Below are 57,225 nucleotides of genomic sequence, written 5' to 3' on the forward strand. Positions count from 1 at the left end.
CGCCGCGACAGAAACAGCTCGCCGCGGATGACGGCCTTCTCCTGCTGTCCGACCGGCAGCCGCTGGCCGGGTTGGTTGGCGGTGTAGATCGACCGGCCGGGGTTGACCAGCATGGCGTTGACATCGGAGTAGGCGGTGCCCTCGATCGCCTTGCGGGGATCGGCAGCCAGGGAACCGCTGGCGATCAGCATCTCGGTGCGGCTCTGCAGCTGATTGTCGATGTCGTTGTACAGCGCCGCCGAGATCACCGCGTAGACGGCGACGGCCATCAACACCACCACCAACGCCACCATCGACATCGCCAGCAGCATCACCCGCCAGCGCAGCGACAGGGATGTGTTCTGCGCCGAAGCGCCGTCCTGCCGCCGGTGGAAAAACTGCATCAGGGAGGTGTCTCGCGAAGCACGTAACCCACCCCGCGCACGGTGTAGATCAGCCGCGGCTCCCCTTCGGCTTCGGTCTTACGACGCAGATACCCGATGTAAACCTCCAGCGCATTGCCCGAGGTGGGGAAGTCGAAGCCCCACACCTCCTCGAGGATGCGGCTGCGGGTAAGCACCCGGCGCGGGTTGGCGATCAGCATCTCCAGCAGGGCGAACTCGGTGCGGGTCAGGCTGATCTGCCGGTCACCGCGGGTGACCTCGCGGGTGACCGGGTCCAGCGTCAGGTCCTCGAAGGACATCGCCACCGACTCCGACAGGTCCTCGGCGGTGGTGCGGCGCAGCAGGGCCCGCATCCGCGCCAGCAGCTCCTCCAGGGCGAACGGCTTCGGCAGGTAGTCGTCGGCGCCGGCGTCCAGGCCGGCCACCCGCTCGGAGACCGAGTCGCGGGCGGTCAGCACCAGGATCGGCAGGTCGTCACCGGTGCTGCGCAGCTGCCGGCAGACTTCCAGGCCGTCGAGCCGCGGCATCATGACATCCAGGATCATGGCGTCCGGCCGATCGCTGGAGATCGCCTCGAGCGCCTCGACGCCGTCGGTGGCCAGCGAGACCGAATAGCCATTGAACGAGAGAGACCTGCGCAGCGACTCACGCACCGCGCGGTCATCATCTACAACCAGTACCCGGGTAGCCATAGGTGCTATCCAATCATTGATGGGCGATCTGGTGGGTAAAGCGCCGCTCGTGTCGGGAGCGTTATTAGCGACGATCCAGATCGATCAGACCCAGGCGAGCCGCCTTGAGCAGCCGTCGTGGCACCTTGTGTGCGCGCCCGGCGACCGACACGTTGACCAGGCCCGTTGCCTCGGCCTTCCACTGCGCGCGGCGAGAACGGGTGTTCGCGCGCGACATCCTGCGCTTCGGCACGGCCATGGTCGAGCCTCTCCTCAAGTTGACATGTTGCCGCTAGACGCCAGCGGCGGACTCCCGAAAGGATAGCGGGTGATCAGCGTCGGCTCCAAAATGACTTTTCCGACGATTGAGGGCGCCGGCCGCCCATCTTGACGCGACACCGGCGGTACCGGCTAACCTACCGGTTGGTTGAGGATGGGATGTGGGGATGACAGCAGCGGTTCGGATCGGCAACTGCTCAGGCTTCTACGGCGACCGTCACGCCGCAATGCACGAGATGCTCACCGGCGGTGACCTGGACTATCTCACCGGCGACTACCTGGCCGAGCTGACCATGCTGATCCTGGGCCGCGACCGGATGAAGCACCCGGAGCGCGGCTACGCCAAGACCTTTCTGACCCAGCTCGAACAATGCCTCGGCCTGGCTCGTGACAAGGGTGTTCGTATCGTGGCCAACGCCGGCGGGCTCAATCCGGCCGGCCTGGCCGACGCGGTGCGCGAACTGGCCGACCGCCTCGGCATCCCGGCCACGGTGGCCCACGTCGAAGGCGATGACCTGCTCCCCCGCGCCGCCGAGCTCGGATTGGGGACGCCTCTGACCGCCAACGCCTACCTGGGTGGCTGGGGCATCGTCGAGTGCCTGAGCGGTGGCGCCGACGTCGTGATCACCGGCCGGGTCACCGATGCCTCGGTGATCGTCGGCCCTGCGGCCGCCCACTTCGGCTGGGATCGCACCGACTACGACCAGCTCGCCGGGGCGGTGGTCGCCGGTCACGTGATCGAGTGCGGCATCCAGGCCAGCGGCGGCAACTACGCCTTCTTCACCGAGATTCCCACCGAGCACCTCTTGCATCCCGGCTTCCCGCTCGCCGAGATCCACGCCGACGGATCGTCGGTGATCACCAAACATCCAGGCACCGGCGGGCTGGTCAGCGTCGACACCGTCACCGCGCAGCTGCTCTACGAGGTCACCGGGGCCCGTTATGCCAACCCCGACGTCACCGCCCGGATGGACAGCATCGAACTGTCTTCCGACGGCCCCGACCGGGTGCGGATCTCGGGCGTGACCGGCGAAGCGCCGCCACCGACCTGCAAGGTGTCGCTGAACAGCATCGGCGGGTTCCGCAACTCCACCACGTTCGTGCTGACCGGCCTGGACATCGAGGCCAAGGCCGAGCTGCTGCGCACCCAGCTCGAAGCGGCGATGACCGTCCGGCCGGCCGAGCTGCAGTGGACACTGGCCCGCACCGACCACCCCGACGCCGACACCGAGGAAGCCGCCAGCGCCCTGCTGCACTGCGTGGTGCGTGACCCCGACCCGGCCAACGTGGGCCGCAAATTCTCCGCGGCCGGCATCGAGCTCGCCCTGGCCAGCTACCCCGGGTTCTGCGTCACCGCCCCGCCCGGCGACGGCCAGGTCTACGGCGTATTCACGCCGGGCTACGTCGACGCCACGGCGGTGCCGCACGTCGCGGTGCACCCCGACGGCACCCGGGTGGACATCCCGGCCGCGGCCGAGACCCGCACCCTCGAGCCGGCCGAGGACCCCGCCCTGCCCGAGCCGTTGCCGGCGGGCCCGACCCGGCGTGCGCCGCTGGGGTTGATCGCCGGCGCCCGCAGCGGCGACAAGGGCGGCTCGGCCAACGTCGGGGTCTGGGTGCGCACCGATGAGCAGTGGCGCTGGCTGGTCCACACGCTGACCGTGGAGAAGCTGCGGGAGTTGCTGCCCGAGACCGCCGAGCTGCCGGTCACCCGGCATGTGCTGCCCAAGCTGCGGGCGGTGAACTTCGTCGTCGAAGACATCCTCGGGCAAGGCGTGGCCTACCAAGCCCGATTCGATCCGCAGGCCAAGGGGTTGGGCGAATGGCTGCGCAGCCGCCATGTCGACATTCCCGAACCGTTGCTGTCAGAAGGGACACCGTGAGCATCTGGACCTCCCCCGAGCGTGACGCGCTGCGCAAGACCGTGCGCACTTTCGTCGAACGCGAGATCGCACCGAACGTCGATGAGTGGGAACGCACCGGCGAGCTGCCCCGCGAGCTGCACCGCAAAGCCGCCGAGGCCGGCCTGCTGGGCGCCGGCTTCCCCGAGGAAGTCGGCGGCGGTGGCGGCGACGGTGCCGACGCGGTGGTCATCTGCGAGGAAATGCACCAGGCCGGGGCCCCCGGCGGGGTGTTCGCCTCGCTGTTCACCTGCGGTATCGCCGTGCCGCACATGATCGCCTCGGGCGACACAAGGCTGATCGAGGAGTTCGTCGCTCCCACCCTGGCCGGGGAGAAGATCGGATCGCTGGCCATCACCGAACCCGGCGGCGGCTCGGACGTCGGCCACCTGCGCACCACCGCGCGCCTGGACGGCGACCACTATGTGGTCAACGGCTCCAAGACCTTCATCACCTCCGCGGTGCGCGCCGACTACGTGGTCACCGCGGTGCGCACCGGCGGGCCGGGGGCGGCCGGGGTGTCACTGCTGGTGGTCGAGAAGGGCACGCCTGGTTTTGAGGTGACCCGCAAGCTGGACAAGATGGGCTGGCGGTCCTCGGACACCGCCGAACTGTCCTACGTCGATGCGCGGGTGCCGGTGGCGAACCTGGTCGGCGCCGAGAACACCGGCTTCGCCCAGATCGCCGCGGCGTTCGTCTCCGAGCGCGTCGGTTTGGCCGCGCAGGCCTACGCCAGCGCGCAGCGCTGCCTGGATCTGACCCTGGCGTGGTGCCGGGACCGGGAGACCTTCGGTCGGCCGCTGATCTCCCGGCAGGCCGTGCAGAACACCCTCGCGGAGATGGCCCGCCGCATCGATGTGGCCCGGGTCTACACCCGCCACGTCGTCGAGCGGCAGCTGGCCGGGGAGTTCAACCTTATCGCCGAGGTGTGCTTCGCCAAGAACACCGCGGTGGAGGCCGGCGAGTGGGTGGCCAACCAGGCGGTGCAGCTGTTCGGCGGGATGGGCTACATGGCCGAATCGGAGGTGGAACGCCAGTACCGCGATATGCGGATCATCGGAATCGGTGGTGGAACCACCGAAATCCTGACCTCGCTGGCCGCGAAATCCCTAGGTTTCCAATCGTGATCACTCCCCTCCTCCTCATCACTCCGCAAGCTCCGTTCTGCATCGTCAGGGGTGGCTATGACCGTCCTTAAGTCCACCCTCGACTCCAGCTCCCCTGCCTACACCGAGGCGGCAGCGGCGCTGACCGACAAGCTCGCCGAACTCGACACCGAACTGGCCAAGGCCTTGGCCGGGGGCGGCGCCAAATACGTCGAGCGCCACCACGCCCGCGGCAAGCTCACCGCGCGCGAGCGCATCGAGGCGCTGATCGACGCGGACTCCCCGTTCCTGGAGCTGTGTCCGCTGGCCGCGTGGGGCAGCGACTTCCAGGTCGGGGCCAGCCTGGTCACCGGGATCGGCGCGGTCGAAGGCGTGGAGTGCATGATCGTTGCCAACGACCCGACGGTCAAGGGCGGCACGTCTAACCCGTGGACACTGCGAAAAATTTTGCGGGCCAATCAGATTGCGTTCGAGAACCGTCTCCCGGTGATCTCCCTGGTGGAGTCCGGCGGAGCTGACCTGCCCACCCAGAAGGAAGTCTTCATTCCCGGCGGTCAGATGTTCCGCGACCTGACCCGACTCTCGGCCGCCGGCATCCCGACCATCGCGCTGGTGTTCGGCAACTCCACCGCGGGCGGGGCGTATGTGCCCGGCATGTCCGACCACGTGGTGATGATCAAGGAGCGCTCGAAGGTGTTCCTCGCCGGCCCGCCGCTGGTGAAAATGGCCACCGGCGAGGAGTCCGACGACGAATCCCTCGGCGGCGCCGAGATGCACTCCCGCACTTCGGGTCTGGGTGACTACTTCGCGAACGACGAACTGGACGCGCTGCGGATCGGCCGCCGGATCGTGGCCCGGCTGAACTGGGTCAAGCAGGGGCCCAAACCCCTCGCGGTCGTCGAGCCGAAGTACGACACCGAGGAGCTGATCGGCATCGTGCCGGCCGACCTGCGGATCCCATTCGACCCGCGGGAGGTGATCGCCCGGATCGTCGACGGCTCGGAGTTCGACGAGTTCAAGGCGATGTACGGCTCGTCGCTGATCACCGGCTGGGCCCGGCTGCACGGCTACCCGGTGGGCATCCTGGCCAACGCGCGCGGCGTGTTGTTCAGTGAGGAATCCCAGAAGGCCACCCAGTTCATTCAGCTGGCCAACCGGTCCAATACCCCATTGTTGTTCCTGCACAACACCACCGGGTACATGGTCGGCAAGGCCTACGAAGAGGGCGGCATGATCAAGCACGGCTCGATGATGATCAACGCCGTGTCGAACTCGACGGTGCCGCACATCTCGCTGCTGATCGGCGCCTCCTACGGCGCCGGGCACTACGGCATGTGCGGGCGGGCCTACGATCCGCGGTTCCTGTTCGCCTGGCCATCGGCCAAAGCGGCGGTGATGGGCGGGGCGCAGCTGGCCGGGGTCATCTCGATCGTCAGCCGCGCCGCCGCCGAAGCCCGCGGCCAGCAGGTGGACGAGGCGGCCGACGCCGCGCTGCGGGCCGCCATCGAAGCCCAGATCGAGGCGGAGTCACTGCCGATGTTCTTGTCCGGCCGGCTCTACGACGACGGGGTGATCGACCCGCGCGACACCCGCATCGTACTGGGAATGTGCTTGTCCGCCATCGCCAATGGCCCGGTCGAGGGGACGTCGAACTTCGGCGTCTTCCGGATGTGAGGACTCCCATGATCAGCAAAGTTCTGGTGGCCAACCGCGGCGAGATCGCCCGCCGGGTCTTCACCACCTGCCGCCGGCTGGGCCTGGGCACGGTCGCGGTCTACACCGATCCTGATGCGGGCATGCCGCACGTCGCCGAGGCCGACGAGAAGGTGCGCCTGCCGGAGACCACCAGCTACCTGTCGGCGGAGGCGATCATCGCCGCGGCGCAGGCCGCCGGTGCCGACGCCGTGCACCCGGGCTACGGATTCCTCTCCGAGAACGCCGAATTCGCCGCCGCGGTGCAGGCCGCCGGACTGACCTGGATCGGGCCGCCGGTGGGCGCGGTGACCTCCATGGGTTCCAAGATCGAGGCCAAGAAGCTGATGGCCGCCGCCGGGGTCCCGGTGCTCGAAGAACTCGACCCGGACACCGTCACCGCCGCGCAACTACCGGTGCTGGTCAAGGCGTCGGCCGGCGGCGGCGGCCGCGGTATGCGGGTGGTCAGCGAGTTGTCGGCGCTGGCCGATGAGGTCGCGGCCGCCCAGCGCGAGGCCGCCTCGGCATTCGGCGACCCGACGGTGTTCTGCGAGCGCTACCTGCCGACCGGGCGCCATATCGAGGTTCAGGTGATGGCCGATGCGCACGGAACGGTGTGGGCGGTCGGCGAGCGGGAATGCTCGATCCAGCGCCGCCACCAGAAGGTCATCGAAGAGGCCCCCTCCCCGCTGGTGGAGCGCATCTCCGGGATGCGGGACAAGCTTTTCGAGGCGGCCCGGCTGGCGGCGAACGCGATCGGCTACACCGGCGCGGGCACCGTGGAGTTCCTGGCCGACGAGGACGGCGCGTTCTACTTCCTGGAGATGAACACCCGACTGCAGGTCGAACATCCCGTCACCGAGGAGACCACTGGCTGCGATCTGGTCGAGCTGCAGTTGGCGGTGGCAGACGGCGCCCGACTCGACCCGGAACCGCCTGCGGCGCAGGGCCACTCCATCGAGGCGCGGTTGTACGCCGAGGACCCGGCCCGGGGGTGGCAGCCGCAGGCCGGGCTGGTGCACGCCATCGACATCCCGGGGGTGACCGCGCGGTTCCACGGCCTGTGCCGGCACACCGGCGTGCGGCTGGACTCCGGCATCGAGGACGGGTCCATGGTGTCCATTCACTACGACCCGATGCTGGCGAAGGTGATCAGCTACGCGCCCACCCGGCGTCAGGCGGCGGCGGTGCTGGCGGGCGCACTGGCGCGCGCCCGGCTGCACGGCCTGCGCACCAACCGCGACCTGCTGGTCAACGTGCTGCGCCACCCGGCTTTCCTCGACGGTGCGACCGACACGGCGTTCTTCGAGACCCACGGACTGGCCGAGCTGTCCGCGCCGCTGGCCGGCGCCGCGGCCGTGCGGGCGTCGGCAATCGCGGCCGCGCTGGCCGACGCCGCGCACAACCGGGCCACCGCCGTGGCGTTCGGCTCCATTCCCGGCGGCTGGCGCAATCTGGCCTCGGGATACCAGACCAAGACCTACACCGACGACGACGGCACCGAGCATCGGATCGAATATCGTTTCACCCGAACCGGATTGACCATCAACGACGAGGTCAGCCTGGTCTCGTCCACGCCGGACGAGGTGGTGTTGGCCGATTCGGCCGGCGTCGCGCGCACGTTCACCGTCGCCCGTTACGGCGCCGACATCTATGTCGACTCCCCGGCCGGTCCGGTGCACCTGGTGGCGTTGCCGCGATTCCCCAATCCCGAATCCGCGGTCGAACAGGGGTCGCTGCTGGCGCCGATGCCCGGCAACGTGATCCGGTTGGGTGCCGCCCTCGGCGATCCGGTGACCGCCGGACAACCGCTGATCTGGCTGGAAGCCATGAAGATGGAGCACACCATCAGCGCACCGGCCGACGGGGTACTCACCCACCTCAACGTCAAACCCGGAGACCAGGTCGAGGTCGGCGCCGTGCTGGCCCGCGTCGAAAGTCTCGAAACATCAGCAGAAGGAGATTCCCAATGAGCGACACCAGCTTCATCGAGAGCGATGAGCGTCGTGCCCTGCGCGAGGCGGTCGGGGCGATGGCCAAGAACTACGGCCAGGACTACTACCTGGAGAAGGCTCGCGCCGGTGAGCACACCGACGAATTGTGGAACGAGGCAGGCAAACTCGGCTTCATCGGGGTGAACCTGCCCGAGGAATACGGCGGCGGCGGCGCCGGGATGTACGAGCTGTCGCTGGTCATGGAAGAGATGTCGGCCAACGGCTGCGGCCTGTTGATGATGGTGGTGTCGCCGGCCATCAACGGCACCATCATCTCCAAGTTCGGCACCGACGAGCAGAAGAAGCGGTGGATCCCCGGCATCGCCGACGGCTCGTTGACCATGGCGTTCGCCATCACCGAACCCGACGCCGGATCGAACTCGCACAAGATCACCACCACCGCGCGCCGGGACGGCTCGGACTGGATCCTCAAGGGGCAGAAGACGTTCATCTCCGGCGTCGACCAGGCCCAAGCGGTGCTGGTGGTCGGCCGCACCGAGGACGCCAAGACTGGCAACCTGCGCCCGGCCCTGTTCGTGGTACCCACCGACGCCGCCGGCCTGAGCTACACGCCGATCGAGATGGAGCTGATCAGCCCGGAGCGTCAGTTCCAGGTTTTCCTCGACGATGTGCGGCTGCCGGCCGACGCGCTGGTGGGTTCTGAGGACGCCGCGATCGCGCAGCTGTTCGCCGGGCTCAACCCCGAGCGCATCATGGGCGCGGCCAGCGCGGTCGGGATGGGCCGGTTCGCGATCGGCAAGGCCGTCGACTACGTCAGCACCCGGCAGGTCTGGAAGACCCCGATCGGGTCGCACCAGGGCCTGTCGCACCCGTTGGCGCAGAACCACATCGAGATCCAGTTGGCCAAGCTGATGATGCAGAAGGCGGCGACGCTCTATGACGCCGGTGATGACTTCGGCGCCGCCGAGGCGGCCAACATGGCCAAGTACGCCGCCGGGGAGGCCTCGACGCGGGCGGTCGACCAGGCCGTGCAGTCCCTGGGCGGCAACGGCCTGACCAAGGAGTACGGCATCGCCGCGGCGGTGACGGTGTCGCGGCTGGCCCGGATCGCGCCGGTGAGCCGGGAGATGATCCTCAACTTCGTCGCGCAGACGTCGCTGGGCCTGCCCCGGTCGTACTGATGGACACCCTGGTCTCCTACGCCGGGCCGGAGGACACCGGAGACGGGTCGGCCCGGCTGACGCTGGATTCGCCGCACAACCGCAACGCGCTGTCGAGCCGGCTGGTCGCCCAACTGCATGCCGGCCTGCGCGACGCCGCCGCGGACCCGAACGTGCGGGTGGTGGTGCTCGGTCACACCGGCAACACCTTCTGCGCCGGCGCGGACTTGAGCGAGGCATCCGGCGGCCCAGATGCCAGTCCCGGCGACCTGGCCGCCGACCGGGCCCGCGAAATGGCGGCGTTGCTGCGGGCGATCGTCGAGTGCCCGCGGCCGGTGATCGCCGCGGTCGACGGCCACGTGCGGGCCGGCGGGATGGGCATGGTCGGCGCGTGCGATATCGCGGTCGCCGGACCGGCCAGCACCTTCGCGCTGACCGAGGCCCGGATCGGCGTGGCGCCCTCGATCATCTCGCTGACCCTGCTGCCCAAGCTGTCTCCGCGGGCCGCCGCCCGCTACTACCTGACCGGGGAGAAGTTCGGCGCGGCCGAAGCCGCCGCGATCGGGCTGATCACGCTGGCCGTGGAGAACGAAGCGGACCTCGAGTCCACCGTCGCCGGTCTGGTGAGCGATCTGCGGCGGGGTTCCCCGCAGGGGCTGGCGGCCTCCAAGGCGCTGACCACCGCCGAGGTGCTGGCCGGGTTCGACCGCGACGCCGAGCGGCTCAGTGTGGCCTCGGCACGGATGTTCGTCTCCGACGAGGCCCGGGAAGGGATGCTGGCCTTTTTGCAGAAGCGTCCACCTAGCTGGTCCTTGTAGCCACTTCGGGCAACCTTGCGTACGGCATAGCGGTTCGTCGTAGGCTCTGTAGCCGATGAGGAACTCAGCCGGGCGAGGCCACGACACCCACGGCATGCCGTCGCGTGCCGCGGACACCGACCGGATCCAGTTGGCGCAGCTGCTCGGCGACGCCGCTGCGCAGGGCCAACTGCCGATGAGCGAGTACGAGGACCGGCTGGCCAAGGCCTACGCGGCGCAGACCTACGACGAGCTCGACGGGCTGCGCGCCGACCTTCCGGGTTCCTCGGTGTGCCCGCACCGCGGCGGCGACTGCAAGCCCGCTCCCTCCACGCTGCTGCTGGCGATCCTGGGTTCGTTCGAGCGGCGCGGGCGGTGGAACGTGCCCAAGCGGCTGACCACCTTCTCGCTGTGGGGCGGCGGCGTGATCGATCTGCGCTACGCCGACTTCACCGCGACCGACGTCGAGATCAACGCCTACTCGATCATGGGCGGGCAGACCATTTTGCTGCCGCCGGAAGTCAACGTCGACATCCGGGGCCACGGGGTGATGGGCGGCTTCGACCAGCGGGTCGACGGCCGAGGCACCCCCGGCGCGCCCACGGTACGGGTCCGCGGCTTCTCGCTGTGGGGCGGCGTGGGCATCAAGCGCAAGCAGCGCAAACCACGCAGCTGAGCCACCCTCAGCAAGTTGACACCGCGCTCGCAACTCGGCAATATCAGGAAACAGACGTTCTCACAATTGCCGTTCCCACGATGTGCGAGGTGCAGTCATGACGATCAGCGAGCCGATTCCTTTGGTGGAGCGTTCGGTGAGCGATTCGGCAGTTACCCACGCCGCACCTCGTCGGCGTTCGCTGCTACCCCAGGTCGCCTGCACCGACAACATGATGATGGGTGTGGCCCTGTTGGCCGGGCCGGCCAACGTGATCATGCAACTCGCGCGTCCCGAGGTGGGTTATGGCGTGCTGGAGAGCCGCGTCGATAGCGGGCGCGTCGACCTGCACCCGATCAAGCGGGCCCGGACCACGTTCACCTATCTGGTCGTCGCCACCCAGGGCAGCGTCGAACAGCAGGCCGCGTTCCGGGCGGCGGTGGACAGTGTCCACCGGCAGGTTCGCTCGATCGACGACAGCCCGGTGAAGTACAACGCCTTCGACCGCGATCTGCAGCTGTGGGTGGGCGCCTGCCTGTACAAGGGCAACGTCGACATCCACCGCATCTTCCTCGGTGAGATGGACGACGAGCACGCCGACCGCCACTACCACAACGAGGGCAAGGCCATGGCCACCATGCTCCAGGTTCCCGAGGACATGTGGCCGGCGGACCGGGCCGCCTTCGACCGGTACTGGCAGGAGCAACTGGACAAGGTGCACATCGACGACACCGTCCGCGCCTACCTCGAGCCGATCGCCGCCAGCCGGATGCGCGGCTTGACCCTGCCGGGGCCACTGCAGCGGGCGAACGAACGGCTCGCCTTGCTGATCACCACCGGATTCCTGCCCCAGCGCTTCCGCGACGAGATGCAGCTGCCGTGGGATGCGCAGCGGCAACGCCGGTTCGACCGGTTGATGGGCCTGATCCGCGGAGTCAACAATCTGCTGCCCGGGTTCCTCCGCGGCTTCCCGTTCAACCTGATTCTGTGGGATCTGGATCGGCGCATCCGCACCGGCCGTCCGCTGGTGTAGCAGCCGTCGAGGTGAATTGACGTCGCTGCGTCCGCCGGTACGCTTTGACCTCGGACCAGGCCGACGGAAGGTACAGGCGATGCACGTCAACCCGCATGTGTTGCGCACCGGAGCCAACGTCTCCGACGACGCCGGTGGCCACGCCAATACCGGTGCGCAGCGCCTCGGGCTGGCCGGGGTGAGCACCGGCATGTTCGGTGACTTCGACGCCGCCCACAGCTTCCACGCCGCGCTGGCCACCGCCAAAGACGGCCACCGGGATGCGCTGCAGGGTCACCACCAGAACCTCACCGGCATCGCCGAGAACGTGCGCACCGCCGCCACGGCCTTCACCCGCATGGACGACCACAACGCCAAGCGGCTGCGAGACGTAGCTCCCGGCACCGGGCAGTGAGCCGCCCGAGCCTGCAACACCTGCAGATCGCCGACCTCGTCGCCCACGCCGGCGGTGACCCGTGGGCGGTCGACGACAGCCTGCAGGCCGGTAGCCCCACCCAGATCAACTTCCTCGCCCAGGCGTTTCACCAGGCCGCCGGCTCGGCCACCGCCGCCGAACAGACCTTCCAGACCGCCCAGCAGCACTTCCAGCAGTACAACCGCGAGAACGGCGAACAGCCGATCAACAACGGCGCCGAGGTGCAGCGCGTCAAAGACGGCCTGCACGCCACCAATCAGCAGCTCGGCCAGATCGCCGCCGACCTGGAAACCATCGCCGGCAACCTGGCCCAGGCCCGCGCGGCCTCCCAGGCCAATATGACGGCGCTCAACGCCAACCTGCTGGTCCTCGACGCCCAGATCGGCGTCTACCTCAATCAGGCCAGTCAAGGCCAGAACCACGACGCCGACATCGCGCAGGCGCAGCAACTGGCCTATAACGACACCGCGACCGCGCTGCACAACGCCACGGTCATCCGCGACACCTACTCCAAGGGCCTGCAGGAGGCCCTGACCAATTTGCGGGTCAAGGACGGCTACAGCCCCGATATCCGCAAGTACGACGCCGAGAGCCAACCGGCCGGCGGGGCCGACGGCGGAGCGGGAGCCGGCGGCCCAACCAACGGCACGCCCGACGGCCGCCCCGGTGCTGACGGCGGCGCCGGTGGGGCTGGCAGCGGCCCTGGGATGTCCGACGCTACGGGCGGTAACGGCGCCGCCGGGGTCATCGCGCCCTGGCTGGCACCCGGCACACCGGTGATGACCCGACCCGGTGCCCCGCCGGCACCGCCGAGCCAACCCATGCAGATCAACGGAAAGTGGGGAAACGTCGGCGACGGGCTTGCGGCAGCAGGCGAACGGGCGAACGTACCCGCCAATGTTGCACGGTTGCCGGGGTTCGTTCCGGGCGGGTCGCCCAGCGCCGCGATTCCCGGCGGCGTCCCGATGACCACTGCGTTGGAGAACGTCGAGAAGTTCGGCAAACGTCTGGGTTTCGCCGGAAATCTCGTCACCGGAGCCAACGGGTACTTCGAGTTCAGCAACGACCTGAACAACGGAGTCCCCTTGAGTACCGCCGTGGTCGACGTCGTACCCAAAACCCTCGGTGATGTCGGCGGCGGCTTGGTGGGCGCCACTACCGGGGCCGAAGCGGGGGCCTGGCTCGGGACCATGATCGCCCCGGGGCCCGGCACCGTCATCGGCGCCGGCGTCGGAGCGGTGGTCGGCGGCGTGATCGGCAGCGACATCGGGAAGAAGATGGGCGAAGACATTTCGGATGTGTCACACAGTGTTTGGCGGAGCCTCTTCGGCTGAGCTGGCTCACAGGTAAGGGAGATCGATAACCATCAGTAACTCAGACCGCATCGCCGTTCTCGCCACGATGGTCATGCTTGCCATCGCCATCCCGGTTGACCCCCGCAAGAACACGAAGTCAAAGTGGCTCTATTGGCTTGTCGGACCGATTGCGTGCGCCGCACTCTTTGCCCTTGGCTTGTACGACTCGGTCAAGAACCCCGGGGTATCCGACCTGATCGGTGTGATCGTTGGCGGAGCATTCTTCGCCTACCTGGGCTTCGGCGCCGGCTACGTCCGCAAGCGCTGGCCGATCGGACGCTGGCCTGGATCTCGTTCGTGACGCACCGGAAGGACCTGTCGTGAAAGCCGCCGACCAGCCGCCCGGCTCCGAACCGATCACATTGGCCCCCCGCACCCCCGGCGAACCGACGATCACCCTCCCGAAGCCGCCGGGCTGGGAGCTCATGCCGGGCAGCGACGAGACTCTGATCCGCGGCGTCATCTACAACCAAGACCTGCGCCGGCACGGCTTCACCCCCAATGCGGTGGTGACCTGCGAGGAACTCACCGGCCAGGTCGGACTTCCGTCGCAGGCCTTGGCCAAGGAGGGCGCCGCGGTCGCCAACATCGTCGGTGAACTCGACACCGACGTGCCCGGAACGGTGTCGGGATTTGCGAGCAGAACGATCACCTACAACCTGCAGGGCCGGCCGGCGACCGGCCTGATCGTCGCGGTGCAGAACGCCAAGGACCGGATCTGGGCGGTCACCGTCACCATCCAAACCACCGACGCCGAGAACCCGCACTATGTCTCCGCCAAGCAGGCCATCCTCGACGCGCTGGAAGTCCGCCTGCCCGACCGGTAACGCAGCAGCCCTGCGAGAATGGCACGCATGGTCGAGCAGAGCCTCTGGATGCAAAAGGTTGCCGCCGATCCCGGGCATTCGCAGTGGTATATCGAACGCTTCCGTCAAATGGCCCGCGCCGGTAACGATCTCGCCGGCGAAGCCCGCTTCATCGATGCGATGGCCTCCCGTGGCGCCCGCATCCTCGACGCCGGCTGCGGGCCGGGCCGAGTGGCTGGCGTGCTGGCCGCGGCCGGTCATGACGTGGTCGGTGTCGATGTGGACCCCGAGCTCATCGAGGCGGCCGGGCAGGATCACCCGGGGCCGCGCTATCTCGTCGCCGACCTCGCTGAACTGGACCTGCCCGCGCGCGGCATCGCCGAACCGTTCGAGGTGATCGTGTCGGCCGGCAACGTCATGACGTTCGTCGCCCCGAGCACCCGCGTCGAGATACTGCGCCGGCTGCGCAACCACTGCGCCGAGGACGGGCGGACCGTGATCGGTTTCGGTGCCGACCGGGACTACGAGTTCGGCCAGTTCCTCGACGACGCGGCGACCGCGGGGTTCGCGACCGAGCTATTGCTGGGCACCTGGGACCTGAGGCCCTTCACCGACGACTCCGATTTTCTGGTCGCCGTGCTGCGGCCAGCTCAGCGCGACGCCTGATCTTCCTCGCTGAGTTCGCCCAACTGGTCGAAGCTGAGCACCTCGGTCATGTCCTGTTCCTGGTAGGCCAACCGGCCGACCCGGTGTGCGACGACCGGCGCGGTGATCAGCGTGAAGATGATGCTCACGGTGACCATCCCCGCGTCGTGGCTGCCGCGCAGCCGGATCAACGCACCGGCCAGCACCAACAGCAGACCCAGCACCTGCGGTTTGGTGGCCGAGTGCATCCGCGCCAACGTATCGGGGAACCGCACCACCCCGATCGCCGCCGTCAGCGCCAGCACGGCCCCGGCGAGCACCAGCACCCCGGCGATCACATCGAGCACGATCACGATTGCCTCCGTGGTTCGGGGTCGTCGGGAACCCGGAAACGGGCCACGCTCACCGATCCGATGAAGCCGACCAGCGCCAGCGCCGCCAGGCTGTAGGTCGCGGTGGTGTCGCGGCTGACCGCGGCCCAGATGCCGATACCGCACATCGTCATCGCGGCCAGCGTGTCCAGCGCCACCAGGCGGTCCAGTGTGCTGGGCCCGGCCAGTAGCCGATACATGGTGATGATCGCGGCGGCCCCCAGCAGCACGCCCGCGGTGGCCCAGATGACGGTCATGCGGTTCCTCCCGCCGGCTGCCATTCGTCGTCGCGCTCGAAAGCGGCTATCAAAAGTCGCTCCACCTGGGCGACCTGCGCGAAGAACCGCTCGACCGACCGCGACGATCCGACATCGATCACGTGGCAATACAGAATGCGGCGCACCTGGTCGATCTCCAGCACGATCGACCCGGGAATCAGCGTGGTGATGGCCGAAGCCAGCACCAGCACCAGATCGGACTTGATGGTCAACGGCACCTTCAGCACCCCGGTCAGTGGCGGCGGGCCCGGCTTGATCGCCAGCCACATCAACTGGACACTGGACGCCACCAGGTACCAGGCGAACAGCCCGACCAACCGCAGCACCGCCACCGGGTGCACGCGGCCCTGGACCGGCACCGGCGGCAACGGCAGCAGCACCAGGATCAGCGTCGCGACCACCAGCCCGACGACGATGTTGGGGATGGTGAATCGGCCCCACAACAGCGTCCAGATGGTCGCCAACGCCGATACCGCAAAAATGCGCAGCGCTATCGCCCTCACGAGTCACCTCCCGACAGCACGGCCGAGATGTATTCGCCCCGGTCGATGACCTCGGCCGCGGCACGCTCGCTGTAGGCGAAGATCGGGCCGGCCAGCGCGGTCATCGCCAGCCCCAACGCGATCAGCGCAACGGTCGGGGCCAGCATCCAGGTCGGCATCCGGCCGACGTCGTCGCGGTCGTCGTAGGCGACCTCGGCGACGTCGTCGAGCAGCACCGGCGGAGTGGCGTTCACCAACGCGGCCTCGGGGGCGTCGACCCGCCGGCGCCAGAACGCCCGTGTCCACACCCGGGCCAGCACATACAGCGTCAGCAGGCTGGTGACCACGGCGCCGCCCACCAGACACCAGGCCAGCACCGACCCGTCGTCGGCCCCGGCCTGCAGCACCGCGGTCTTGCCGATGAAACCTGAAAAAGGTGGGATACCACCGAGATTGAATGCCGGGATCAGGAACACGAACGCCAGCAGCGGATTGGCGCCCAAGCCGCCCAGGCGCTGCATCGACGATGCGCCGCCCTGGCGTTCGATCAATCCGGCCGCCAGGAACAGTGTCGTCATCACGATGATGTGGTGCATCACGTAGAAGATGGCGCCGGTCATGCCCAACCGGCTCGACAGTGCCACTCCGAACATCATGAAGCCGATGTGGCTGACCAACGTAAAGGACAAGAGCCGCTTGATGTCGCTCTGCGCGACGGCGCCGAAAATGCCGACCAGCATGGTCAACAGCGCCGCGACCAACAGCACCGAGTCCAGTCCGCCGTCGGGAAACAGCAGCGAATGGGCCCGGATGATCGCGTACACACCGATTTTGGTCAGGATCCCGGCGAACACCGCGGTGATCGGTGCGGGCGCGGTCGGATAGGAGTCGGGCAGCCACGCCGACAGCGGGAAGACCGCGGCCTTGATGCCGAACGCCACCAGTAGCACCGCGAACACCGCGCTGCGGGTGCCGCCGGGCATCGCGCCGGTGCGGGTGGCCAACTCGGCCAGGTTCAGCGTGCCGGTCGCGGCATAGACCAGGGCGATGCCGAACAGGAAGATCAACGAGGACGCCATCGAGACCATCACGTAGCCGATGCCGGCCCGGATCCGTTCGGCGCTGGCACCGATGGTCAGCAACACGAAGCTCGCGGCCAGCAGCATCTCGAAGCCGACGAACAGGTTGAACAGGTCACCGGCCAAGAAGGCCAGCGAGACGCCGGTGGCCAGGGTCAGATAGGTGGGCAGGAAGATCGACACCGGCTGGCGGTCGTCGCCGTCGCGCACACCCTGCCCGATCGCGTAGACCATCACCGTCAGCAGCACGATCGCCGACACCACCAGCATCAGCGCCGACAACCGGTCGACCACCAGGGTGATGCCCAGCGGGCCGAGCTTCTGCTCCGTCGGGCCCCAGCCGCCGACGTGCAGCACCAGCGTCCCGTCCCGGTCGGTCAGGTACAGCAAGGCGGCGCTGACGGCGGTCACCGCGCACAGCACCGCGATGGTGATCGGGCGCTGCACCCTGGGACGCCGGCCGACGATCAGGGTCAGGGCGGCACCCAGCGTGGGCAGCAGCACCGGCAGCGGCATCAAGACGGCGGCGAGACTCACCGTGGCTCCTCGCTTTCGGTGACGGCGTCCAGTTCGCCGGCCGGCACCAGCACACCGGGGTCCTCCTCGGCGGCGATGATCTCTTCGTCGGAGAGCTGAGACACCCGGGTCGCCTCGGAGTCGTCGCCGATGTCCTCGGTCGTCGTCAGGTGGTAGGAGCGGTAGGTCAGCGCCAGCACGAACGCGCCGATGCCCATGGTGATGACGATGGCGGTCAGCACCATGGCCTGCGCCAACGGGTCGGCGTCGGTTTCCATGCCCTCGGTGCTGTTGTAGATCGGCGGGCTGCCGCTCGGCCCGGAAACATCGATGATCAGCAGGTTGATGGCATTGCCGATCATCATCAGGCCCAGCAGCGTTCGGGTGAGGCTGCGTTCCAGCAGCATGTACACCCCGCACGAGGTGAGGCCGGCGGCCATCAGCAGGGGAACCAGATGCGCGGTCATGACACTCCTGCCAGCGATCGGGCGCGCGCCTGCGATTCCAGCTCCTGGTCGAGCCGGACGCCCAGGCTGCGCAACACGTCGAGCACCATGCCGACCACCACCAGGTACACGCCGATGTCAAAGAACAATGCGGTGACCATCTTGACGTCGCCTACCACCGGCAGGCTGAACGACAGCACCGCCGACGACAGCACCGGTGCCCCCAGCAACAGCGACCCCAGCGCCGTGCCGCCGACCAGGCTCAGCCCGACGCCGAGAATCTTCCCGGAGTCCAGTGGCAGCGTCTCGCCGAGCTCGTATCGCCCGCCGGCGAGATAGCGCAGCACCAGCCCCAGCCCGGCGGCCAGCCCGCCGGCGAAACCACCGCCCGGATAGTTGTGCCCGGCGAACAAGAAGTACAGCGAGACCACCATGATCAGCGGGAAGATGGCGCGGGTCGCGACCTCCAACACCAGCGACCGCTGATTGGGGTCGTAGTAGTCGCTGCCGCGCAGCCAGGTGGTGGACCCGATCGCCGGGCTGTAGGGGGTGGCCGGCGACGCGAGGCCGGGAACCTTGCCGCGGGCACTGGCATCGGCGATGCGCGGTGCGCGGCCGAACCGCCGGGTCCGGAAGACCATCGAGGCCACCCCGGTCGCGGCCACCAGCAACACTGAGATCTCGCCGAGGGTGTCCCAGGCCCGGACGTCGACCAGCAGCACGTTGACGGTGTTGGCGCCGTGGCCGCGGACATACGCGGCCTCCCCCAACGCCACCGAGACACCGTCCTGACTGCGGGCCGCCATCGCGAAGGCCCCCAGCACCGCGACGCTGACGCCCACCATCACCGCCAGCGCTGCTCGCGGCAGCCGGTTCTTTGCCATCGTGGGCCGCTCCGACTCCGCGGGCAGCGTGCGCAACACCAGCACGAAGATCACCAGGGTCACGGTCTCCACGAGCAGCTGGGTCAACGCCAGGTCGGGTGCGCCGTGGAAGGCGAACGCCACGGCGCAGCCGTAGCCGGTCACGCCGACCATCAGCACCGCCGACAACCGGTTGCGGGCCAAAGTGGCCCCGATCCCGCCGGCGACGACCAGCACGGCGACGGTCAGTTGCAGCGGGGTATCCCACAACTGCAGATCGACTCGGTCGCGGGCACCGAGCATGAGCGCTCCCAGCGGAAGCAGCACCAGCGTCGCGAAGATCATCGCCTGGTTGATGGGCAGTGAGCCGCGCTGGGTGATCCCGGTCAGGCGCACGGCCGCCACATCGAGCAGTCGAAGGAAATCGTCGTACAGCTGGTCGGCCCTGCCCAGCGGCAACCGGCGCAGCCGGGTCAGCCGCAGCGGGCCGCGCGCGACGAAGATGCCGGTGCCGACCAGCAGCACCGCCGCCGACAGGTACACCGGTAGTCCGGCGCCGTGCCACAGCGCCAGGTGGTAGTCGCTGCCTTCGGGCACGGTGTCGGCGTAGCCGTGCAGCACCGTGTCGAGTCCGAGCGCACACAGACCCAGGATCAGGCTGGCAACGGCCAACACCGCCGGAGGCACCAGGAACGCCGCGACAGGCCGGTGCAGTTCGGCGACGTGCGGGCTGGGCTCGGTCCGGCCTTTACCGGCGAAGCCGCCCCACACGAACCGCGCGCTGTAGATCACGGTGAACATCGAGGCGAGCACCGCAGCAGCCAACGCGTACGGGCCGGCGGCCCCCAGGGCCGGGGCCTGCGCCTCGGTCCCGAAAATGGTCTCCTTGGCGATGAAGCCCACGAAGGGCGGCACCCCCGCCATGCTGGCGGCGGCCGCGGCGGCGATGACGAACAGCCAGGGGCAGCGCCGTCCCAGCCCGGCCAGCTCGCGCAGGTCCCGGGTACCGGTGGCATGGTCGATGATGCCGACCACCATGAACAGCGTCGCCTTGGCCGCGGCATGCGCACACATGGCGGTCAGGCCGGCCAGCATCAGATCGGCCCCACCGGCCCCAACCAGCATGATCATCAAGCCCAGTTGGCTGACGGTGCTGTAGGCCAACAGCAGCTTCAGGTCGTATTCGCGGATCGCGCGCCACCCAGCCAGCAGGGCGGTGGCCAGACCCAGCACCACCACCGTCGGCCGCCATCCGGGCGAGTCGGCGAATCCCGGCGTCAGGCGGGCCACCAGGTAGATCCCGGCCTTGACCATCGCGGCGGCGTGCAGGTAGGCGCTGACCGGTGTCGGCGCCGCCATCGCGCCCGGTAGCCAGAAATGCAGCGGGATGATCGCGGACTTGCTCAGCGCGCCGACGAGCACCAGCAGCACACCCACGGTGACGACCGTCCCGGACGGCGGATGGGCCACCAGCTCCGACAGCAGATAGGTACCGGCGGTATTGCCCAGCATGATGAGGCCGACCAGCATCGCCAGGCCGCCGGCGGTGGTCACCAGCAACGCCTGGATGGCGGCACGGCGGTTGATGGAGCGTTCGGCGTAGTGGCCGACCAGCAGGAACGACAACACCGTGGTCAGTTCCCAGAACACGTACAGCACCAGCATGTTGTCGGCGACCATCAGCCCGAACATGGCGCCGGCGAACCCGACCATCTTGGCGGCGAAGCTGGGCAACCGCGGGTCGATGCTGGTCTGCGGGCTGACCGGGCGGAAATACTCGACGCAGTAGAACAGCACCAGCGCGCCGATTCCCAGCGCCAGCACACTCATGATCGCCGAGAGCGCGTCGAAGCGCAGCGCGATGTCCATCGCCAGGCCGGGGACCCACGACACCACCGTTTTGTGATCGTCGCCGGGGCCGGACGGCCAGTTCAGCACCACCCACACCAGCGATACCAGCGGAATCAAGCCCAAGGGGTAGAACGCCGCCCGGCCCCACCTGCGGACCAACCAGGGTGCGGCGGCCGCGCCGACGGTATGGGCAAGCAGTATCGCTAGCATCACGCTCCACAAAACGAATTGATCCAAGCCATGGAATCAGCTCTGGTACAACACATCTGACAAAAGGACGGCGCGGGCAGCACCGTAATACGGTCGCGACAACGACAGCCACATCGAGCCCCGCTCAAACGTGCACCGAATCTCCCACCGCAACTACATCCAGTTTTCGCAAAAAACCGGCCGAGCGCCATGGAATGCGACCCCCATTCGGTGGGGGGTCGAACCCCCATCACGACTAATGGCTGCGCCCGGCTCCGCCGCGCTTGCGAGCGTCGCTAGGCCTCGATCAGGCCAGCTCTGATCGCGTATCGGGTGAGCGCCAGGCGGTCGCGAAGACCCAACTTCTGCAGGGTGTTCGTCCGGTGACGGTCGACCGTCTTGGCGCTGATGCCCAGTGTCTTGGCGATCTCGCGCGCCGAAAACCCTTCGGCGATCAGCTTCAGCACTTCCTCTTCGCGCGGGGTCAAGATGTTCTCCGGCAAGTCCTCCCCTTGCCGGGTGCGGTGCAGGTAATCCCGGATCAGCGCGGTCACCGCGCCGGCGTACAGAAACGGCTCGCCGCGCATCGTCGCCCGGCAGGCCTCGAGCAGGTCGCGGTCCGCCACGGATTTCAGCACGTAGCCGGATGCGCCCGCTTTGAGGGCTTCGAAGAAGTACTGCTCATTGTCGTGCATCGACAGCATCAGCACCCGCACATGAGGATGGCTGCGGTTGATCTCCCGGGCGGCCTGCAATCCGGTCATCCGCGGCATCGCGATGTCGAGGATGGCCAGATCGACCGGGGTGTTCTGCAGGGCCGCGAGCGCCTCCGACCCGTCGGCCGCCTCGGCCACCACGCACAGATCGGGCTCGGCATCCAGAATCATCCGCAGCCCGCTGCGCACCAGGGCGTGGTCGTCGGCGAGCATGATGCGCGCCGGCTGTATCGCCATCACCGGCCGTCCGCGCCCGGTCGGGCCGGCACCACCAGCCGGACTTCGGTTCCCTCGTTGCTCGGGGAGGTGATCGTCAGGGCGGCACGCACCAGCAGAGCCCGTTCGCGCATGCCGCTGATGCCGGCGCCTTCGATGCTGACCCCGCCCTTGCCGTTGTCGGCGATCCGCAACGTGAGCTCTCCGGCGGCGTCGACGTGCAGGTCCAGCCAGGCCTTTTGCGCTCCGGAATGGCGAGCGATGTTGGTCAGGCTCTCCTGGGCGATGCGATAGCAGACCAGGCTCAGGTCCGGGGTCAGCTGGTCGGCTTGCGGGGCAATTTGCTTGACGACGTCGATTCCGGTCGCCTGGGTGAACTGGTTGCACAGTGCCTGCAGGGCGCTGCGCAGGCCCAGGTCTTCCAGCGCATCCGGGCGCAGCCGGCGGGCGATGCTGCGCACCTCGTCGAGGCTCGCGCGCACGATCTCCTGGGCGTCTGCGAGGTCGCCGCGGATCTCCGCGGGGGCGGCGTCGGCCGCCCGCTTGAGGGTGAGCAGAGCGACGGTGAGGGTTTGGCCGATCTGGTCGTGCAACTCCCGGGCGATGCGCTGCCGCTCGTTCTCCTGCACGGTCAGCGCCAACGCGCTCGAGGAGGCCCGCTCAGTTTCGAGCCGGTCCAGCATGCCGTTGAACGATTCGATCAGGTCGTGCAGGTCGCCGTCGCCAGGGTCGTCCGCCCGGTCTGTGAGACGGCGGGAGTCGACTCGCCGCATCACCGCGGCGAGCCGATCCAACGGGTCAAGACTCGACCGCAACAATAGTGCGTTGGCGCCGACGACGATCGCCAGTCCGACCGCCAGCACCGGAATCTCGGTTGCGCGAACGGGCCCCGAAACGGTTGCCGGCGACATGGCCAGTACGAGCGTGCCGGTGGTGAAGACCAGGCCGTTGATCAGCACGACCCGGTGAAACAGCCCCCGCGCAGGGGCGTTCGCTCGCCATCGAAGCCTCTCGATGACCGCTGTCCAACGGTGCATACCCCCACCATCGTCTTCGCAGCGCTTGCTTGTCCATACGGGTCGCAGCGGCCCCCGAATGGGAGTCAAACACCATAGCGAGCGACCGGTCGCCGCTCGGAGAATGGAATTACGTCCAAGCAGCGTCAGCGTTGGCAGCGCGTATCGCAAGATCTGGCCGACAGTAACCCAGATGACTCAGATGAACCAGACCCGGAGGGATGCACCTGCAATGAACCGCATTACCGGCGCGCACCCACCGGCCACCGGTAACAGCGTGGTCGCGATGCCGCAAGCTGTCCGGAGCTGAACCATGGATTTCGCGGCGTTGCCACCGGAAGTCATCTCCGGCCTGATGTACACCGGTGCCGGCCCGGGTCCGATGATTTCGGCCGCCACCGCCTGGGACGGGCTGGCCACCGATCTGCATCTGGCGGCCACCGCCTATGCGTCGGTGGTCTCCGACCTGACGAGCGGGCCGTGGTTGGGCCCCTCCTCGACAGCGATGGCGGCCTCGGTCACCCCTTTCGTGACGTGGCTGAACGCCACCTCCGCCCAGGCGGAGAAGACCGGCATGCAGGCCAAGGCGGCCGTGGCCGCCTACGAGGCGACGTTCGCCACGGTGGTGCCTCCACCGGTGATCGCGGCCAACCGGGCTGCGCTGATGACGCTGCTGGCCACCAACATCTTGGGCCAGAACGCCGCGGCGATCGCGGCCAACGAAGCCCAATACGCCGAAATGTGGGCCCAGGACGCCACCGCCATGTACAGCTACGCGTCGTTGTCGGCGAGCGCGACCGCATTGGAGCCGTTCCAGCCGCCACCGCAGACCGCCAACCCGGGCGGACCGCTGGGCCAGGGTGCCAGCGAGGCGGCCGCAGCCAACTCCGCGGGCAACATGGCGCAGAGCCTGCCGTCGCAGCTGACTTCCGCAATGTCGTCGGCGCCGGGCTCGTCGGAAGCCGCGTCGCCGTTGTCGGTCCTGCCGGCGCAGGCCGATGTCCCGACCGGGTTCTTCGAGTGGCTCGGTGTTGCGGCCGACGAGGTCGGCATCGGCATCGCCCTGCCGCTCTCGATTGTCGGTGTCTACCTGGCCGGCGCCGCAATGTACTTCGCGGAGATGGACTCCCGCGAGATCTTCGACACCCAGGATCTGCTGCACGGGGGCCAGATCAACATCCTGGATGCCCTGAGCCAGTTGGGAGCGGAGACGCAGGTGCCGTCGACCGAGAACCTTCGCGTGCCGCACGAGTCGGTGAAAGTCGGTCAGTCCTTCCCGCTCGGCGCGCTGTCGGTGCCGCCGAATTGGGTCGAGGCAGCCCCGGAGATCCGCCACGCCAGTTTCTCGACGCCGCTCAGCAGTGCCGCCGGGCCCTCGCCGGCCGGGCTGGGAACGGCGTTCGGTCAGATGGCCCTGGCGGGCATGGGCGGCAGTGCGCTGGCCGGCGCGGTCAACCAGAACCGCGGCCGGCAGGGCACGCCCACGCCGGCTGCCGAGTCCAAGGCTCCGGCGCAGTCCTCGGAGGCACCCTCGCAAGCTGCGGCGCCGGCCGCGCAATCGCCGGCGAGCTCGGTCATCGAACTGGCAGCCGGGATCCGCGAACTCGGCCAACTCCACGACGCCGGATATCTGACCGAAGCGGAGTTCGCCGAACAGAAGCATCGGCTGCTGTCCCGATAAGGATCAGTGCCGTCGCGACCTGAGGTAGTCGCCGACCACCGCGGCGCCCAGGCCGTCGAGTTCGGGCACCACGACCCGGCCCGCAACGCGGCGCGCCACCTGGTCGATGAACCGGGCCAGTCCGGGGTCGTCGCCGAGCCGGAAGATGGTCACCTGTGCGCCGAGCCGGGCCACGTCGTCGAACCCCTTGACGGTGTGGGCGATGGTCCGCGGGTGCGGCGGGTAATCAAAGAACACTGCCGGGCCCCGGGTGCCGCCGCCATCGAAATCCTCCAAATGGGCAGTCGGTTCCCCGTCGGTGACCACCAGCACCACCGGCTGGGCGTTGGGATGCCGGCGCAGGTGCCGACCGGCCAAGGCCAGTGCGTGATGCAGGTTGGTGCCCTGCTCATAGACGCCTTCCAGACCGGTCAGCTCGGCGGCCGTCACGGTGCGGGCGTAGCGGCCAAAGGCGATGATCTGCAACGCATCTGAACGGAACCGGGTGCTGACCAGGTGGTTCAGTGCCAGCGCGGTGCGCTTCATCGGCAGCCAGCGGTTGTCCATCACCATCGAGAACGAGGTGTCCACCAGCAGTGCGACGGCCGACTGGGTGCGGGTCTCGGTCTCGGACACCTCGACGTCGTCGACGCTGATCGACAGCCGCCCGCGGGTGGCGGCCGTGCCGGGCTCGGCTACCTGTCGCAGCACCGCGTTGGTCAGGGTGCGGGTGACGTTCCACGGCTCGGTGTCGCCGAACTGCCAGGGCCGGGTCGCGCCGGTCAGCTCGCCGGCCGCACCGGCCCGGCGGTGGTCGCGTTCGCCGCGGCGCCCCGCGAGTTGGCGCGCCACATCACGCAGCGCCGTCTCGCCGAGCCGGCGCATCGCCTTGGGTGACAGCCGCCACTGCCCGTCGGAGCTGCGGTCCAGAAACCCCTGGTTGAGCAGTGCGCGTTCCAGCTCGGCGAGGGTCTTGGCGTCGATGGCCGCCTGGTCGCCGAGCTGGCGGGCCAGCGCGTCCAGGTCGACGTCGTCCATGCTGGCACCGGGGTAGGCCTGCGACAGCTGCTCGGCCAGCTGCTCGAGTTCGGCGATGTCACTCAAGGCCTGGGCGCCTTCGCCCATGCCGAGCGGGTTGTTGCCGGAGAATTCCGACGAGCCGGTCCAGTCCTCCCCCGGCCGGGCCGCCTGCAGGTGCGCGTCCAGGCGGCCCAGCGCCTGCTGCAGCGCGGGCGAGCCGAATGCCTGCTCCGCCAACGCATCCAGCTCGGCGCGCTGTTCGGCGCTCAAGCTGTTGCGGAAGCGCTGCGCAGCGGCGGCCCGCTTGGCCAACGAGTCCAGCAACTCCTCGACGTTGCGCGGGTTCTCCGGGAAGAACTCGCCGTGGGAGTCCATGAACTGCCGGAAATCGTCGTCAGTGTCTCTTCCCTGGGCATGCTTGTCCAGCAGATCGTTGAGGTCGTCGAGCATGTCGCTGACCCGTTGCCGGTCTTCGTCGGTGGCGCCCTCCAGCGCCTGCTTCATGCCGGCGAAGCGCTGGTCGAGCATCTCGCGGCCGAGCAGGTCCTTGATCTTCTCGTAGGACTCCCGGGCTTCGGCGCTGCGCCAGTTGTAGTCGGCCAGCTCCTGCACCGCCTTGGCCGGCGACGGCGACAACGCCTCGATCTGCATCTCGGCGAACCGGGCGTCGTCGTCGAGCGCGCGGGCCAACTCTTTGCGTTCGGCCAGCACCGCCTCGTCGAGCAGCTTCTTGACCTCGGCCAGTGTGCCGTCCAAATTGTTGCGGCGCAACAGTTCCCGGCGGCGTCGCTGCGCCTCGGCGGCCAGCCGGTCCGCGCCGGTCATGGTCTTGGTGCCGCGGCGCAGCAACTCCTGCAGGGCTCGTCGCGGTGACGTCCCCTCCATCACGTCGCGGCCGATCTCCTCCAGCGCCTCGGCCAGGTCGACCGGCGGCGCCAACGGATCCGGCCCACCGGTGTAGGCCGAATACCGCGAGCCGTGACTTCTAGCCATAGACGGTCTCGCCGTCGTCGGAGGTCTTGTCGATGCGTTTGGCCAAATACAATGCCTCCAAGGCCAATTCGAGCGCCGCAGCGCGCTCGCCCTCGGACTCCGCACCCAGGCGCTGCGCGACGGCGTCGATGACCGGCAGATCCGGCAGCGCCGCCAGCACCGCTTTGGCCGACACCCGCTCCCCGGTCGTCACCGCCGCACCCTGCTCAACCGCCGACACCAGCGGCCCGACGTCGATCCCGCCCAGCACCCGCGATGCGGTGTCGGCGGTGGCCCGCCGCAGCAGGTGTTCCAGCACCGCCTGTTCACGGCCCTCTTCGCCGGATTCGAACTCCAGCTTGCCGCGCAGCACGTCGACGATGGTGCCCAGATCGACCACCCGGGCCACCGGATCGGTCTCGCCCAGCACCGCGCCGCGGTGCCGAGCCGACGCCGCCACCGTCTCCGCGGCCGCGATCGCGAACCGCGCCGAGACACCGGAGCGCTGATCCACCGACCGCGACTCGCGCAGGTAGCGAGCGAACCGGGCCAGCACCCCCAGCAGGTAGTCGGGCACCTGCGCACTCAGGTGGGCCTCCTGGGCGATCACGGCGACCTCCGCGTCGAGTTCCAGCGGATAGTGGGTGCGGATCTCCGCGCCGAACCGATCCTTGAGCGGGGTGATGATGCGGCCGCGGTTGGTGTAGTCCTCCGGGTTGGCGCTGGCCACCACCAGCACGTCCAGCGGCAGCCGCAGCGTGTAACCGCGCACCTGGATGTCGCGCTCCTCCATCACGTTGAGCATCGCCACCTGGATGCGCTCGGCCAGGTCGGGCAGTTCATTGACGGCGACGACGCCGCGGTGCGCGCGCGGGACCAGTCCGTAGGCGATGGTCTCGGGGTCGCCCAGGCTGCGGCCCTCGGCGACCTTGATCGGGTCGATGTCGCCGACCAGGTCGGCGACGCTGGTGTCGGGGGTGGCGAGTTTCTCGGTGTAGCGCTCGCTGCGGTGCCGCCAGGCCACCGGCAGGCTGTCGCCGAGCTCGGCGGCCCGCCGAATCGACTCAGGAGTGATCGGCGAATAGGGGTGCTCGCCGAGCTCGGCGCCGGCGATCACCGGCGTCCACTCGTCGAGCAGCCCGGTCAGCGCCCGCAGCAGCCGGGTCTTGCCCTGGCCGCGCTCGCCGAGCAGCACGATGTCGTGGCCGGCGATCAGCGCCCGCTCCAGCTGCGGTATCACGGTGTCCTCGAAACCGAAGATGCCGGGCCACAGGGTGGCAGGGTCATCACCGTCGGCGAGGCGGGCCAGCAGGTTCTCGGCGATCTCCTGCTTGACCCCCCGTTCCCGGTGGCCGGCGGCTCGCAGCTCGCCGAGGGTGGTGGGCAGATCGTGCGGGGTGTTCAGCGCGGTCACCACTCCAAACTACGACGGGCACGGTAGTCCGTCACGGCGTCCCACTTCATCCGACCGGTAGATACCCGATACCCTGGGTACCGTGAACTCACCGGAATGGCGCGATCGACCGGCGCAGACGTATTTCGGTCCGGCCTCCTGGCAGGCACGGCTGCTGGCGGCGGGCGCGGCGATCTTCCTGCGCACCTCGATCGCCGTGCTGACGATCATCGGCATGATCGTCAACCGGGTCTGGCCCGCGGGACTGCAGCGGGCGCGCCTGGACCTCATCGACCTGCCGATGCGCTACATCCGGGCGCTGCCGGACACCGAGGTGACGAAAGAGCGGCTGACCGACTGTCCGGCGGAATGGGTGGTAGCCCCCGCCGCCCGCGACTCCGACCGGGTGATCGTCTACTTCCACGGTTCCGCGCTGGTGACGCTGGGACTCAATTCGCATCGCCGCTTTGCCAGCAAGCTGTCGGAGGTCACCGGCGCGAAGGTGTTCAACGTCGGATACCGCTTGGCGCCGCTGGCCGGCGTCGACGAAGCCACCGCCGACGGCCTGTGCGCCTATCGGCATGTGCTGGACGCCGGATTCACCGCCGATCGCATTGTGATGGCGGGAGATTCGGCCGGCGGGCTGATGGCGGTGAACACCGCGCTGACCGCACGCGACGCGGGGCTGCCGGCGCCGGCCGGTCAGGTGTTGATGTCGGCGCTGACGTCGTCGGATATGGAGATCAAACGCCAGGCCGCGCGTTCCCACCGCGATCCGTTCTTCCCCTTCATGGCGTTCATGTTCATCTACCGGGTGTTCGCCACCGTGAACGGCACCCGCGAGCTGCCGGTGATGCCCCCCGAAGCCGAGCTGCGCGGCCTGGGGCCGTTCCTGCTGCAGGTCGCCAACAACGAGATGCTGCGCAACGACACCTTCGTGCTGGCCGACAAGCTCACCGCCGCCGGGGTGCCGAACTGGGTTCAGGTCTGGGACCGCGCCTTACACATGTTCCAGCTGACCTTCGACTTCAACCCGGACGCGCGCCGTGCGGTCGCCGAGATCGCGCACTTCGTCGACTACGTGACGCCTGCTACGCCGCCGAACGTCGACTCTAAGCGCTCAGATACGGCCATCTAGCAGCGTCAGCAGCAGCGGAATCCGATTCGCCTCGATCTCCGGCTGCGGCAGCACGGCGCGCACGATCGCGGCGCCGTAGAAGGTGTCGGTGAGTAGCGCCACCAGGTTCGGAAAGAGTTCCGGCGGAAACGCTTCCGCCCCGGGCAGTACCTGCGCGGCCTCGCAGATCTTGGCACTGTATTCGGCCAGGACATCGGACAGCGTGGCCCGCAGCTTGTCGTCGGTGCGCGCGGCGATCAGCAGTTCGTAGACCACCGCGCTGGAGGAGTTGGCGGTCAGGTCGCGCAGCACCGTCAGCACCGCTTCCAGCGCCGGCACCTCCGCTGGGATCTCGGCGACCTGCTTGCCGAATCGCTCCAGCTGACGGCGCAGGACTTCCTGCGCGGTGGCGGCCATGAAATCGCCCATGGTCTCGAAGTGGCGGAACAACGCTCCGTCGGAGACGTTCGCCCGCTTGGCGATCACCTTGGCCGAGGCCCGCGCGTAACCGATCTCGGCGATGGTGGCGATACTGGCGTCGAGTAGCGCGGCGACCGTGGCCGCACGGCGTTCCTGCTGGGTTCGGGCCATGATCAGACCGGTTGCAGCGCACGGGATCCGGCGCGCAGGAAGCGTCCAGACTTCGCCGTCGCGCCGTAGCCGTCGCGGAACTGCCCGTTGCGGAACACCACCGTGCCGCCCACCCCGGTCGCCACCACCGCGTCGTCGTTGCGGTTGACCATCCGGGAAAGCCCGCCGTAGAACGGCACCTTCTCCTCGTGGTAGCCGTCAACGGCGTCGGTCAGACCGGCCGGGTCGATCACCACGAAGTCCGCTCGGTCGCCTCGGCGCAGCGTGCCGGCGTCGAACCCGAACCAGTCGGCCACTTCGGAGGTCAGCCGGTAGACCGCCCGTTCGATGCTCATGAATGGCCGCCCGGCCGCCTCGGCGTCGCGGACGCGCTTGAGCAGGCGCAGCGAGAAGTTGTAGAAGGCCATGTTGCGCAGGTGCGCGCCGGCGTCGGAGAACCCCATATGGATAACCGGTTCGTTAGCCAACTTGTCCAGCTGCTTGGGCCGGTGGTTGGCGACGATCGTGGTCCAGCGCACGTTGCGTTCGCCGTTGTCCACCAACACATCCAGGAAGGCGTCCAGCGGGTGCAGTCCGCGCTCCTCGGCGATCTGCCCGAAGCTCTTGCCGACCAGGCCGGCATCCGGGCATTCGACGATCACCGCGTCATGGAAGTCGCGGTTCCACAAGGACGGACCCAGCTTCTTGCGGTCGAAGGACTTGCGGAACCGGCGGCGGTACTCGGTGTCGGCCAGCAGCGCGTTGCGCTCCAACTGGTCGCGCAGATGCAGGGCGGCGGTGCCGGCACCGAACTCTTCGAACACCGGCAGATCGATTCCATCGGAATACAATTCGAACGGAACCGGCAGGTGCTGGAACCGCACACTGGAACCGAGCACGGCGTTGAGCAGCCGAGCACCGGGACCGAAGACCCGGACCGCGCCGGGCGCCGACTTGGCGTCCGCAGAGACCAGCAGGCTCATCCGAACCCCGCGCCGACGGCCGAACATGCCGCTGCTGGTCAGGAAGAAGTTCAGGGCCGTCAACGGGTTTCGGACGTCGGGCGCGCTCTGCAGCATCCGGCCGCGCTTTCGCAGCACCTTGATCAACCGCCGGCGCTCCCGCCAGGTGGCGAACGTCGACGGCAGCGCCCGGGACCGGAACCTGTCGCCGTCGAGCTTGTCGATAGGGGCGTCCATTCCGGACATGCCCAACAGCCCGGCGTCGAGACCCTCGTCGAGCAGCGCCGCCATCTTCTCCAGTTCGGCGTCGGTCGGGACGACGCCGTCGGTGGTGGCGCGGTCCAACCCGAGCACCGCGGTTCGCAGGTCCGAATGGCCAAGCATGGAGCCGATATTGGGCCCCAACGGCAGCTCGTCGAGGGCGCGTACGTATTCGGCCGGGGTGGACCAGGTCTTCTTGGACTGCAACGCTTCCAGGACGAACTTGCGCGGCACCGCCTCCACCCGACTGAACAGGTCGGCGGCGTCCTCGGACTCGGCGTACACCGTCGACAGCGAACAGTTGCCCAGCAGCACCGTGGTGACGCCGTGGCGCACCGATTCCCGCAGGCCCGGGTCCAGTAGCACCTCGGCGTCGTAGTGGGTGTGCACGTCGATGAAGCCCGGGACCACCCATTTGCCGGCGGCATCGATCACGTCCGGGCAATCCGTGTCGTCCAACTCCCCCGAGGAGATGTCGGCGACGACGCCGTCGCGGACGCCCAGGGTGCGGACCTGCGGCGCGCTGCCCAGGCCGTCGAACCACAGGCCGTTGCGGATGATCAGGTCGTAGGCCACGCGCACTCCTCACTCAGACGGTGAGTTAGATAGTGAGCGCCTGCAATCTTTTTGTCAACGGGTCTAGTGCGCGAAGTGCCGCGCCCCGGTCAAGTACAGGGTGATCCCGGCCTCGGCGGCCGCCGCCGTCACTTCGTCGTCGCGCACCGAACCGCCGGGGTGCACAATCGCCTTCACCCCAGCCGCGGTCAGGGTCTGCAGCCCGTCGGGGAACGGGAAGAACGCATCCGAGGCCGCCACCGCGCCGGCCACCCGTTCACCGCCGCGCTCGACCGCCAGCCGGGCCGCATCAACCCGGTTGACCTGGCCCATGCCCACGCCGATGGTGGCGCCGTCGGCCGCCACGACGATCGCGTTCGACTTGACCGCGCGGCAGGCGCGCCAGGCGAATGCCAGGTCGGCCAGCGTGGCGGGATCGGCCGCCGACCCGGTGGCCAGCGTCCAGTTCGCCGGGTCGTCGCCCGCCGCGTCGAGGCCGTCGCGGCTCTGCATCAGCAGCCCGCCGCTGACCTGGCGCCACTCGGTGCCCCCGCGCAGCGGCTCGGAGGCCACCAGCACCCGGATGTTCTTCTTGCGGGCCAGGATCTCGACGGCACCGGGCTCGTAGGCCGGCGCGACGATGACCTCGGTGAAGATCGTGCTGACGAACTCCGCCATCTCGACGCTGACCTCGGTGTTCGCCGCGATCACCCCGCCGAAGGCGCTCAGCGGATCGCACTCGTGGGCCTTGCGGTGGGCATCGGCAACCGAGGCCGACGAGACCGCGATGCCGCACGGGTTGGCGTGCTTGATGATCGCCACGCAGATCTCTTCGTGATCGAAGGCCGCCCGCCAGGCAGCATCCGCGTCGGTGAAGTTGTTGTAGGACATCTCTTTTCCGTGCAGCTGGTCGGCCTGAGCCAGGCCCGGCCAGGCGGCGGCGTCACAGTAGAGCGCGGCCTGCTGGTGCGGGTTCTCGCCGTATCGCAGCTGCGCCGCCCGGCGGTAGGTGCGACCGACCCACTCCGGCATCGCCTGACGCGGCTCTCCAGCCCGTTCGAAGGGCGCCAGCGTCGACGACATCCACCCGGCGACTGCCACGTCGTATTCGGCGGTGTGACGGAATGCCAGTGCCGCCAGACGTTTCCGCTCATCGAGGGTGAACCCGCCGGCGTTGACCGCGGCCAGCACACCCTCGTAGCCGAGCGGGTCGACCACCACGGCGACGCTGGGATGGTTCTTGGCGGCCGCCCGGATCATCGACGGCCCACCGATGTCGATCTGCTCGACGCACTCATCGATGCCGGCACCGGAGTCCACCGTCTCGCTGAACGGGTACAGGTTGACCACCACCAGCTCGAACGGAGCGATGTCCAGTTCGCCCAGCGCCGCGGCATGCTCGGATTTACGCAGATCTGCCAGTAGCCCGGCGTGCACCCGCGGGTGCAACGTCTTGACCCGGCCGTCGAGCACCTCCGGGAAGCCGGTCACCTGCTCCACCGGTGTCACCGGAATACCTTTGGCAGCAATCGATTTCGCCGTAGACCCGGTGGAGACGATATCCACGCCGGCGGCATGCAGGCCGGTGGCCAGATCGATCAGGCCGGTCTTGTCGTAGACGCTGATCAACGCCCGCCGAATCGGTCGCTTGCCGTCGGTCATCCTATGGTTGCCTTTCGTCCGGTCCAGGTCACGCCGCCGGTCGCCAGCGCGGCCAGCACGTCCACCAGGAGCTTGCGCTCCACTGTCTTGATGCGTTCGTGCAGGGTGTCTTCGTCGTCGTCGTCGAGCACGGCGACCGGTTCCTGGGCCAGCACCGGGCCGGTGTCGGTTCCGGCGTCGACCAGGTGCACGGTGCAGCCGGTGACCTTCACTCCGTAGGCCAGCGCCTCGGGTACGGCGTGCGCTCCCGGGAAGGCGGGCAGCAGCGCCGGGTGGGTGTTGACGGTGCGGCCCAGAAACCGGGTGAGAAACTCCGACCCCAGGATTTTCATGAACCCCGCCGAGACCACCAGATCAGGGTTGTGGGCCGCGGTGGCCTCGGTCAGCGCCAAATCCCAGGCCGCCCGGTTCGGGTAGTCAGCCAGCGGCACGGTGAACACCGGCAGGTCTGCTGAAGCGGCGACCTGGACCGCCCGACAGTCCCGATCGGTACCGACGGCCACCACTCGCGCGGGGTAGTCGCCCACCGCCGCGGCCAGCAGCGACTCGAGCAATGATCCGGTCCCCGACGCCAGCACCACCAGCCGGGCCGGGACGCGGGGGGCCACGTGGATCGGTTGCACGAAGCAAGAGCCTACCGCCCGGAACGGCCGGGCTATCCGGCCTGTTGCTGCGCTTCTTCCCGGGTGATTCGCAGTGCTGCGGCCACGCCGTCTGTCCAGATTTCAACCTTGTCCCAGATCACGTCGGGGTGGCCGACCGGATGGATGCCCCGGCTGATCTTCTCCACTCGATCACACGCCAGATTCTGGAAGTCGCGATCGTCCAGCTCCGGGAACTCGTCGTATTCGGTGCAGAGTTCGGCGTCTGCCAACCGCTGATACAACGCCTCGGTCAGCGGGGTCGACAACCCGATCGACGTTGTCTGCCCGTCCATCTGGAGCCCGGCCTGCACGCCGTCGAGCCAGATCATCGCCACGATGTCGAGGATCGGCTCGTGTCCGGGTGGCAGGACCAGCTTCGTGAGCTTTTCGGCGCGCATGCCGGCCAGCCGGTGCAAGCTTCCGACCCCGGGCTTGGCGGCGTCGGTGCTGACGAGGTGGGTCATGCCTTTATGCGACCAGGACGGCGGCCCGAATATAAGGGACGGAAGTCCTTGATTTGCATCCGCGCGCGGGGCGCTACCCGGGCCGGTCAAACCCGTCGTCGTCGGTGAACATCAGGTCTTCGGGGTCTTCCAGCGGTCCGGGCGGCTGGGTTGGAGCGTGCGACTCGAACACCCGCGGCTCGGATACCCGCGGCGGCTCGGGTTCGGGCGTCCAGCTCAGCTCGCCGCCCTCGATGACCTCTCCGGGTTCGAAAAGTTCGTCGGGCTCGAAGAGCTGGCCGGGTTCTTGCGGATCGACCACCTCGGCCTGCGCCGGGACCCGTTCGGGCTCCGGTTCGGGCTGCCTGGGCGCCGCGGGCGGCAACATCGGCCGCGTCCTGACCGCTCCGCGCCCGACACCGCCGATCATCACGACCGTCAGCGCACCGATGGCGGCGAACCAGCAGAACACCGCGGGGCCGAAGGTGAGCTGATCCACCCCGACGTCACCGAAGTTGCCCAGCCGCCCACCGCCGGCGAAACCCAATAGGGCCATCGTCAGTGCCGCGATGAACGCCGCGGTCAGCACCTTGGCCAGCGCGGGAAACAGGGGCAGTGGGCGGCGCGCGCACTGCTGGCCGACGGCCACGCCCGACGCGGCGCCGATGATCAGCAGGGCCACCCACGCCGGGCCCAGGGGCGGAGTGGGCGCCGCGGCCAGGACGGGCAGCGCCGGGATGTCGCCGCCCAGCACGGTGAACGCGCTGAACAGCGCCGGGCCGATCTGTGCGCTCGATCCGACCGCTATCGCGGTCGCGCCGACGAGCACGTTGGGCACGTACAGCACCGCCAGCAGCGTGAGGCTGAGCTGGCCGAACAGCGAATCGGTGATCGCGTACAGCTCGTGCATGGTTCCCCAGTGCAGGACCAGCGAGGCCGTCGTCACCGCGCCGGCCAGCCCGAACAGGGCCAGCATGCCGGTGACCGCGGCCCGCAGCGAGTCGCCCAGCCAGCTCGGCAGCGGCGTCTCGGCCAGCACCCGCGGGCCCATCCGCCAGCCCACGCCGATCGCCGCGCCGATCGCATGCACCACCAGTACGTGCGCGAAGGCGCTCAGGGCGTGCGGGGTCTGCAGCTCGGTGATCACCGACGCCGCGTCATGGATGATCGCCAGCGAGACCGCCGCGATCAGCAGCGGGCCGCCCAGCGCCGACGCCACGATCCAGCGGACGACGAACCAGGAGGTGCCCGCCGAGGTGGCCTGGGCGGTGGTCCGCGCGGTTCCGGCGACCATCAACAGCACCGGAAGCAGCGGCAGCACGCCCAGCTCCCGGCCGTCGATCGAGATCGGCACCTGGTGCACGCCCAGCCACATGCTGGCGATGGCGCCCGAAGCCCCGGTCATGTCGCTGTTGGCGATCAGCAACTGCAGCAGCGTCACCGCTGCGATGACGGTCAACGCCACGACGGACGGGCCGAATGCGACCCGAACCAGGTCACGAGTCGGGTTCGAACCTGGTCTACCGCCGGACACCGGTGTCACGCTGCGAGCACGTTCAACTCGGCGCGCGGGCGCGGGTTAGGTCTGCGCCGGCCCCGACGGGGCGGAGCCGCCCTGCGACTGCTGGCCGCCGGTCGAGCTCTGGCCCTGACCGGATCCGGACTCGCCCTGGCCACCCGTCGAGGAACTGCCCGAACCGCCGGTCTGCGGCTGCCCGAAGCTGGGGAATCCGGTCGGCGGCGTGGGCGGGCCCTGCGGCGCCGACTGCGCCTGCTGCGCACCGGAGTTGAATCCGCCGGTCGACGGCCCCGACTGGGCGCCGTAACCCCCGCCGGACGGGTAGCCGCCGTAGGAGGGGTATCCCGACTGCTGCTGGCCCTGATGCCCGTACCCCTGCTGGCCCGGCTGACCGTAGTAGTTGCCGCCCGGCGGCAACCCGTACTGCGCATACGGGTCGTATTTGGGGCGCGGGGCCGGCGCGGTGACGACTCCGGCCTCCAGCAGCAGCGTCGCGACCGCGGCGGCGGCCTGCAGGATGCTGAAGGTCAGCACCAGCCACAGGCCCCAGCCGATCGTGTAACTGCCGCCGGAGTCGGCGATGGTCGCGATCGCCAGCAGCGCCCCCAGCGAGGCGATCACCGCGACCACCGCGGTGTAGACCTTGGCCTTGGGCAGCAGTCCCGCCCCGGCCAGCAGCGCCGCCAGCAGGGCCAGCGGAACCGTGTGGCCGGCGTCGCCGAGGATCAGCGGGTACTCGCCGTCGGTGACGGTCACGATCGGCCCGAAGTTGGCCAGGTAGACACCGAAGCCCAGCACCACGACGGCGATCTGCAGGTACAGCGGCAGCTTGCTCTCGACGTCACTGCTGCCGGACTTGGCGAATGAGGGGCCAGAAGGTCCGTAGGAGCCTGGCGGTTGGGAAGGCGGGTAGCCGGGGTTGCCGGGCGAGTAGGTCATGACCTCTCCTGTGCATTGGGGGCAGGTGCGGCGCGGTTCGATCATCCACGCTAGCGCACTGGCGGCTGGACCCGGTGGGTCAATGCCGCGCACGAAAGGACCCCACCGTTTGCCCACCTAACAAGAACACGTTCTAATCACCGATATGGATTACGGGCTTGTGTTGTTCACCAGTGACCGTGGTATTGCTCCGGCGGCCGCGGCCAAACTTGCTGATGATCATGGCTTTACCACCTTCTATGTGCCCGAGCACACCCACATTCCGGTGAAGCGGCAGGCCGCGCACCCCACGACCGGGGATGAGTCGCTGCCCGATGACAGGTACATGCGCACCCTGGATCCGTGGGTGAGCCTGGGGGCCGCCTCTGCGGTGACCTCGCGGGTGCGGTTGTCCACCGCGGTGGCGTTGCCGGTCGAGCACGATCCGATCACGCTGGCTAAATCGATCGCCACCCTTGATCACCTCTCCGGCGGACGGGTCAGCGTGGGCGTCGGGTTCGGCTGGAACACCGATGAGCTGGCCGATCACGGGGTGCCGCCGGGGCGGCGACGCACCATGCTGCGCGAGTACCTGGAGGCGATGCGCGCGCTGTGGACCCAGGAGGAAGCCTCCTTTGAGGGCGAGTTCGTCAACTTCGGGCCGAGCTGGGCCTGGCCCAAGCCGGTGCAGTCCCACGTTCCGGTGCTGGTGGGTGCGGCCGGCACCGAGAAGAACTTCAAGTGGATCGCCCGCAGTGCTGACGGCTGGATCACCACGCCGCGCGACTTCGACATCGACGCACCGGTCAAGCTGCTGCAGGACACCTGGGCGGCCGCCGGTCGCGACGGGGCACCGCAGATCGTGGCACTGGACTTCAAGCCGGTGCCCGAGAAGCTGGCGCACTGGGCCGAGCTCGGGGTCACCGAGACGCTGTTCGGCCTGCCCGACAAGCCCGAAGCCGAAGTCGCCGCCTACGTCGAACGCCTGGCCGGCAAGTTGGGGATCTCCTGACCTAGCGCGAGCAGACGCGAAAGCCCCCTTTTCGCACCGGAAAAGGGGGCTTTCGCGTCTGCTCGGCGGAAGAAATCAGCGCAACGAGCAGCGGTTGCCGTAGTCCAAGGCGCGCACCGTGATCGGCGCCCCCAGCGGCTCACCGTCGGACAACAGCGCCACCAGGTCGTCGTCCTCAGTGGTCGCCAGGAAGCGGCTGCCGTCGGCGTCGAGCCGGCCGATGATGATCCCGGTCCGGGTCTCCCAGTCGTAGCGGACGCTGTAGGTCTCGATCGTCGCCGCGCCCTCGGCATGCTCGGTGACGGCTTCGCCTGCGCTGCCGTCGATCTGGGCCTGACGTTCGGCGCTGCGATCCGGCGTCCACGGGGCCGGGGCGGTCGAGTACACGCCGACCGAATACTTGCTCATCATGCCGCCGTTGGCGCCGACCAACGCGAATTGCCCTGGGGCACTGCGGGCTGCGGCAACAGCCTCGGCGATGGCATGCATCGAGTAGTTGTTGCCGGCGCCGCCGAAGAACGGCAACCCGCCGGTCAGGGTCAGGCCGCGCGGGTCGTCGGCGGCCAAGCCGAAGGCGTCGCAGATGGTGAACACCGGCACCGGGAAGCAGCTGTAGAGATCCATTGCCGCGACGTCGTCGAAGCCGATCCCGGCCATCGCCAGCGCCTCGGTGGTCGCGGCCACGGCGGCGGGATAGGCGCTCAAGTCGGAGCGTTCCAGCAGGCGCTGGGAACGCATGTCGGCGTGGCCGTGCAAATACACCCAGCGGTCTTCGGGCACGCCCAGGCGCCGGGCGGCCTCCACCGACATCAATAACGCTGCGGCACCCTGGTTGACCTGATCGCGCGCCACCAGCAGCCGCGGGTAGGGGTCGCAGATCATCCGGTTGGTGTCGCTGATCGTGGTCAGCTCGTCGACCGAGCGTTCCACCGGCGAGGCCGAGAACGGGTTCTTCGCGGCGACCTTGGACATCGGGGCGAACAGTTCGCCCATGTCCTGCAGATAGTCGGCGGTGCTGCGGCCAAGCCGGGCGCGCCGGGCGTTCTCCAGCAGGCCGTACTGCACCGGCGCACCGGTGAGCCCGTGGATGACGGTGTAGTGCTCGACGAACTCGTCCAGGCCGTAACCGCGGTCTTCGAGCTGGCCGTCGATGGTCTCGCTGAAATCCGGCTTGTCGTCGGATTTGGCGAAGTGACGCAGCGTCGAGGTGGCGTCGGATCCGCAAAGCAGCACCACGTCGGCAGCGCCGGCCGCGATCTCGGCGGCGAACTCGCTGAGCAGCTTCTGCGGGCCTTGACCGCCCACCTTGTCCAGCACCGCCCGAGCGGGGTCCGCACCGATCAGGCGAGCCACCGAGCGCGGGAAGTTGTTCGACTTGCCCAGGGGCGCAGGAGCCTTCGGGATCGAATTCTCGAACTGGCGGGTGGCCACCACCGCGTCGATAGCCGATACGACGTGCTGTCCGCCGCAGTCCTCCAAGGCTGCCTGCGCGGCGGCGGCGGCCAGCTCCACCGGCGACATGGCGCGGTAGTCGGCGTCGTCGATGCGCTCGGCGGCCTGTCCGACTCCGACGACAACGGGCGTGCGGGGATCAATGCTCATGGTTTCACCTTCCTAAGGCGAGCAGACGCGAAAGCCCCCAATTTCAGGCTGAAATGGGGGCTTTCACGTCTGCTCGGCAGAAAACTGCTACAGGCTTTCCAGGATCTCCCGCGCCAGCGCGGCCGTCGCCGACGGGGTCTTGCCCACCTTCACACCGGCGGCCTCCAGGGCCTCCTGCTTGGCGGCCGCGGTGCCCGACGAACCGGACACGATCGCGCCGGCGTGACCCATGGTCTTGCCCTCCGGCGCGGTGAACCCAGCGACGTAGCCGACCACCGGCTTGGTGACGTTGGCCTTGATGTAGTCGGCGGCCCGCTCCTCGGCGTCGCCGCCGATCTCACCGATCATCACGATGACCTTGGTGGCGGGGTCCTTCTCGAACGCCTCGATGGCGTCGATGTGGGTTGTGCCGATCACCGGGTCGCCGCCGATGCCGATCGCGGTGGAGAACCCGAAGTCCCGCAGCTCGAACATCATCTGGTAGGTCAGCGTGCCGGACTTGGAGACCAGACCGATCGGGCCGGCACCGCTGATGGTGGCCGGGGTAATCCCGACCAGGCACTCGCCGGGGGTGATGATGCCCGGACAGTTCGGCCCGATGATCCGGGTCTTGGCGCCCTTCTCCAGGTTGTAGGCCCACGCATACGCGCTGTCCTGCACCGGGATGCCCTCGGTGATGACCACCAGCAGCGGGATCTCGGCGTCGATGGCCTCGATCATCGCGTCCTTGGCGAACTTCGGCGGCACGAACGCGATCGACACGTCGGCACCGGTCTTCTCCATGGCCTCGGCCACGCCGCCGAACACCGGCAAGTCGACACCCTTGCCGTCCTTGTCTGTATGGGTGACTACAGTGCCGGCCTTGCGGGCGTTGACGCCGCCGACGATCTGAGTGCCGGCCCGCAGCATCCGGGCGGTGTGGATGGTGGCCTCACTGCCGGTGATGCCCTGGACGATGACCTTGCTGTCCTTGTTGACGAAGATCGACATGCTTAAGCGTCCTTTCCGGCGTGCGCGAGCTCGGCGGCCTTGTCGGCGGCCTCGTCCATGGTGGCGACGACGGTCACCAGCGGGTGGTTGGCCTCGGACAGGATCGCCCGGCCCTCCTCGACGTTGTTGCCGTCGAGACGCACCACCAGCGGCTTGGTCGCGGCGTCGCCGAGGATCTTCAGCGCCGACACGATGCCGTTGGCCACCGCGTCGCACGCGGTGATGCCGCCGAACACGTTGACGAACACACTCTTGACCTGCTTGTCGCCCAGGATGACGTCCAACCCGGCAGCCATCACCTCCGCGGAGGCGCCGCCGCCGATGTCGAGGAAGTTGGCCGGCTTGACGCCGCCGTGCTTCTCACCGGCGTAGGCGGTGACGTCCAGCGTGGACATGACCAGACCGGCACCGTTGCCGATGATGCCCACCTCGCCGTCGAGCTTGACGTAGTTGAGGTCGTGCTCTTTGGCCTTGATCTCCAGCGGGTCGGTGGCGTCCAAGTCGGCGAACTCGGCGTGGCCGGGCTGGCGGAACTCGGCGTTGCCGTCCAGGGTGACCTTGCCGTCCAGCGCCAGGATCTGGTCGTCGGGGGTGCGCACCAGCGGGTTGACCTCGACCAGGGTGGCGTCTTCGGCGACGAAGACCTCCCACAACTTCTGGATTGTCACCGCGGCGGCGTCGAGCACCTCGGCGGGCAGGTGGCCCTGTTCGGCGATCGAGCGGGCGAACGCCAGGTCGACACCCTTGACCGCGTCGACGGGCACCTTGGCCAGCCGCTCCGGCTTGGTAGCGGCGACCTCTTCGATCTCCATGCCGCCCTCGACCGAGCACATCGCCAGGTAGGTGCGGTTGGAGCGGTCCAGCAGGAAGGAGATGTAGTACTCCTCGGCGATGTCGCTCGCCTCGGCTACCAGCAGCTTCTTGACGATGTGGCCCTTGATGTCCAGGCCGAGAATGTTCTGCGCGTGGGTGAGCGCGTCTTCCGGGGTGGCGGCGTACTTGACGCCACCGGCCTTGCCGCGGCCGCCGGCCTTGACCTGGGCCTTGACCATGACCGGTCGGCCGATCTCGGTGGCGATGGCTTTGGCGTCCTCAGCCGAGGTGGTTACTCGGCCGGGAGTGGTCGGCACGTTGTGCTTGGCGAACAGCTCCTTCGCCTGATACTCGAAAAGATCCATGGGCTCACTGTCTTATTACGGGTAGCCGGCGGGCCGGCACTGTCGGATTCAGGAGGATTTAACTCCCGAGGCACTGTATCGACCCCGCGGCGAGGTTCCGCCCTCCCATACCACCGCTGTGGCACATCTCACCGCCGCTGAAACGTGATTCATTTCACATTAAGGAAGTGTTTCGGCCGATGGCTTGCCACTGCGGCGCATAACTAGTTACCGTCACCAGGTCCAGGTCTTTATAACGTTCTGATTACGACCAGAGGATCTTCCAGTCTGATGCGGCACGGATCACCCATGCGCCCGCTTCCCGGCGGGATCACCCCTCGCTATCGGAGCGGCGCAACGGCGGCCCCCAGCCCCGCCGAAGTCACCGACATCATCCCGTTCAACGAGTTCGGACAGCTCGACGACGCCGCGTTCAGCGACGCCGCCTTCGACGGTTCGAGCGACGTGCTGCTGGCGCCGGAGCTGGATGACATGACCGACACCGACAACATGCCGGTGCTGCAGCTGGCGTTCCCCCGCGGCGGTTACCCCGACGAGTACGTCTATCGCGCACCGCGCGAGGCAGCCGGCGTTCCGTCGCGCGGCGGAAAGCACCGCAGCCAGCCCACCAGCGCGGTCAAGAGCCGCGTGATGATCGCCGCGATGGCGGCCGGTGCGGCCGCTGCCGCCGCGCACGCCGCCACCCACCCGTCCGATGACACGGTGAATCGGCCGGCCGTGCTGGCCGCCAGCAAGACGATGCTCAACGACGGCACCACCACCACCTCCAGCCACGGCATGCAGATGATCACGGTCAAGGCCGCGGCCAATGTCGTCGTGCACAACGAGGAGCTGGCCAAGGGCATGGCGTTCGCCCAGGAGCGCGCCGAGCGCGAGGCCCGGCTGCAGCGTCCGCTGTTCGTCGCACCCACCCAGGGCGCGTTCACCTCGAACTTCGGCTACCGCTGGGGTGTGCTGCACGCCGGTATCGACATCGCCAACGCCATCGGCACCCCGATCCTGGCGGCGTCCGACGGCGTGGTGATCGAGTCCGGCGCCAGCGCGGGCTACGGCATGCTGGTCAAGCTGCGCCACTCCGACGGCACGGTGACCCTCTACGGGCACATCAACCGGTCGCTGGTCAGCGTCGGCGAGCGGGTGATGGCGGGCGACCAGATCGCCGAGATGGGCAACCGCGGCTACTCCACCGGCCCGCACCTGCACTTCGAGGTGCTGCAGAACGGCACCAGCCGGATCGACCCGACCTCCTGGCTCGCCAAGCGCGGGATCAATTTCGCTTAATCTGGATTGGTGACCGACCGCCACCAGCCGCCCACCGGCGCTAACCCTTTCGGAAACGATCCGGCCAGCGCTGCCAGCCGCATCATCCGCCGGGCCCCTACCGGCGCCATTCCGGTCGTCACCGGCGCGCAGCGGCTGCCGCCGGCGATGCGGCCTCACGAGGCACCACGGCCGGGTCACATCCCGTCGGCCGCTGTGCCGATCAGTGCCTGCGTGTTCGCCATCATCGGCTGTTGGGCCACCTCCGTGGTGTCTACCGACCTGATCGCCAGCTGGTGGCACACCGACCGGCTGTTCTGCGTCGCGGTCGCATTCTTGAGTCTGGTGTTCGCAGGGACGACGGTGACCGGGGTGATCATGCTGCTGCTGCGGCGCCCGGTCGGCCGGTACCTGATCGCGATCGGGGCGGTGGTGGCGCTGCTGACCTTTGGCAGCCTGTTCCTCGCCGGCGCCCGGGTGCCGGGCATCGTGCACACCATCCCGTTCATCCAGGCCGCGACCGTCGTGGCGGCACTGCACCCGGCCACCAAGCGCTGGCTCGGCCTCCTGTAGCCGTCGCCGCTAAAGCTTGGTCACCGGCGCGTGGTTGTGCATCAGCTTGACCCGCCCGGAACTGCCGAAGTCGATCAGTGACATCGCCGACTCCCCCGCGCCGGAGACCTCCTCGACCCGGCCCAGGCCGTACTTGTCGTGCGAGACCCGGTCCCCGGGAGCCAGCACCAGCAGTGGCCGGTTGCCGGAGCGGCTCGGTGCCGTCGGTGCCGGTCTGGGCGTCCCGAACCGGCCGGCCCCGCTGACCGGGGCGCTCGGTGACGCGGTGGCGTCGGTGCGCCGCCAATCGATGAGCTGCTGCGGGATCTCGCGAAGGAAGCGCGATTCCGGGTTCAACATGGGCTGGCCCCACGACGAGCGCACCTTGGCCCGGCTCACATAAAGCCGTTGCCGGGCCCGGGTCAGGCCGACGTAGGCCAGCCGGCGTTCCTCGGACAGCTCACGGGCATCCCCGAGCGACCGCATGTGCGGGAACATGCCGTCCTCCCAGCCGGTGACGAACACCACCGGGAACTCCAGGCCCTTGGCGGTGTGCAGCGTCATCAGCGTGACCATGCCCGAACCGTGTTCGGGGATCTCGTCGGTGTCGGCGATCAGCGAGACCCGCTCCAGGAAAGCCGCCAGCACCCCGACGTCGGGGATGTCCTCCTCCTCGGGCAGGTTGTCCTGTTCGGCGAGCGCGTTGGCCCGGTCGATGCTGAATTCATGAGCGACGCTGACGAGTTCGTTGATGTTGTCCAGCCGCGCCAGGTCCTGCGGGTCGGTGGAGGCCTCGAGTTCGCCGCGGTAGCCGGTGCGGTCCACCACCTGCTCGACCAGCCCGCCGAGGTCCTCGTCGCACGCGTTGAGGTGCGCCCGCAGTTCGTCGAGCATCGCGACGAATCCGGCGATCGCGTTCTGCGAGCGGGTATTGAGCATCGGCACCTGGCCGTCGGCGGCCGCGCGCAGCGCGGCGGCGAAACCGGTGCCGGTGTTCTCGGCGTGCACCGCTACGCACGCCTCGGCGCGATCCCCGATGCCGCGGCGCGGGGTGTTGAGGATGCGCCGCAGGCTCACCGCGTCGCCGGGGTTGTCCAGCACCCGCAGGTAGGCGATGACGTCGCGGATCTCTTTGCGCTCGTAAAAGCGAACGCCGCCAACGACTTTGTAGGGAATCCCGGCACGGATGAACACCTCTTCGAGTGACCGGGAGGAGTTGTTGGTGCGGTAGAACACCGCGATGTCGCCGTAGTTCATCGTGCCCGCGTCGGTCAGCGCGTCGATCTCCTGCGCGACGAACCGCGCCTCGTCGTGTTCGTTGTCGGCGACATAGCCGACGATCAGCTCGCCGTCACCGGCGTCGGTCCACAGCCGCTTCTCCCGGCGCCCGGAGTTGTAGGCGATCACCGCATTGGCCGCCGACAGGATGTTCTGCGTGGAGCGGTAGTTCTGCTCCAGCAGCATCGTCGCCGCATCCGGGTAGTCCCGTTCGAAGTCTTCGATGTTGCGGATGGTGGCGCCGCGGAAGGCGTAGATCGACTGATCGGCGTCACCGACCACGCACAGTTCCGCCGGCGGCACGTCATCGTCGGCACGTCCGCCGTGCCCCGCCAGCTCACGCACCAGCACGTACTGGGCGTGGTTGGTGTCCTGGTACTCGTCGACCAGGATGTGCCGGAACCGGCGGCGGTAGTGCTGGGCGATCTCCGGGAACGCCTGCAGGATGCCGACCGTCTCGCCGATCAGGTCGTCGAAATCCAGGGCGTTGGCCGAGCGCAGCCGGCGCTGATACTCGCCGTACACCGCGGCCACCACCCGGCTCAGGTCGTCGGAGTTCTCGGTCAGCTCGGCCAGCGCCCGTTCGGGGTCGATCAGTTCGTTCTTGAGATTGGAGATGGCGTTGGCCAGCAGCCGCGGCGAATGCCGTTTGACGTCGAGGCCCATGTCGCGGCCGATCATCAGCAGCAGCCGCCGCGAGTCGTCGGCGTCGTAGATCGAGAAGTTGGAGTTCAGCCCGGGAACCATCGAGGCCTGGTTGCGCAGGATCCGCACGCAGGTGGAGTGAAACGTCGACACCCACATCGCCCGCGCCCGCGGGCCGACGAGCCCCACCACCCGTTCCCGCATCTCGGCGGCGGCCTTGTTGGTGAAGGTGATCGCCAGCACCTGACCCACGCCGACGTCGCGGGCGGCCAGCAGGTAGGCGATCCGCCGGGTGAGCACAGCCGTCTTGCCCGAGCCTGCCCCCGCCACGATCAGCAGCGGCGAGCCCTCGTGCAGCACGGCCTGACGTTGCTGCGGGTTGAGCCCGTCGAGCAGGTGATCGGTTTGCGGAGTCGCATGCACACTCATAACGCAACCCAACGTACCGCCGCACGCCGACACTCTTTGCGCTGGCACGGCCCTTAGTGGCAGACTCGGTTCGTGCTCGACATGCAGCGTCGATTTATCTACGGGTACCGATCAGCGGTGCCCGTGGTTTAGCTGCTTCGCCAAGCCCCGCGGTCCGCTTCGCCGACCCGGGGCTCGTCTGTTGTGTGAGGCCGGATCGCCGATGGGACCAGAGAACACCAACAGCGAGAATTTGGAGTCCGAACCCATGACCACCCAATCCCAACAGTTGCCCGACATCGACGAATTGCGCCATGAGATCGACCGGCTCGACGCCGAGATCCTGGCCGCGGTCAAGCGCCGCACCGAGGTGTCGCAGGAGATCGGCAAGGCCCGGATGGCCTCCGGCGGCACCCGGCTGGTGCACAGCCGGGAGATGAAGGTGCTCGAGCGCTACAGCGAGCTCGGCCGGGACGGCAAGGAGCTGGCGATGCTGCTGCTGCGGCTGGGCCGCGGCCGGCTCGGGCACTAGCGGCCCGCGGTGACCAAACGCATCCTGGTGGCCGGCGGCACCGGCCGGGTCGGCCGCATCGTGGTGCAGCGCCTCCAGGATGCCGGCGCACAGGTGCGGGTACTCAGCCGCGGCCGCCATCCGGCGGTTCAGCGAGGCTCGACGGAGGAGAGGCGAAGCTGGGACCGCCGCATGAACCCGGACAGTTCGCCCGGCGCCCTGCACTACGTGACCGGCGACGTGACCACCGGCGCCGGCCTGGCCGAAGCCCTCGACGGGGTGGACACCGTGGTGGCGTGCGTGGATCCGCTTGACCGGCTGGCCGAGGCGGCGCGGGCGGCCGGCACCCCGCACCTGGTCTACATCTCGATCGTCGGGATCGAGAAGGTGCCGTTCTCCTACTACCGGCGCAAGCTCGCCGACGAGAAACTGCTCGCCGAGTCCGGAGTGCCGTGGACGGTGCTGCGCACCACCCAGTTTCACGACTTCGTCGCCGCCGGACTGCGGATGCTGGCCAAGTCGCCGGTGATGCTGTTGCCGGCCGGGTGGAGCTTCCAGCCGGTCGACCCGCGCGAGGTCGGTGCCGCGCTCGCCGAGCTGGCACTGGGTGAGCCGGCCGGGCGGGTGCCCGACATGGGCGGCCCGCAGGTTCTGGGCGTCGGCGAGCTGGCCGCCCAGTATCTGACCGCGGCCGGCAAGCGCCGCCTGCGGGTATCGCTGCCGGTGCCGGGCCGGGTCGGCGGCGCCTTTCGTTCCGGCGGCCACCTGGCCCCCGACCGGGCGGTGGGGACCGTCGCGTTCGCCCGCTACCTCGACGAGACCACCGCGGACCGGCACTGAGCATCGCTTGCGCACTAGGGTCGGGGAATGAGCTCCGTCCAACAGATCCCCGACATCTCCGCCACTCCGGCCTGGGACGCGTTGCGCAAGCATCACCAGCAGATCGGCGACACCCACCTGCGTCAGTTCTTCGACGACGATCCCGAACGGGGCGAGAAGTTCACCGTCACCGTCGGTGACCTCTACATCGACTACAGCAAGCACCGCATCACCGAAGAGACAGTGAGCCTGCTGCTCGATCTGGCCCGGGCGGCCCGCCTGGAGGAGCGGCGCGACGCGATGTTCGCCGGGGTGCACATCAACACCTCCGAGGACCGCGCGGTGCTGCACACCGCGCTGCGGTTGCCGCGCAACGCCGACCTGCACGTCGACGGCCAGGACGTTGTCGCCGACGTGCATGCGGTGCTCGACGCGATGGGCGAGTTCACCGACCGGCTACGCAGCGGGGAATGGACCGGCGCCACCGGAAAACGCATCGAGACGGTGGTCAACATCGGCATCGGCGGCTCGGACCTCGGCCCGGTGATGGTCGACCGGGCGCTGCGCCACTACGCCGACGCCGGGATCACGGCACGGTTCGTCTCCAACGTCGACCCGGCTGACCTGACCGCAAAGCTGGCCGGTTTAGACCCGGCCACAACGCTTTTCATCGTGGCCTCCAAGACGTTCTCGACGCTGGAGACCCTGACCAACGCGACCGCGGCCCGGCGCTGGCTGACCGCCGCCCTGGGCGACGACGCGGTGTCGCAACATTTCGTGGCGGTCTCGACCAACGCTGAGCTGGTCGAAAAGTTCGGTATCGACACCGCGAACATGTTCGGCTTCTGGGACTGGGTCGGCGGACGGTACTCGGTGGATTCGGCGATCGGGCTGTCGGTGATGGCGGTGATCGGCCGGGAGCGCTTCGGCGAATTCCTCACCGGCTTCCACGTCGTCGACGAGCATTTCCGCACCGCCCCACTGGAATCCAACGCACCGGCGCTGCTCGGCCTGATCGGGCTGTGGTACTCCAACTTCTTCGGCGCCCAGTCCCGCGCGGTGCTGCCCTATGCCAACGACCTGGACCGCTTCGCGGCCTACCTGCAGCAGCTCACGATGGAATCCAACGGCAAGTCGGCACGCGCCGACGGCACCCCGGTGGTCACCGACACCGGCGAAATCTTTTGGGGAGAGCCGGGAACCAACGGCCAGCACGCGTTCTACCAACTGCTGCACCAGGGCACCCGGCTGGTGCCGGCCGACTTCCTCGGCTTCTCCCAACCCCTCGACGATCTGGCCACCGCGGACGGCACCGGCAGCATGCACGACCTGTTGATGAGCAACTTCTTCGCCCAGACCCAGGTGCTGGCGTTCGGCAAGACCGCCGAGGAGATCGCCGCCGAGGGAACGCCGGCAGATGTGGTGCCGCACAAGGTGATGCCGGGCAACCGGCCGACCACCTCGATTCTGGCGACCCGGCTCACGCCGTCGGTGCTGGGGCAGCTGATCGCGCTCTACGAGCATCAGGTGTTCACCGAGGGCGTGGTGTGGGGTATCGACTCCTTCGACCAGTGGGGCGTGGAGTTGGGCAAGACGCAGGCCAAGGCGCTGCTGCCGGTGCTGACCGACGACGCCTCCCCGCAGCAGCAGACCGACAGCTCTACCGACGCGCTGGTGCGTCGCTACCGGGTGGAGCGTGGCCGGGCCGGCTGAGCCCGCACTCGGACTCAGGCGAAGCGTTTGGTGAACCGCGCCGGCATAAGGCGCAGCAGCCACACCAGCGGAGCCCACGGCCACGGTGGCACCACCGCGCGGCCGGTTTCGCGTTCGATCGCGCGCACCATCGCCTTGACCCCGGTTTCGTTGTCCACCAGCAACATCGTCGACGCCGACTTGGCCGTCATCTCCGACTCGATGTAGCCGGGCTCCAGCACCGTGACCTTGATCGGACCGCGCGAGTACTCGGCACGCAGCGACTCGCCCAGCGACGACACCCCCGCCTTGCTGGCGGCATAGGCAGCCTTGACACCGGGCACCCCCTTGTTGCCCAGCACCGAGGAGATCAGCACCAGGTGCCCGCCGCCGGCGGCGCTGAACATCTCGATCACGGTCTCGATCTGCACCAGTGCGGCAAGGAGGTTGGTCTCGATGGTGGCCTTGTTGGCCCACAGCTTTCCCGACCCCAACGGGGCGCCTTTGCCGATGCCGGCGTTGACGATGACCCGGTCGATCCCGCCGAGCGCATCGGAGAGTTGGCTGAAGACCTTGGGCACCTCGTCATGGTCATTGACATCAAGCGCGGCGACCGCCACGGTGATTCCGGGATACCTCTGCGTCAGTTCGTCTTTGAGTTCCTCGAGCCGGTCGGTACGCCGCGCACACAGGGCGAGGTCGCGTCCGCGCGCGGCGAATGCGCGGGCCATCCCGGCGCCCAGGCCGGAGCTGGCCCCGGTGATGAGGATCTTCTGACGGGTCACGAGGTCAGCCTAACTATTTGAGCAAGCGCGACATGCGCCGGTCGGCAAGCACCTTGCCGCCGGTCTGGCACGTCGGGCAGTACTGGAAGGACTTGTCGGCGAACGACACCTCGCGCACGGTGTCCCCGCAGACCGGGCAGGGCAGGCCGGTGCGCGCGTGCACCCGCAGACCGGAGCGCTTCTCCCCCTTCAAGGTCGCGGCCTGCTGGCCGACCGAGCGGGTCACCGCGTCGGTGAGCACTGCACGCATCGCCTCGTGCAGCGCGGCGAGCTGTTCCCCGGTCAGCTTGGCCGCGGTGGCGAACGGCGAAATCCGTGCGGTGTGCAGGATCTCGTCGCTGTAGGCGTTGCCGATGCCGGCGATCACCTTCTGATCGGTGAGCACGGTCTTGATCCGCCCGGTGTTGCCGGCCAGCAGCCCGGCCAGCTCGTCGTCGGACACCTCCAGCGCGTCGGGGCCCAGCGCGGCGATGCCGGGAACCTTGGCCGGGTCGTCGACCAGCCAGACCGCCAGCCGCTTGCTCGTGCCGGCTTCGGTGAGGTCGAAGCCCGGCGCTGGCCCCGGAGCGCCTAGGTGCACCCGTAGCGCGATCGGCCCCTTGCCGGGCCGCAGCGGCGCCGGCGCCAGCGCATCTGACCAGCGCAGCCAGCCCGCCCGGGACAGGTGGGTGATCAAATACAGCTCCCCGACCTGCATTCCGAGGTACTTGCCCCAGCGATGCGCGTGGGTGACGGCGTGGCCGCGCAACGCGTCGATCGGCGGATCGAAGGTCTTGAGCACCGAGAAGGCGACGACGTCGACCCGACCGACGGTGCGGCCGACGGCGTGCCGACGCAGGTGATCGGCGAGCGCTTCGACTTCGGGCAGTTCCGGCATGCCGTCGAGTCTGCCCGCTCAGCGGGTGATGCGCCGGGCGTCGCGCAGCACCAGCGACAGCACCCAGCTCACCAGCGACAGCACGATCGCCGCCCAGATCGCTGTCCACCAGAAGTGGTCGACCTGCAGGCCCCAATGCGTGGTGTTCTCGGTGATCCACGCCGTCAGCCACAACATGAACGCGTTGATCACGATGTGGAACAGCCCCAGGGTGAGGATGTACAGCGGGATCGACAGCAGCTGCACCACCGGCTTGATGAAGGCGTTGACCAGACCGAAGATCACCGCGACGACGAAGATGATCCCGATCCGCTGAGCCGTGGTGTCACCGCCGACGAAGCGGATTCCGCCGACGATCAGCGTGACGATCCAGAGCGCCAATCCGGTCAGCGCTGCACGAAGCAGGAATGCGGCCATAGGCAGATCTTGCCATCGTCAACTCGGCGAAGAGCCCGTTTCTCGTGGTGGGTACGGCGCGCGGCCGCCCGTGACGGTCCTCACAAAAGTACCGCAGGTATCCGGTACCGTAGGTATTGACTTGTCTGGTGGCGGCTCCTACTTTTTGGGGACCGAAGCGAGAAGGGATTCCCGATGACCACTGTTGCGCGGCCCAGCGGCCCGTCCCGCGAGGAATTCGCCGAGCGCCTGCTCAAGGGCTCGGTGAAGAAGTCGTACGCACCCGTCGTCGACATCGACTGGGACGCCCCGGTCGACCCGGACAAGTTCTTCTTGCCGCCGCGGATGTGCACCCTCTACGGCACCGCGTTGTGGGAGTCGATGACCCGCGAGCAGCAGATCGAGATGTCGCGCCAAGAGCTGGTCAACGTGCTCTCCGCCGGCGTCTGGTTCGAGAACATCCTCAACCAGGCCCTGCTGCGCGACATGATGCACAAGAACCCGACCGCGCGCACCACCCACTACTCGCTGACCGAGCTGGGCGACGAGACGCGGCACATGCTGATGTTCGGCAAGACCATCGACCGGATCGGCGGGGTGCCGGTACGCCCGAAGCTCTACCAGCGCATCGTCATCAACTCCCTACCGTTCCTGTTCCGCGGCAGCATCCTGTGGGGTGCGGCCCTGGTCGGCGAGGAGATCTTCGACGCGCTGCAACGCCAGATCCTCGACGACTCGGACCTGCAGCCGATCGTTCGGCGGGTGATGCGCATCCACGTCACCGAGGAAGCCCGCCACATCCAGTACGCCCGCGACGGCCTGCGCCGCAGCGTCCCGGCGATGCCGCGTTATCGCCGTGCCATGCTGGCGAACCTGCAGGGTGTCGGCGGACCGTTCTACCGCCATCTGTTCACGCTGCCGATCGTCTATAACCGGGTCGGGCTGGACGGGCGTGAAGCTCGCCGGGTGGCCCGGGCCAACCCGCACTTCCATGCCGCCTGCCGCTCGTCGTTCGCTCCGCTGGCCGCCTTCTTCACCGAGGTGGGCCTGATGGGTCGGCTGGCCCGGCGGATGTGGCGGCGGAACGGTTTCCTGTGATCCTCGACGTGGTGGTGCTGGGCGACCCGGCACGCCTCCACGGGTTGCTAGAGCACGCCCGGGTCGTCGATCCGGCCGCCGAGGCCCGATTCGACAGCGCCACCGAGACATGGGCGGTGACGGTTCCCGACGGTGAGGTGGTGACCGCTCGGGTTTTGATCGACGCCACCGCCTCGGCGGACGGCGTCGTCGCCGCGCACGGTATCCCCAACCGGTTCCGGATTCCGGGCCCGCACACCCGCCGACAGGCCCGGTATGTGGCCCGGCTCGTCGACGTCATGCAGCGCAGCGGCGCCGGCCGCATCGAATCCCGCTCTCCCCGGCTGCGCGTACACCCGCTGCTGCCGACCCGCGGAGCCTCGCGGTTCTTTCTCACCGGCTCCGGTGGGGCGGATTTGGAGAACGCCGAGCTTTACGACGGGCCGGCCGTGCTCACCCACAACGGCGAGGACTATCCCGTTCGGGTGCGACTGGCCGGCCACTTCGACCCGATCGATGGCCAATACCATTGGCAGGGAATGTTTTTCACTGACCTGCCGGGTGTGAATGCGACCGGCTCCAAGGTCAGCATCCGGATCGGCGAGCACACCGCCGAGGGGCGGGTCGCCGAGCGGACGCCGTGGGGCACGCTGACGGTGGCCGGCGCGGCCGGATACCCGCCGTATCCGCTGGAGGACGTTGAAATCGCGATGCCGCCTCGGGTCTAAGCTGCTCGGGAGTATGCCCAGCGACCACTGAGGAGACGATGTGCGGTTCACCTACGCCGAGGCTATGACCGACCCGAGCTATTACATTCCGCTCGCCAAAGCCGCCGAGGCAGCCGGCTACCACAGCATGACGATCCCGGACAGCGTCGCCTACCCCTTCGAGTCGGACTCGAAATATCCCTACACCCCGGACGGCAACCGCGAGTTCCTGGACGGCAAGGCGTTCATCGAGACGTTCGTGTTGATGGCGGCCCTGGGCGCGGTCACCAGCACGTTGCGGTTCACGCCGTTCGTGGTCAAGTTGCCGATCCGGCCGCCGGCCTTGGTGGCCAAGCAGGCCGGTTCCCTGGCCGCGATGATCGGCGACCGGCTGAGCCTGGGCGTGGGCACCAGTCCCTGGCCGGAGGACTACGACCTGATGGGGGTGCCGTTCGCCCGGCGCGGCAAGCGGATGGACGAGTGCATCGAGATCATCCGGGGGCTCACTACCGGCGACTACTTCGAGTTCCACGGCGAGTTCTACGACATCCCCAAGACCAAGATGACCCCGGCCCCGGCCCAGCCCATCCCGATCCTGATCGGTGGCCACGCCGACGCCGCGCTGCGTCGCGCCGCGCGCAACGACGGCTGGATGCACGGGGGCGGCGACCCGGCCGAGCTCGACGGCCTGATCGCACGCCTGAAGCAGCTGCGCGAGGAGGAGGGCCGTACCGGGCCGTTCGAGATCCACGTGATCTCGGTTGACGGATTCACCCTCGACGGGATCAAGCGCCTGGAGGACAAGGGCGTCACAGACGTGATCGTCGGCTTCCGGATCCCCTACATCGTCGGGCCCGACACCGAGCCGCTGGACGACAAGATCCGCAACTTGGAGCGCTTCGCCGAGCACGTGATCGCCAAGGCTGGGTGACGGCGGTCACACTGCGGCGCTTGTCGTGTGCAGTCTCACTGTGTCGCTGGGAAATATCCGTGCCGCTGCGTCGTTGACTAGGTGTGTGCACTGACCGCCTCCCGGCGGTCGCGTACTGCAGCTCTCCATGTGTGACCTGCAGGAGGTATTGAAGATGAACACGCAGCCTTGCCTGCATGCCCAGCCACGCGGCGGCCACCGCGACGATCAGCGGGCGGTTCACCTGCTGCGCGTCGCCGCGACGTGTGACGCAGGTCAAAGCGACGCCCGCCGCGAATGGATCCGCGCGTCGACCCAGTGTTGATCGGTTCGACCCGGCACGTTTTCCGGCGAACCCTTCCGCACCGTAAGTAACTCGTTTACCCTTCTCAGACACACCTCAGAAACTGTGTCTGGGAGGGGTTTGCCGGTATGGCTCGTCACCGCAGCAAGACCGTCGGCAGCAAGATTGTCGGCGCCGTTGCCTTCCTGAGCCTGGTCGTGCCGTCGGCCCCGCCGGCGCACGCCGACTTCGACGACATGATGGATGTGTTGTTCGCGCCGTTTCTGACCGCCGCGGGTGCCCTCGACGGCGACGCCGTGTTCGACACGACCGCCTGGGACTCGTTCCTGTCCTCCGCTCACTGGGACGCCGCGCTGGCCGCCTTGGCCGAGCCGGGTCCGGCCGTCGGATTCGACTTCTATACCGGCCTGCATGACGCCGCCGAGAAGTGGATCGACAGCGAGCTGGGCGGGCAGGTCAACGGCGTCATCAACCAGCTCTTCGGCTCGACGGTCATCGGCAACGGCGCGGCCGGCACCGAAGACCATCCCGACGGCGGCCCTGGCGGTTGGCTGTTCGGCGACGGCGGAGCGGGCTGGAACAGCACCACCGATGGTGTCGCCGGGGGTCATGGCGGCGCGGCCGGGATCTTCGGCGACGGCGGCGATGGCGGCGACGGGGGCGCCGGGGCTGCGGGCGGTGACGGCGGTGCCGGTGGCTGGCTGATGGGCAACGGCGGCAACGGCGGCGACGCGGGCGACGGAGCCACCGGTCACGGTAACCCCGACTACGAATTGCCCGCCCTCGGCGGCGCCGGCGGCAACCCCGGCTTGTGGGCCGGAACTCACGGCACAGTAGGCCATTTCGGCGCGCTGCCCGGTGGCATCACCGGAACGACGGCTCCGCCGGTCGAGGTGTCCAACGGCTGGCTCACCAACGGCGACGGCCAAGTCGTCATGCTGCACGGGCTCAACCAGGTCTACAAGATCCCGCCCTACGAGCCGTCCGCCGATGGCTTCAGCGAGGACGACGCCGCATTCCTGGCCGCCAACGGCTTCAACGCGGTGCGCCTGGGCATCATCTGGTCGGCGGTGGAACCGCAGCCCGGGGTCATCGACTACGACTACCTGGAGTCGATCCAGAACACCGTGCAGATCCTGGCCCAGCACAAGATCGTCGCGATCCTCGACATGCATCAGGACCTCTACAACGAAGAGTTCGGCGGCGAAGGCGCACCGGGCTGGGCGACCGACGGCGGTGGCCTGCCCAACCCCGACATGGGCTTCCCGGGCAACTACTTCCTCAACCCGGCGCAGAACCACGCCTGGGATGGGTTCTGGGGCAACGCGAAAGCATCCGATGGGGTCGGCCTGCTGAACCATTACGCGCAGACCTGGCAGGCCGTCGCCAACTACTTCAAGGGCGATGCCAACGTGGCCGGCTACGAGATCATGAACGAGCCGTGGGCGGGCACCAACTGGCTGGGCAGCCTGTTGGGCAACCCGTACTTCGAGGCCCAGCAGCTGACCCCGTTCTACAACCAGATCGATGCGGCGATCCGCTCCGTGGACCCGAACAAGACGGTGTTCTTCGAGCCCACCACCCTCTTCGGCAGCCTGCCGGTGCCGACGCACCTGGGCACGGTGGAAGACGAGAACTCCGTCTTCTCCTTCCACAGTTACTGCATCACCACGTCACTGTTCCCCGACCTCAGCTTCGGCTGCGATCTGAACGCCGACGCCGTGTTCGCCAACGCGGCGGAGTACGCGCAGGCGCACAATATCCCGGCGTTGCTGACCGAATTCGGCGCCACCAACACCATCCCGACCATCACCGCCAGCATGCAAGCGGCCAACAAGTACCTGTGGGGCTGGACCGAGTGGGCTTACACCGGCAATGACATCACCAGTGCCTCACCGAACGGCCAAGCCCTGGTGTTGGACCCCAACCTGCCGCCCACCGGTGACAACGTCAACGTCGACAAGCTGATCGCGCTGTCCGAGCCTTACCCGCAACTGATTTCGGGCACCCCCACGTCGCTGTCGTTCGACAATGGTGTCTTCTCGTTCAGCTACTCCACCGATCGCGCCGACGGGTCCGGTGCCTTCGACGCCGGTTCGCCGACCACCATCTCGGTGCCAGGAGATCAGTACCCGAACGGTTACACGGTGAACGTGACGGGTGGCCAGCTAACCGCCGGGGCGGGCACCTCGGTGCTGACCATCAGCTCCGACGCCGGCGCCGCCACAGTGACCGTGACGCTCACCCCGAAGTAGGCCGCGGGCGCTGCGCCAGCGGTATCGGCGGGACGCTGGCGCGAACGGTCTGGCGTACCTCACCGAGGCCCTGCACCTGCAGCGTAACCACGTCACCGTCGCACAGCCAGCCCGGAAAAGCTTGCGGCGCCGCGGGATCGAGGTGCTCGACCAGCGTGCAGGTGGGGACGGTGCCGGAGCCGAACACATCGCCGGGTGTCAGCGGCACCCCGCGGGAGGCGTAGCTGATGATCTCGCCGAAGCTCCAGTCCATGGTCCCGGTCGAGCCGAGTCCGACGATCACGTCATTGACGATCGCGGTGGCATGCAGGCTCAGTTTGCCGTCGCGGCGGTAGGGTTCGAGCTCATCGGGGGTGACCAGATACGGCCCGAGGGTGACGCCGCTGTCCTTGCCCTTGCCTTGCCCGATCGCCAGCACCCCCTCCTGGGCTTGCAGGTCGCGCGCGGACCAGTCGTTGAAGATGGTGTAGCCGATGATGGCCCGCTCGGCTTCGGCCACCGACAGGTTCGTTCCGGGCGTTCCGATGACGGCGGCGACCTCCAGTTCGAAGTCCTGACAGGCACTGCCCGGTGCTGCCGGCGCATCGTCGTAGGGCCCCAGAACGGTTGTCGGGCAGGCGAAATAAAAGGCCGGGATCTGATACCACACGTCGTCGAGCTCCCGGCTGCGACCGGTCGCGGCCAGACAGTTGCGCATGTGGTCCAAGAAGCACAGGCTGTCGCGGATCGAAGGCGGCCGTGGGATCGGCGCCATCAGCGCCACCTGGTCGAGCCGCACCGTGGCCGACGGCGCGTTCAGCGCCCGCTCGCCGGCATCGCGCAGCCCGTCCGCGCCGAGCCCGATCAGATCCAGCAGCGTCGTTCCCGGCGCCGCGGCGTGGATCACCTCGCCGTGCAGCACCCCGGTACGTTCGCCGTCCTCGCTTCGATAGGTCACCCACCGCACCGGTCAATCCTCACGTACCACCTCGTCGGGCGTTTTGTCGGGCCGTAAGCCACGCCAACTCGGTTGGCGCAGCCGGCCGTCGCCGGTCCGCTCGCTGTAGCGCACCTCCCCCACCAGCGTCGGTCGGACGAAGGTAACGCCCGCGGCATCGGCCCGGCTCAGCGGCGCGTCAAAGGGGGATTCGTCGGTGTGCAGCGGGGTCAGCTTCTTCTTCAGCGCGGCCAATTGACCGTCGGTGAACCCGGTGCCCACCCGGCCGACGAACGCGAGCTTCTCGCCCGCCGGGATGCCCATCAGCAGCGACCCGATCCCCCCGCCCCGGGCGCCCTCGCCGGCTCGCCAGCCGCCGATCACGACCTCTTGGGTTCGCCAGTGCTTGGCCTTGACCCACGCCGGTGACCGGCGGCCGGGCTGATAGGCCGAGTCCCACTTCTTGGCCACCACACCCT

General features: G+C 68.4%; 53 protein-coding genes and 1 pseudogene (2 of these 54 running past the window's edge). 25 read left to right on the top strand and 29 right to left on the bottom strand.

Annotated features, from left to right (window positions below):
• From A5648_RS17865 to rpmF, 3 genes are all read right to left on the bottom strand, one after another.
• A protein-coding gene (locus tag A5648_RS17865) for a HAMP domain-containing sensor histidine kinase (protein ID WP_065025809.1) crosses the window boundary here: on the bottom strand, nt 1-383 show its 5' end (the start). 1,072 nt of this gene lie to the left of the window's left edge; 383 of the gene's 1,455 nt are visible here — the first part of the coding sequence; the start codon lies at nt 381-383; its stop codon lies off the left edge, out of view.
• Nucleotides 383-1,075, bottom strand: a complete 693-nt coding sequence (locus A5648_RS17870) for a response regulator transcription factor (RefSeq protein WP_064920132.1) — start codon at nt 1,073-1,075, stop codon at nt 383-385. The genes A5648_RS17865 and A5648_RS17870 overlap by 1 nt, the downstream gene beginning before the upstream one ends.
• A 64-nt stretch (nt 1,076-1,139) precedes the next feature.
• Nucleotides 1,140-1,313, bottom strand: coding sequence for a 50S ribosomal protein L32 (gene rpmF, locus A5648_RS17875; RefSeq protein ID WP_013827873.1), 174 nt, complete (start codon nt 1,311-1,313; stop codon nt 1,140-1,142).
• Between the two features lie 187 nt (nt 1,314-1,500).
• Between rpmF and A5648_RS17880 the strand changes: the two genes are divergently transcribed.
• From A5648_RS17880 to A5648_RS17935, 13 genes are all read left to right on the top strand, one after another.
• Nucleotides 1,501-3,216, top strand: a complete 1,716-nt coding sequence (locus A5648_RS17880; RefSeq protein WP_065025810.1) for an acyclic terpene utilization AtuA family protein — start codon at nt 1,501-1,503, stop codon at nt 3,214-3,216.
• Nucleotides 3,213-4,361, top strand: a complete 1,149-nt coding sequence (locus tag A5648_RS17885; RefSeq protein ID WP_065025811.1) for an acyl-CoA dehydrogenase family protein — start codon at nt 3,213-3,215, stop codon at nt 4,359-4,361. The genes A5648_RS17880 and A5648_RS17885 overlap by 4 nt, the downstream gene beginning before the upstream one ends.
• A gap of 57 nt (nt 4,362-4,418) precedes the next feature.
• Nucleotides 4,419-6,014, top strand: coding sequence for an acyl-CoA carboxylase subunit beta (locus tag A5648_RS17890; RefSeq protein ID WP_065025812.1), 1,596 nt, complete (start codon nt 4,419-4,421; stop codon nt 6,012-6,014).
• A gap of 8 nt (nt 6,015-6,022) precedes the next feature.
• Nucleotides 6,023-8,005 carry an acetyl/propionyl/methylcrotonyl-CoA carboxylase subunit alpha gene (locus A5648_RS17895; RefSeq protein ID WP_065025813.1) on the top strand — a complete coding sequence of 661 codons (1,983 nt, stop codon included), beginning with the start codon at nt 6,023-6,025 and terminating at the stop codon, nt 8,003-8,005.
• Nucleotides 8,002-9,168, top strand: a complete 1,167-nt coding sequence (locus A5648_RS17900; protein ID WP_065025814.1) for an acyl-CoA dehydrogenase family protein — start codon at nt 8,002-8,004, stop codon at nt 9,166-9,168. The genes A5648_RS17895 and A5648_RS17900 overlap by 4 nt, the downstream gene beginning before the upstream one ends.
• Nucleotides 9,168-9,965 carry an enoyl-CoA hydratase family protein gene (locus tag A5648_RS17905; protein ID WP_065025815.1) on the top strand — a complete coding sequence of 266 codons (798 nt, stop codon included), beginning with the start codon at nt 9,168-9,170 and terminating at the stop codon, nt 9,963-9,965. The genes A5648_RS17900 and A5648_RS17905 overlap by 1 nt, the downstream gene beginning before the upstream one ends.
• A 55-nt stretch (nt 9,966-10,020) precedes the next feature.
• On the top strand, nt 10,021-10,620 hold the full coding sequence (locus A5648_RS17910) for a DUF1707 SHOCT-like domain-containing protein (RefSeq protein ID WP_065025816.1): 600 nt from the start codon (nt 10,021-10,023) through the stop codon (nt 10,618-10,620).
• Nucleotides 10,621-10,717: 97 nt separating this feature from the next.
• The gene (locus A5648_RS17915; protein WP_065025817.1) at nt 10,718-11,632 is read left to right on the top strand and encodes an oxygenase MpaB family protein; all 915 of its coding nucleotides are present in this window, start codon (nt 10,718-10,720) and stop codon (nt 11,630-11,632) included.
• 79 nt (nt 11,633-11,711) lie between these two features.
• Nucleotides 11,712-12,026 (top strand): DUF2563 family protein, encoded by a 315-nt coding sequence (locus A5648_RS17920; RefSeq protein WP_065025818.1) that lies wholly within the window; start codon nt 11,712-11,714, stop codon nt 12,024-12,026.
• Nucleotides 12,023-13,381, top strand: coding sequence for a glycine zipper domain-containing protein (locus A5648_RS23510; RefSeq protein WP_065025819.1), 1,359 nt, complete (start codon nt 12,023-12,025; stop codon nt 13,379-13,381). Before A5648_RS17920 ends, A5648_RS23510 begins: the two co-directional genes overlap by 4 nt.
• 73 nt (nt 13,382-13,454) lie before the next feature.
• Nucleotides 13,455-13,703, top strand: coding sequence for a hypothetical protein (locus A5648_RS24125; protein ID WP_165607366.1), 249 nt, complete (start codon nt 13,455-13,457; stop codon nt 13,701-13,703).
• A gap of 19 nt (nt 13,704-13,722) precedes the next feature.
• Complete coding sequence (locus A5648_RS17930) at nt 13,723-14,229, top strand: LpqN/LpqT family lipoprotein (protein ID WP_165607367.1); 507 nt, start codon at nt 13,723-13,725, stop codon at nt 14,227-14,229.
• 27 nt (nt 14,230-14,256) lie between these two features.
• Nucleotides 14,257-14,874, top strand: a complete 618-nt coding sequence (locus A5648_RS17935) for a class I SAM-dependent methyltransferase (RefSeq protein ID WP_065025820.1) — start codon at nt 14,257-14,259, stop codon at nt 14,872-14,874.
• Here A5648_RS17935 and mnhG read toward each other — a convergent pair.
• The 8 genes from mnhG to A5648_RS17975 all read right to left on the bottom strand — a co-directional run bounded on the left by mnhG (nt 14,859) and on the right by A5648_RS17975 (nt 22,897).
• Nucleotides 14,859-15,206 (bottom strand): monovalent cation/H(+) antiporter subunit G, encoded by a 348-nt coding sequence (gene mnhG / locus A5648_RS17940; RefSeq protein ID WP_065025821.1) that lies wholly within the window; start codon nt 15,204-15,206, stop codon nt 14,859-14,861. The two genes, A5648_RS17935 and mnhG, sit on opposite strands and share 16 nt — an antisense overlap.
• Nucleotides 15,203-15,481, bottom strand: coding sequence for a monovalent cation/H+ antiporter complex subunit F (locus A5648_RS17945; RefSeq protein WP_065025822.1), 279 nt, complete (start codon nt 15,479-15,481; stop codon nt 15,203-15,205). The genes mnhG and A5648_RS17945 overlap by 4 nt, the downstream gene beginning before the upstream one ends.
• Nucleotides 15,478-16,005, bottom strand: coding sequence for a Na+/H+ antiporter subunit E (locus tag A5648_RS17950; protein WP_065025823.1), 528 nt, complete (start codon nt 16,003-16,005; stop codon nt 15,478-15,480). The genes A5648_RS17945 and A5648_RS17950 overlap by 4 nt, the downstream gene beginning before the upstream one ends.
• Complete coding sequence (locus A5648_RS17955; RefSeq protein ID WP_428844354.1) at nt 16,002-17,600, bottom strand: Na+/H+ antiporter subunit D; 1,599 nt, start codon at nt 17,598-17,600, stop codon at nt 16,002-16,004. The genes A5648_RS17950 and A5648_RS17955 overlap by 4 nt, the downstream gene beginning before the upstream one ends.
• A complete protein-coding gene (locus tag A5648_RS17960) occupies nt 17,597-18,046 on the bottom strand; it encodes a Na(+)/H(+) antiporter subunit C (protein WP_065025824.1) in 450 nt (149 codons plus the stop codon). The genes A5648_RS17955 and A5648_RS17960 overlap by 4 nt, the downstream gene beginning before the upstream one ends.
• Nucleotides 18,043-20,949 carry a Na+/H+ antiporter subunit A gene (locus A5648_RS17965; protein WP_065025825.1) on the bottom strand — a complete coding sequence of 969 codons (2,907 nt, stop codon included), beginning with the start codon at nt 20,947-20,949 and terminating at the stop codon, nt 18,043-18,045. The genes A5648_RS17960 and A5648_RS17965 overlap by 4 nt, the downstream gene beginning before the upstream one ends.
• A 275-nt stretch (nt 20,950-21,224) precedes the next feature.
• Nucleotides 21,225-21,881, bottom strand: coding sequence for a response regulator transcription factor (locus A5648_RS17970; RefSeq protein ID WP_065025826.1), 657 nt, complete (start codon nt 21,879-21,881; stop codon nt 21,225-21,227).
• Entirely contained in the window at nt 21,881-22,897 is a 1,017-nt protein-coding gene (locus A5648_RS17975; protein WP_065025827.1) for a sensor histidine kinase, read from the bottom strand. Before A5648_RS17975 ends, A5648_RS17970 begins: the two co-directional genes overlap by 1 nt.
• 292 nt (nt 22,898-23,189) lie before the next feature.
• Here A5648_RS17975 and A5648_RS17980 point away from each other — a divergent pair, with 292 nt between their 5' ends.
• Nucleotides 23,190-24,557 (top strand): PPE family protein, SVP subgroup, encoded by a 1,368-nt coding sequence (locus tag A5648_RS17980; RefSeq protein ID WP_065025828.1) that lies wholly within the window; start codon nt 23,190-23,192, stop codon nt 24,555-24,557.
• A gap of 3 nt (nt 24,558-24,560) precedes the next feature.
• Here the strand turns inward: A5648_RS17980 and A5648_RS17985 are convergent, their stop codons facing one another.
• Both A5648_RS17985 and A5648_RS17990 read right to left on the bottom strand, forming a co-directional pair.
• Nucleotides 24,561-26,549 (bottom strand): vWA domain-containing protein, encoded by a 1,989-nt coding sequence (locus tag A5648_RS17985; RefSeq protein WP_065025829.1) that lies wholly within the window; start codon nt 26,547-26,549, stop codon nt 24,561-24,563.
• The gene (locus A5648_RS17990; protein ID WP_065025878.1) at nt 26,542-27,933 is read right to left on the bottom strand and encodes a sigma 54-interacting transcriptional regulator; all 1,392 of its coding nucleotides are present in this window, start codon (nt 27,931-27,933) and stop codon (nt 26,542-26,544) included. The genes A5648_RS17985 and A5648_RS17990 overlap by 8 nt, the downstream gene beginning before the upstream one ends.
• A gap of 91 nt (nt 27,934-28,024) precedes the next feature.
• Here A5648_RS17990 and A5648_RS17995 point away from each other — a divergent pair, with 91 nt between their 5' ends.
• Entirely contained in the window at nt 28,025-29,059 is a 1,035-nt protein-coding gene (locus A5648_RS17995) for an alpha/beta hydrolase (RefSeq protein ID WP_065025830.1), read from the top strand.
• On the opposite strand, the gene A5648_RS18000 is transcribed toward A5648_RS17995, so the two are convergent.
• The 7 genes from A5648_RS18000 to A5648_RS18030 form a co-directional block, all read right to left on the bottom strand.
• Complete coding sequence (locus tag A5648_RS18000; RefSeq protein WP_065025831.1) at nt 29,042-29,629, bottom strand: TetR/AcrR family transcriptional regulator; 588 nt, start codon at nt 29,627-29,629, stop codon at nt 29,042-29,044. The genes A5648_RS17995 and A5648_RS18000 overlap by 18 nt on opposite strands.
• Nucleotides 29,630-29,631: 2 nt before the next feature.
• Entirely contained in the window at nt 29,632-31,407 is a 1,776-nt protein-coding gene (locus tag A5648_RS18005; RefSeq protein WP_065025832.1) for an N-acyl-D-amino-acid deacylase family protein, read from the bottom strand.
• A gap of 63 nt (nt 31,408-31,470) precedes the next feature.
• The gene (gene purH, locus A5648_RS18010; protein ID WP_065025833.1) at nt 31,471-33,048 is read right to left on the bottom strand and encodes a bifunctional phosphoribosylaminoimidazolecarboxamide formyltransferase/IMP cyclohydrolase; all 1,578 of its coding nucleotides are present in this window, start codon (nt 33,046-33,048) and stop codon (nt 31,471-31,473) included.
• Entirely contained in the window at nt 33,045-33,671 is a 627-nt protein-coding gene (gene purN, locus A5648_RS18015) for a phosphoribosylglycinamide formyltransferase (RefSeq protein WP_065025834.1), read from the bottom strand. Before purN ends, purH begins: the two co-directional genes overlap by 4 nt.
• Nucleotides 33,672-33,703: 32 nt before the next feature.
• Nucleotides 33,704-34,156 carry a hypothetical protein gene (locus A5648_RS18020; protein ID WP_065025835.1) on the bottom strand — a complete coding sequence of 151 codons (453 nt, stop codon included), beginning with the start codon at nt 34,154-34,156 and terminating at the stop codon, nt 33,704-33,706.
• 73 nt (nt 34,157-34,229) lie between these two features.
• Entirely contained in the window at nt 34,230-35,669 is a 1,440-nt protein-coding gene (locus A5648_RS18025) for a cell division protein PerM (protein ID WP_065025879.1), read from the bottom strand.
• A gap of 45 nt (nt 35,670-35,714) precedes the next feature.
• A complete protein-coding gene (locus A5648_RS18030) occupies nt 35,715-36,593 on the bottom strand; it encodes a DUF5336 domain-containing protein (RefSeq protein ID WP_065025880.1) in 879 nt (292 codons plus the stop codon).
• Between the two features lie 145 nt (nt 36,594-36,738).
• Between A5648_RS18030 and A5648_RS18035 the strand changes: the two genes are divergently transcribed.
• Nucleotides 36,739-37,584, top strand: a complete 846-nt coding sequence (locus tag A5648_RS18035; RefSeq protein WP_065025836.1) for an LLM class F420-dependent oxidoreductase — start codon at nt 36,739-36,741, stop codon at nt 37,582-37,584.
• Nucleotides 37,585-37,659: 75 nt separating this feature from the next.
• Here A5648_RS18035 and A5648_RS18040 read toward each other — a convergent pair whose 3' ends face one another.
• From A5648_RS18040 to sucC, 3 genes are all read right to left on the bottom strand, one after another.
• Complete coding sequence (locus tag A5648_RS18040; protein ID WP_065025837.1) at nt 37,660-39,186, bottom strand: acetyl-CoA acetyltransferase; 1,527 nt, start codon at nt 39,184-39,186, stop codon at nt 37,660-37,662.
• Between the two features lie 87 nt (nt 39,187-39,273).
• Nucleotides 39,274-40,176 carry a succinate--CoA ligase subunit alpha gene (gene sucD, locus A5648_RS18045; RefSeq protein WP_065025838.1) on the bottom strand — a complete coding sequence of 301 codons (903 nt, stop codon included), beginning with the start codon at nt 40,174-40,176 and terminating at the stop codon, nt 39,274-39,276.
• A gap of 2 nt (nt 40,177-40,178) precedes the next feature.
• Nucleotides 40,179-41,354: an ADP-forming succinate--CoA ligase subunit beta gene (sucC, locus tag A5648_RS18050; protein WP_065025839.1), complete on the bottom strand. Its 1,176-nt coding sequence runs from the start codon at nt 41,352-41,354 to the stop codon at nt 40,179-40,181.
• 288 nt (nt 41,355-41,642) lie between these two features.
• Here sucC and A5648_RS18055 point away from each other — a divergent pair, with 288 nt between their 5' ends.
• Together A5648_RS18055 and A5648_RS18060 are read left to right on the top strand one after the other, a co-directional pair.
• A complete protein-coding gene (locus A5648_RS18055; protein ID WP_065025840.1) occupies nt 41,643-42,635 on the top strand; it encodes a M23 family metallopeptidase in 993 nt (330 codons plus the stop codon).
• A 9-nt stretch (nt 42,636-42,644) separates the two neighbouring features.
• Nucleotides 42,645-43,187: a hypothetical protein gene (locus tag A5648_RS18060; protein ID WP_065025841.1), complete on the top strand. Its 543-nt coding sequence runs from the start codon at nt 42,645-42,647 to the stop codon at nt 43,185-43,187.
• A 9-nt stretch (nt 43,188-43,196) separates the two neighbouring features.
• Here A5648_RS18060 and pcrA read toward each other — a convergent pair whose 3' ends face one another.
• A complete protein-coding gene (gene pcrA / locus A5648_RS18065) occupies nt 43,197-45,518 on the bottom strand; it encodes a DNA helicase PcrA (RefSeq protein ID WP_065025842.1) in 2,322 nt (773 codons plus the stop codon).
• Between the two features lie 202 nt (nt 45,519-45,720).
• Between pcrA and A5648_RS18070 the strand changes: the two genes are divergently transcribed.
• The 3 genes from A5648_RS18070 to pgi are packed head-to-tail and all read left to right on the top strand — an operon-like array spanning nt 45,721 to nt 48,540.
• On the top strand, nt 45,721-46,029 hold the full coding sequence (locus A5648_RS18070) for a chorismate mutase (protein WP_065025843.1): 309 nt from the start codon (nt 45,721-45,723) through the stop codon (nt 46,027-46,029).
• 9 nt (nt 46,030-46,038) lie between these two features.
• A complete protein-coding gene (locus A5648_RS18075) occupies nt 46,039-46,848 on the top strand; it encodes an SDR family oxidoreductase (protein WP_065025844.1) in 810 nt (269 codons plus the stop codon).
• Between the two features lie 27 nt (nt 46,849-46,875).
• Nucleotides 46,876-48,540, top strand: a complete 1,665-nt coding sequence (gene pgi / locus A5648_RS18080) for a glucose-6-phosphate isomerase (protein ID WP_065025845.1) — start codon at nt 46,876-46,878, stop codon at nt 48,538-48,540.
• 14 nt (nt 48,541-48,554) lie between these two features.
• Here pgi and A5648_RS18085 read toward each other — a convergent pair whose 3' ends face one another.
• The 3 genes from A5648_RS18085 to A5648_RS18095 are packed head-to-tail and all read right to left on the bottom strand — an operon-like array spanning nt 48,555 to nt 50,598.
• Nucleotides 48,555-49,304, bottom strand: a complete 750-nt coding sequence (locus A5648_RS18085) for an SDR family oxidoreductase (RefSeq protein WP_065025846.1) — start codon at nt 49,302-49,304, stop codon at nt 48,555-48,557.
• A 13-nt stretch (nt 49,305-49,317) separates the two neighbouring features.
• On the bottom strand, nt 49,318-50,181 hold the full coding sequence (locus A5648_RS18090) for an Fpg/Nei family DNA glycosylase (RefSeq protein WP_065025847.1): 864 nt from the start codon (nt 50,179-50,181) through the stop codon (nt 49,318-49,320).
• A gap of 18 nt (nt 50,182-50,199) precedes the next feature.
• Entirely contained in the window at nt 50,200-50,598 is a 399-nt protein-coding gene (locus A5648_RS18095) for a phage holin family protein (protein ID WP_065025848.1), read from the bottom strand.
• A 174-nt stretch (nt 50,599-50,772) separates the two neighbouring features.
• Here A5648_RS18095 and A5648_RS18100 point away from each other — a divergent pair, with 174 nt between their 5' ends.
• The 4 genes from A5648_RS18100 (at nt 50,773) to A5648_RS18115 (ending at nt 55,830) form a co-directional block, all read left to right on the top strand.
• On the top strand, nt 50,773-51,675 hold the full coding sequence (locus A5648_RS18100; RefSeq protein ID WP_065025849.1) for an AurF N-oxygenase family protein: 903 nt from the start codon (nt 50,773-50,775) through the stop codon (nt 51,673-51,675).
• Nucleotides 51,672-52,382, top strand: a complete 711-nt coding sequence (locus tag A5648_RS18105) for a DUF4873 domain-containing protein (protein WP_065025850.1) — start codon at nt 51,672-51,674, stop codon at nt 52,380-52,382. Before A5648_RS18100 ends, A5648_RS18105 begins: the two co-directional genes overlap by 4 nt.
• 40 nt (nt 52,383-52,422) lie before the next feature.
• Entirely contained in the window at nt 52,423-53,292 is an 870-nt protein-coding gene (locus A5648_RS18110; protein WP_065025851.1) for a TIGR03619 family F420-dependent LLM class oxidoreductase, read from the top strand.
• A gap of 411 nt (nt 53,293-53,703) precedes the next feature.
• A complete protein-coding gene (locus A5648_RS18115; protein WP_065025852.1) occupies nt 53,704-55,830 on the top strand; it encodes a cellulase family glycosylhydrolase in 2,127 nt (708 codons plus the stop codon).
• On the opposite strand, the pseudogene A5648_RS18120 reads toward A5648_RS18115, so the two are convergent.
• Together A5648_RS18120 and A5648_RS18125 are read right to left on the bottom strand one after the other, a co-directional pair.
• Nucleotides 55,829-56,776 (bottom strand): annotated as a pseudogene (locus A5648_RS18120) (fumarylacetoacetate hydrolase family protein); the annotation flags it as partial. The gene A5648_RS18115 and the pseudogene A5648_RS18120 overlap by 2 nt on opposite strands.
• Before the next feature lie 3 nt (nt 56,777-56,779).
• Nucleotides 56,780-57,225 carry the end of an ATP-dependent DNA ligase gene (locus A5648_RS18125; protein WP_065025854.1) on the bottom strand. Its footprint extends 1,837 nt past the window's final position, so 446 of the gene's 2,283 nt are visible here — the last part of the coding sequence; its start codon lies beyond the right edge, outside the window; it ends in the stop codon at nt 56,780-56,782.

This window comes from Mycolicibacter sinensis, from assembly GCF_001673565.1.
In the GTDB taxonomy this organism is placed as follows: domain Bacteria; phylum Actinomycetota; class Actinomycetes; order Mycobacteriales; family Mycobacteriaceae; genus Mycobacterium; species Mycobacterium sinense_C.

What these genes read in the sequence shown, in the direction of transcription:
- A5648_RS17870 (WP_064920132.1), bottom strand. Translation starts at nt 1,075, where the DNA reads ATGGCTACCCGGGTACTGGTTGTAGATGATGACCGCGCGGTGCGTGAG.
- rpmF (WP_013827873.1), bottom strand. Translation starts at nt 1,313, where the DNA reads ATGGCCGTGCCGAAGCGCAGGATGTCGCGCGCGAACACCCGTTCTCGC.
- A5648_RS17880 (WP_065025810.1), top strand. Translation starts at nt 1,501, where the DNA reads ATGACAGCAGCGGTTCGGATCGGCAACTGCTCAGGCTTCTACGGCGAC.
- A5648_RS17890 (WP_065025812.1), top strand. Translation starts at nt 4,419, where the DNA reads ATGACCGTCCTTAAGTCCACCCTCGACTCCAGCTCCCCTGCCTACACC.
- A5648_RS17895 (WP_065025813.1), top strand. Translation starts at nt 6,023, where the DNA reads ATGATCAGCAAAGTTCTGGTGGCCAACCGCGGCGAGATCGCCCGCCGG.
- A5648_RS17900 (WP_065025814.1), top strand. Translation starts at nt 8,002, where the DNA reads ATGAGCGACACCAGCTTCATCGAGAGCGATGAGCGTCGTGCCCTGCGC.
- A5648_RS17905 (WP_065025815.1), top strand. Translation starts at nt 9,168, where the DNA reads ATGGACACCCTGGTCTCCTACGCCGGGCCGGAGGACACCGGAGACGGG.
- A5648_RS17910 (WP_065025816.1), top strand. Translation starts at nt 10,021, where the DNA reads ATGAGGAACTCAGCCGGGCGAGGCCACGACACCCACGGCATGCCGTCG.
- A5648_RS17915 (WP_065025817.1), top strand. Translation starts at nt 10,718, where the DNA reads ATGACGATCAGCGAGCCGATTCCTTTGGTGGAGCGTTCGGTGAGCGAT.
- A5648_RS17920 (WP_065025818.1), top strand. Translation starts at nt 11,712, where the DNA reads ATGCACGTCAACCCGCATGTGTTGCGCACCGGAGCCAACGTCTCCGAC.
- A5648_RS24125 (WP_165607366.1), top strand. Translation starts at nt 13,455, where the DNA reads ATGCTTGCCATCGCCATCCCGGTTGACCCCCGCAAGAACACGAAGTCA.
- A5648_RS17935 (WP_065025820.1), top strand. Translation starts at nt 14,257, where the DNA reads ATGGTCGAGCAGAGCCTCTGGATGCAAAAGGTTGCCGCCGATCCCGGG.
- A5648_RS17945 (WP_065025822.1), bottom strand. Translation starts at nt 15,481, where the DNA reads ATGACCGTCATCTGGGCCACCGCGGGCGTGCTGCTGGGGGCCGCCGCG.
- A5648_RS17960 (WP_065025824.1), bottom strand. Translation starts at nt 18,046, where the DNA reads ATGACCGCGCATCTGGTTCCCCTGCTGATGGCCGCCGGCCTCACCTCG.
- A5648_RS17965 (WP_065025825.1), bottom strand. Translation starts at nt 20,949, where the DNA reads ATGCTAGCGATACTGCTTGCCCATACCGTCGGCGCGGCCGCCGCACCC.
- A5648_RS17970 (WP_065025826.1), bottom strand. Translation starts at nt 21,881, where the DNA reads ATGGCGATACAGCCGGCGCGCATCATGCTCGCCGACGACCACGCCCTG.
- A5648_RS17975 (WP_065025827.1), bottom strand. Translation starts at nt 22,897, where the DNA reads ATGCACCGTTGGACAGCGGTCATCGAGAGGCTTCGATGGCGAGCGAAC.
- A5648_RS17980 (WP_065025828.1), top strand. Translation starts at nt 23,190, where the DNA reads ATGGATTTCGCGGCGTTGCCACCGGAAGTCATCTCCGGCCTGATGTAC.
- A5648_RS17985 (WP_065025829.1), bottom strand. Translation starts at nt 26,549, where the DNA reads ATGGCTAGAAGTCACGGCTCGCGGTATTCGGCCTACACCGGTGGGCCG.
- A5648_RS18000 (WP_065025831.1), bottom strand. Translation starts at nt 29,629, where the DNA reads ATGGCCCGAACCCAGCAGGAACGCCGTGCGGCCACGGTCGCCGCGCTA.
- purH (WP_065025833.1), bottom strand. Translation starts at nt 33,048, where the DNA reads ATGACCGACGGCAAGCGACCGATTCGGCGGGCGTTGATCAGCGTCTAC.
- A5648_RS18020 (WP_065025835.1), bottom strand. Translation starts at nt 34,156, where the DNA reads ATGACCCACCTCGTCAGCACCGACGCCGCCAAGCCCGGGGTCGGAAGC.
- A5648_RS18030 (WP_065025880.1), bottom strand. Translation starts at nt 36,593, where the DNA reads ATGACCTACTCGCCCGGCAACCCCGGCTACCCGCCTTCCCAACCGCCA.
- A5648_RS18035 (WP_065025836.1), top strand. Translation starts at nt 36,739, where the DNA reads ATGGATTACGGGCTTGTGTTGTTCACCAGTGACCGTGGTATTGCTCCG.
- A5648_RS18040 (WP_065025837.1), bottom strand. Translation starts at nt 39,186, where the DNA reads ATGAGCATTGATCCCCGCACGCCCGTTGTCGTCGGAGTCGGACAGGCC.
- sucD (WP_065025838.1), bottom strand. Translation starts at nt 40,176, where the DNA reads ATGTCGATCTTCGTCAACAAGGACAGCAAGGTCATCGTCCAGGGCATC.
- sucC (WP_065025839.1), bottom strand. Translation starts at nt 41,354, where the DNA reads ATGGATCTTTTCGAGTATCAGGCGAAGGAGCTGTTCGCCAAGCACAAC.
- A5648_RS18055 (WP_065025840.1), top strand. Translation starts at nt 41,643, where the DNA reads ATGCGCCCGCTTCCCGGCGGGATCACCCCTCGCTATCGGAGCGGCGCA.
- pcrA (WP_065025842.1), bottom strand. Translation starts at nt 45,518, where the DNA reads ATGAGTGTGCATGCGACTCCGCAAACCGATCACCTGCTCGACGGGCTC.
- A5648_RS18070 (WP_065025843.1), top strand. Translation starts at nt 45,721, where the DNA reads ATGGGACCAGAGAACACCAACAGCGAGAATTTGGAGTCCGAACCCATG.
- pgi (WP_065025845.1), top strand. Translation starts at nt 46,876, where the DNA reads ATGAGCTCCGTCCAACAGATCCCCGACATCTCCGCCACTCCGGCCTGG.
- A5648_RS18090 (WP_065025847.1), bottom strand. Translation starts at nt 50,181, where the DNA reads ATGCCGGAACTGCCCGAAGTCGAAGCGCTCGCCGATCACCTGCGTCGG.
- A5648_RS18095 (WP_065025848.1), bottom strand. Translation starts at nt 50,598, where the DNA reads ATGGCCGCATTCCTGCTTCGTGCAGCGCTGACCGGATTGGCGCTCTGG.
- A5648_RS18100 (WP_065025849.1), top strand. Translation starts at nt 50,773, where the DNA reads ATGACCACTGTTGCGCGGCCCAGCGGCCCGTCCCGCGAGGAATTCGCC.
- A5648_RS18115 (WP_065025852.1), top strand. Translation starts at nt 53,704, where the DNA reads ATGGCTCGTCACCGCAGCAAGACCGTCGGCAGCAAGATTGTCGGCGCC.